At 40.9% G+C, this 57671-nt stretch carries 58 protein-coding genes, 1 tRNA gene and 3 pseudogenes; 57 read left to right on the top strand and 5 right to left on the bottom strand.

Annotated elements, in window-relative coordinates; genetic code table 11:
* The first annotated feature begins 339 nt into the window (after window positions 1–339).
* The 18 genes and pseudogenes from ACTNDQ_RS10635 to ACTNDQ_RS10550 all read left to right on the top strand — a co-directional run bounded on the left by ACTNDQ_RS10635 (window position 340) and on the right by ACTNDQ_RS10550 (window position 10408).
* A complete protein-coding gene (locus tag ACTNDQ_RS10635) occupies window positions 340–912 on the top strand; it encodes a hypothetical protein (RefSeq protein ID WP_441064585.1) in 573 nt (190 codons plus the stop codon).
* A gap of 9 nt (window positions 913–921) precedes the next feature.
* Window positions 922–1293: a hypothetical protein gene (locus ACTNDQ_RS10630; RefSeq protein ID WP_441064584.1), complete on the top strand. Its 372-nt coding sequence runs from the start codon at window positions 922–924 to the stop codon at window positions 1291–1293.
* Window positions 1294–1569: 276 nt separating this feature from the next.
* On the top strand, window positions 1570–1734 hold the full coding sequence (rd, locus tag ACTNDQ_RS10625) for a rubredoxin (protein ID WP_020993356.1): 165 nt from the start codon (window positions 1570–1572) through the stop codon (window positions 1732–1734).
* Window positions 1735–1810: 76 nt separating this feature from the next.
* Entirely contained in the window at window positions 1811–2245 is a 435-nt protein-coding gene (locus ACTNDQ_RS10620; protein ID WP_015541209.1) for a bacteriohemerythrin, read from the top strand.
* 287 nt (window positions 2246–2532) lie between these two features.
* Window positions 2533–2745 (top strand): sporulation initiation factor Spo0A C-terminal domain-containing protein, encoded by a 213-nt coding sequence (locus tag ACTNDQ_RS10615; protein ID WP_026648209.1) that lies wholly within the window; start codon window positions 2533–2535, stop codon window positions 2743–2745.
* 154 nt (window positions 2746–2899) lie between these two features.
* On the top strand, window positions 2900–3178 hold the full coding sequence (locus tag ACTNDQ_RS10610; protein WP_441064583.1) for a hypothetical protein: 279 nt from the start codon (window positions 2900–2902) through the stop codon (window positions 3176–3178).
* A 179-nt stretch (window positions 3179–3357) separates the two neighbouring features.
* Entirely contained in the window at window positions 3358–3567 is a 210-nt protein-coding gene (locus ACTNDQ_RS10605) for a DUF6219 family protein (protein WP_008708189.1), read from the top strand.
* A 3-nt stretch (window positions 3568–3570) separates the two neighbouring features.
* Complete coding sequence (gene bcp / locus ACTNDQ_RS10600) at window positions 3571–4026, top strand: thioredoxin-dependent thiol peroxidase (RefSeq protein ID WP_441064582.1); 456 nt, start codon at window positions 3571–3573, stop codon at window positions 4024–4026.
* Window positions 4026–4775 carry a peroxide stress protein YaaA gene (gene yaaA, locus ACTNDQ_RS10595; RefSeq protein WP_024854728.1) on the top strand — a complete coding sequence of 250 codons (750 nt, stop codon included), beginning with the start codon at window positions 4026–4028 and terminating at the stop codon, window positions 4773–4775. Before bcp ends, yaaA begins: the two co-directional genes overlap by 1 nt.
* A 90-nt stretch (window positions 4776–4865) precedes the next feature.
* Entirely contained in the window at window positions 4866–5294 is a 429-nt protein-coding gene (locus ACTNDQ_RS10590) for a Fur family transcriptional regulator (RefSeq protein WP_441064581.1), read from the top strand.
* A pseudogene (locus tag ACTNDQ_RS10585) lies at window positions 5267–5887 on the top strand (flavin reductase); the annotation flags it as partial. The gene ACTNDQ_RS10590 and the pseudogene ACTNDQ_RS10585, both read left to right, overlap by 28 nt.
* An 18-nt stretch (window positions 5888–5905) precedes the next feature.
* The gene (gene rbr / locus ACTNDQ_RS10580; protein WP_441064588.1) at window positions 5906–6448 is read left to right on the top strand and encodes a rubrerythrin; all 543 of its coding nucleotides are present in this window, start codon (window positions 5906–5908) and stop codon (window positions 6446–6448) included.
* A gap of 6 nt (window positions 6449–6454) precedes the next feature.
* Window positions 6455–6828: pseudogene (locus tag ACTNDQ_RS10575) on the top strand (desulfoferrodoxin family protein); the annotation flags it as partial.
* 96 nt (window positions 6829–6924) lie between these two features.
* Complete coding sequence (locus ACTNDQ_RS10570) at window positions 6925–7083, top strand: rubredoxin (protein ID WP_117456460.1); 159 nt, start codon at window positions 6925–6927, stop codon at window positions 7081–7083.
* 154 nt (window positions 7084–7237) lie between these two features.
* Window positions 7238–7984, top strand: a complete 747-nt coding sequence (locus ACTNDQ_RS10565) for an SDR family NAD(P)-dependent oxidoreductase (protein WP_441064580.1) — start codon at window positions 7238–7240, stop codon at window positions 7982–7984.
* An 89-nt stretch (window positions 7985–8073) separates the two neighbouring features.
* Entirely contained in the window at window positions 8074–8379 is a 306-nt protein-coding gene (gene trxA, locus ACTNDQ_RS10560) for a thioredoxin (protein WP_138344518.1), read from the top strand.
* Between the two features lie 48 nt (window positions 8380–8427).
* Complete coding sequence (locus ACTNDQ_RS10555) at window positions 8428–8715, top strand: rhodanese-like domain-containing protein (RefSeq protein ID WP_441064587.1); 288 nt, start codon at window positions 8428–8430, stop codon at window positions 8713–8715.
* Window position 8716: 1 nt separating this feature from the next.
* A complete protein-coding gene (locus ACTNDQ_RS10550; protein ID WP_441064579.1) occupies window positions 8717–10408 on the top strand; it encodes an FAD-dependent oxidoreductase in 1692 nt (563 codons plus the stop codon).
* A 120-nt stretch (window positions 10409–10528) separates the two neighbouring features.
* Here ACTNDQ_RS10550 and ACTNDQ_RS10545 read toward each other — a convergent pair whose 3' ends face one another.
* The gene (locus tag ACTNDQ_RS10545) at window positions 10529–11212 is read right to left on the bottom strand and encodes a Crp/Fnr family transcriptional regulator (RefSeq protein WP_441064578.1); all 684 of its coding nucleotides are present in this window, start codon (window positions 11210–11212) and stop codon (window positions 10529–10531) included.
* A 166-nt stretch (window positions 11213–11378) separates the two neighbouring features.
* On the opposite strand from ACTNDQ_RS10545, the gene ACTNDQ_RS10540 reads away from it, so the two are divergent.
* The 26 genes and pseudogenes from ACTNDQ_RS10540 (at window position 11379) to ACTNDQ_RS10415 (ending at window position 36877) form a co-directional block, all read left to right on the top strand.
* Window positions 11379–11702: a thioredoxin family protein gene (locus ACTNDQ_RS10540; RefSeq protein ID WP_005330449.1), complete on the top strand. Its 324-nt coding sequence runs from the start codon at window positions 11379–11381 to the stop codon at window positions 11700–11702.
* Window positions 11703–11717: 15 nt separating this feature from the next.
* Window positions 11718–12641 (top strand): thioredoxin-disulfide reductase, encoded by a 924-nt coding sequence (gene trxB, locus ACTNDQ_RS10535; protein WP_005421617.1) that lies wholly within the window; start codon window positions 11718–11720, stop codon window positions 12639–12641.
* Window positions 12642–12980: 339 nt separating this feature from the next.
* On the top strand, window positions 12981–13454 hold the full coding sequence (locus tag ACTNDQ_RS10530; protein WP_441064577.1) for a sigma factor-like helix-turn-helix DNA-binding protein: 474 nt from the start codon (window positions 12981–12983) through the stop codon (window positions 13452–13454).
* Between the two features lie 242 nt (window positions 13455–13696).
* The gene (locus ACTNDQ_RS10525; RefSeq protein WP_349123182.1) at window positions 13697–13879 is read left to right on the top strand and encodes a hypothetical protein; all 183 of its coding nucleotides are present in this window, start codon (window positions 13697–13699) and stop codon (window positions 13877–13879) included.
* Window positions 13880–14031: 152 nt separating this feature from the next.
* The gene (locus ACTNDQ_RS10520; protein ID WP_055053836.1) at window positions 14032–14397 is read left to right on the top strand and encodes a type II toxin-antitoxin system PemK/MazF family toxin; all 366 of its coding nucleotides are present in this window, start codon (window positions 14032–14034) and stop codon (window positions 14395–14397) included.
* Between the two features lie 56 nt (window positions 14398–14453).
* Window positions 14454–14720 (top strand): DUF6870 family protein, encoded by a 267-nt coding sequence (locus ACTNDQ_RS10515; protein WP_118142741.1) that lies wholly within the window; start codon window positions 14454–14456, stop codon window positions 14718–14720.
* Between the two features lie 138 nt (window positions 14721–14858).
* Window positions 14859–16496: a recombinase family protein gene (locus ACTNDQ_RS10510; RefSeq protein ID WP_441064576.1), complete on the top strand. Its 1638-nt coding sequence runs from the start codon at window positions 14859–14861 to the stop codon at window positions 16494–16496.
* The gene (locus ACTNDQ_RS10505; protein ID WP_288787609.1) at window positions 16496–18226 is read left to right on the top strand and encodes a recombinase family protein; all 1731 of its coding nucleotides are present in this window, start codon (window positions 16496–16498) and stop codon (window positions 18224–18226) included. Before ACTNDQ_RS10510 ends, ACTNDQ_RS10505 begins: the two co-directional genes overlap by 1 nt.
* Entirely contained in the window at window positions 18205–19812 is a 1608-nt protein-coding gene (locus tag ACTNDQ_RS10500; protein WP_441064575.1) for a recombinase family protein, read from the top strand. Before ACTNDQ_RS10505 ends, ACTNDQ_RS10500 begins: the two co-directional genes overlap by 22 nt.
* A gap of 46 nt (window positions 19813–19858) precedes the next feature.
* Window positions 19859–20731: pseudogene (gene eno, locus ACTNDQ_RS10495) on the top strand (phosphopyruvate hydratase); the annotation flags it as partial.
* 70 nt (window positions 20732–20801) lie between these two features.
* On the top strand, window positions 20802–21035 hold the full coding sequence (gene secG / locus ACTNDQ_RS10490; protein WP_021652956.1) for a preprotein translocase subunit SecG: 234 nt from the start codon (window positions 20802–20804) through the stop codon (window positions 21033–21035).
* A 155-nt stretch (window positions 21036–21190) separates the two neighbouring features.
* Window positions 21191–23482 (top strand): ribonuclease R, encoded by a 2292-nt coding sequence (gene rnr / locus ACTNDQ_RS10485; protein WP_441064574.1) that lies wholly within the window; start codon window positions 21191–21193, stop codon window positions 23480–23482.
* Window positions 23483–23493: 11 nt separating this feature from the next.
* On the top strand, window positions 23494–23964 hold the full coding sequence (gene smpB / locus ACTNDQ_RS10480; protein ID WP_021652954.1) for an SsrA-binding protein SmpB: 471 nt from the start codon (window positions 23494–23496) through the stop codon (window positions 23962–23964).
* Between the two features lie 54 nt (window positions 23965–24018).
* Window positions 24019–24510: an acyl-CoA thioesterase gene (locus ACTNDQ_RS10475; RefSeq protein WP_441064573.1), complete on the top strand. Its 492-nt coding sequence runs from the start codon at window positions 24019–24021 to the stop codon at window positions 24508–24510.
* A 198-nt stretch (window positions 24511–24708) separates the two neighbouring features.
* On the top strand, window positions 24709–25755 hold the full coding sequence (locus tag ACTNDQ_RS10470) for a hypothetical protein (RefSeq protein WP_441064572.1): 1047 nt from the start codon (window positions 24709–24711) through the stop codon (window positions 25753–25755).
* Between the two features lie 14 nt (window positions 25756–25769).
* Entirely contained in the window at window positions 25770–26465 is a 696-nt protein-coding gene (gene pyrH / locus ACTNDQ_RS10465) for a UMP kinase (RefSeq protein ID WP_021976283.1), read from the top strand.
* Between the two features lie 45 nt (window positions 26466–26510).
* Window positions 26511–27062: a ribosome recycling factor gene (frr, locus tag ACTNDQ_RS10460; protein WP_278796955.1), complete on the top strand. Its 552-nt coding sequence runs from the start codon at window positions 26511–26513 to the stop codon at window positions 27060–27062.
* A 66-nt stretch (window positions 27063–27128) separates the two neighbouring features.
* The gene (locus ACTNDQ_RS10455) at window positions 27129–27836 is read left to right on the top strand and encodes an isoprenyl transferase (RefSeq protein ID WP_278796956.1); all 708 of its coding nucleotides are present in this window, start codon (window positions 27129–27131) and stop codon (window positions 27834–27836) included.
* Between the two features lie 3 nt (window positions 27837–27839).
* Window positions 27840–28634, top strand: coding sequence for a phosphatidate cytidylyltransferase (locus ACTNDQ_RS10450; protein WP_021652949.1), 795 nt, complete (start codon window positions 27840–27842; stop codon window positions 28632–28634).
* 12 nt (window positions 28635–28646) lie between these two features.
* On the top strand, window positions 28647–29789 hold the full coding sequence (dxr, locus tag ACTNDQ_RS10445; protein WP_288787617.1) for a 1-deoxy-D-xylulose-5-phosphate reductoisomerase: 1143 nt from the start codon (window positions 28647–28649) through the stop codon (window positions 29787–29789).
* Between the two features lie 10 nt (window positions 29790–29799).
* Window positions 29800–31077 (top strand): RIP metalloprotease RseP, encoded by a 1278-nt coding sequence (gene rseP, locus ACTNDQ_RS10440; protein WP_441064586.1) that lies wholly within the window; start codon window positions 29800–29802, stop codon window positions 31075–31077.
* Window positions 31078–31235: 158 nt separating this feature from the next.
* Window positions 31236–32060: a hypothetical protein gene (locus tag ACTNDQ_RS10435; RefSeq protein ID WP_441064571.1), complete on the top strand. Its 825-nt coding sequence runs from the start codon at window positions 31236–31238 to the stop codon at window positions 32058–32060.
* An 80-nt stretch (window positions 32061–32140) separates the two neighbouring features.
* Entirely contained in the window at window positions 32141–33415 is a 1275-nt protein-coding gene (locus ACTNDQ_RS10430; protein WP_441064570.1) for a peptidoglycan-binding protein, read from the top strand.
* 223 nt (window positions 33416–33638) lie between these two features.
* Window positions 33639–34697 (top strand): FUSC family protein, encoded by a 1059-nt coding sequence (locus ACTNDQ_RS10425; RefSeq protein ID WP_278796971.1) that lies wholly within the window; start codon window positions 33639–33641, stop codon window positions 34695–34697.
* Window positions 34698–34781: 84 nt separating this feature from the next.
* Window positions 34782–36050, top strand: coding sequence for a M18 family aminopeptidase (locus ACTNDQ_RS10420; RefSeq protein WP_144093668.1), 1269 nt, complete (start codon window positions 34782–34784; stop codon window positions 36048–36050).
* Window positions 36051–36067: 17 nt separating this feature from the next.
* Window positions 36068–36877: a Cof-type HAD-IIB family hydrolase gene (locus tag ACTNDQ_RS10415; RefSeq protein ID WP_279200301.1), complete on the top strand. Its 810-nt coding sequence runs from the start codon at window positions 36068–36070 to the stop codon at window positions 36875–36877.
* Window positions 36878–37059: 182 nt separating this feature from the next.
* Here the strand turns inward: ACTNDQ_RS10415 and ACTNDQ_RS10410 are convergent, their stop codons facing one another.
* The gene (locus ACTNDQ_RS10410; RefSeq protein ID WP_279200298.1) at window positions 37060–38004 is read right to left on the bottom strand and encodes an AEC family transporter; all 945 of its coding nucleotides are present in this window, start codon (window positions 38002–38004) and stop codon (window positions 37060–37062) included.
* Between the two features lie 153 nt (window positions 38005–38157).
* On the opposite strand from ACTNDQ_RS10410, the gene ACTNDQ_RS10405 reads away from it, so the two are divergent.
* The 3 genes from ACTNDQ_RS10405 to ilvC all read left to right on the top strand — a co-directional run bounded on the left by ACTNDQ_RS10405 (window position 38158) and on the right by ilvC (window position 40977).
* Window positions 38158–39198 (top strand): tyrosine-protein phosphatase, encoded by a 1041-nt coding sequence (locus tag ACTNDQ_RS10405; RefSeq protein WP_441064569.1) that lies wholly within the window; start codon window positions 38158–38160, stop codon window positions 39196–39198.
* 164 nt (window positions 39199–39362) lie between these two features.
* Window positions 39363–39860: an acetolactate synthase small subunit gene (gene ilvN / locus ACTNDQ_RS10400; protein ID WP_021652933.1), complete on the top strand. Its 498-nt coding sequence runs from the start codon at window positions 39363–39365 to the stop codon at window positions 39858–39860.
* Between the two features lie 97 nt (window positions 39861–39957).
* A complete protein-coding gene (ilvC, locus tag ACTNDQ_RS10395; RefSeq protein ID WP_278796980.1) occupies window positions 39958–40977 on the top strand; it encodes a ketol-acid reductoisomerase in 1020 nt (339 codons plus the stop codon).
* 163 nt (window positions 40978–41140) lie between these two features.
* Here the strand turns inward: ilvC and ACTNDQ_RS10390 are convergent, their stop codons facing one another.
* The 3 genes from ACTNDQ_RS10390 to ACTNDQ_RS10380 all read right to left on the bottom strand — a co-directional run bounded on the left by ACTNDQ_RS10390 (window position 41141) and on the right by ACTNDQ_RS10380 (window position 42864).
* Window positions 41141–42037 carry a LysR family transcriptional regulator gene (locus ACTNDQ_RS10390; protein ID WP_279200291.1) on the bottom strand — a complete coding sequence of 299 codons (897 nt, stop codon included), beginning with the start codon at window positions 42035–42037 and terminating at the stop codon, window positions 41141–41143.
* 94 nt (window positions 42038–42131) lie between these two features.
* Window positions 42132–42205 (bottom strand) — tRNA-Pro (locus ACTNDQ_RS10385).
* A gap of 134 nt (window positions 42206–42339) precedes the next feature.
* Window positions 42340–42864 carry a hypothetical protein gene (locus ACTNDQ_RS10380; protein WP_441064568.1) on the bottom strand — a complete coding sequence of 175 codons (525 nt, stop codon included), beginning with the start codon at window positions 42862–42864 and terminating at the stop codon, window positions 42340–42342.
* A gap of 717 nt (window positions 42865–43581) precedes the next feature.
* Between ACTNDQ_RS10380 and ACTNDQ_RS10375 the strand changes: the two genes are divergently transcribed.
* The 10 genes from ACTNDQ_RS10375 to ACTNDQ_RS10330 all read left to right on the top strand — a co-directional run bounded on the left by ACTNDQ_RS10375 (window position 43582) and on the right by ACTNDQ_RS10330 (window position 56847).
* The gene (locus tag ACTNDQ_RS10375) at window positions 43582–44787 is read left to right on the top strand and encodes a zinc ribbon domain-containing protein (RefSeq protein ID WP_441064567.1); all 1206 of its coding nucleotides are present in this window, start codon (window positions 43582–43584) and stop codon (window positions 44785–44787) included.
* 210 nt (window positions 44788–44997) lie between these two features.
* Window positions 44998–46584, top strand: coding sequence for a fucose pyrophosphorylase domain-containing protein (locus ACTNDQ_RS10370; RefSeq protein ID WP_441064566.1), 1587 nt, complete (start codon window positions 44998–45000; stop codon window positions 46582–46584).
* A complete protein-coding gene (locus ACTNDQ_RS10365) occupies window positions 46565–48073 on the top strand; it encodes a GHMP family kinase ATP-binding protein (protein ID WP_441064565.1) in 1509 nt (502 codons plus the stop codon). Before ACTNDQ_RS10370 ends, ACTNDQ_RS10365 begins: the two co-directional genes overlap by 20 nt.
* A 64-nt stretch (window positions 48074–48137) precedes the next feature.
* Window positions 48138–49418, top strand: coding sequence for a glycosyltransferase family 4 protein (locus tag ACTNDQ_RS10360; RefSeq protein ID WP_441064563.1), 1281 nt, complete (start codon window positions 48138–48140; stop codon window positions 49416–49418).
* Window positions 49419–49432: 14 nt separating this feature from the next.
* Complete coding sequence (locus ACTNDQ_RS10355) at window positions 49433–50752, top strand: glycosyltransferase (protein ID WP_441064562.1); 1320 nt, start codon at window positions 49433–49435, stop codon at window positions 50750–50752.
* A gap of 135 nt (window positions 50753–50887) precedes the next feature.
* The gene (locus tag ACTNDQ_RS10350) at window positions 50888–51994 is read left to right on the top strand and encodes a glycosyltransferase family 1 protein (RefSeq protein WP_441064561.1); all 1107 of its coding nucleotides are present in this window, start codon (window positions 50888–50890) and stop codon (window positions 51992–51994) included.
* A gap of 15 nt (window positions 51995–52009) precedes the next feature.
* The gene (locus ACTNDQ_RS10345; RefSeq protein ID WP_441064559.1) at window positions 52010–52747 is read left to right on the top strand and encodes a glycosyltransferase family 2 protein; all 738 of its coding nucleotides are present in this window, start codon (window positions 52010–52012) and stop codon (window positions 52745–52747) included.
* Between the two features lies 1 nt (window position 52748).
* On the top strand, window positions 52749–53651 hold the full coding sequence (locus ACTNDQ_RS10340; protein ID WP_441064558.1) for a glycosyltransferase: 903 nt from the start codon (window positions 52749–52751) through the stop codon (window positions 53649–53651).
* 21 nt (window positions 53652–53672) lie between these two features.
* Entirely contained in the window at window positions 53673–55100 is a 1428-nt protein-coding gene (gene wzy, locus ACTNDQ_RS10335) for an O-antigen polysaccharide polymerase Wzy (RefSeq protein WP_441064557.1), read from the top strand.
* A gap of 301 nt (window positions 55101–55401) precedes the next feature.
* Complete coding sequence (locus ACTNDQ_RS10330; protein WP_441064556.1) at window positions 55402–56847, top strand: flippase; 1446 nt, start codon at window positions 55402–55404, stop codon at window positions 56845–56847.
* The last annotated feature ends 824 nt before the right edge of the window (window positions 56848–57671 follow it).

Here is a 57671-nt window from a genome sequence, read left to right as displayed (position 1 = left end):
GAGTGATGTACACCTGTATGATACAGGGGCAGGAAAGCCACTTGTTTTACGAAGTGGATAAATGGTTTATGGAGAGAAAAACAGCATAAGGAGAGATTGGTATAGACGATATTATTTGGATTATTAACCGGCAGGGATAGTCACTTTCCCTTTATATTCCTGCAGGTTTTACATAAGAAGATGGATTTCGGTCAGCAAAGGCAGCTCCCACAATGCCTTTTGGATATCCGCTTCTGCAAGTTGTAGTAAGTAATTGCTTCCCATCAAAATCATGGGGAAAGCGAACTGGTCTGAAAGACCGCCAGTTAGTGTGATGATGATAAGGAGATTTTGAAACTGATGACAGACAGAGATTATGCAATTAAATCAATGAAAGAAATTACCTTCCAGATGGCAAGTCTTGCACAGGATTATCTGGAAGTTACAATCGAAAGACATTATACTGATATTAAAGAACTGATGACAAGCTACCAGAAACTGATTTTAGAAAACCAGGTTGTATTGGAAGAACTGGATATGGAGTGCCAGGAGAAAATCAATGAAGATATGGCATATGCATTGAGTTATCTGAGCATTTATAACAATCAGCTGAATGTGCCAAAGATGCACCGGGAAATGAATAACCTGATGATCATTTATGGCTTGTCTGATATGATCTATCGTGGAATGACACTGGTGAAGTTCTATGCACCGAATGGTGTGATGCTCAGTGAAATCCTTCATTCCTGTTTTTGCAGTCATTATAATAAGACAGATGTGGAAGTACAGCAGGAGTTAGGAATAGGCAGGACTTCTTTTTATAAAATGAAGAATCAGGCACTTGGATATTTAGGATTTTATTTTTATGAGATCGTGGTACCGCAGGCAAAGGATAAAAGATTTAAACCGTCACTGGGCGTTGAGGAAGAGTAGGTGAGTAATATGAGATACGAAGATTCGATGAAAGGTGTAGCTGATCAGATAATCAAAGAACAGCAGCGAGTCAGTAAAATTAAAAACAATCCAGAAGAGTTCCATTGGCATGACGAATATGCAACGTTGAATTTCTTTCGGTTTATCTGCAAAAATATCGCTAACTTGAGAAATGGAGAAATTGAAAAAATGGTCACACGTTTAAAGAACATAGATCAGAAAGCAGTGGAAAACCATGTGAATGGTGCTGTTTGGGCATTTGATTATGATAAGATGTTCTGTGTATTGATGGAAAATGAAATTTGCCGAAAGGTGTGTGAAAAGAATAAATATAACAGTTGGATGAATCTGATTGGACAGTATTGTGTTTCAAGGACTTAAAGACGAAAAAAGTTGTTGGAGAGAAATAATTTCCAGCAACTCTGTCTTTAATGAATAGAGTTCATTTTTTTATTCAACTATTCCCATGATATATACAATATGTAAATTTGCAATTCAAATATCAGTTTATGCTAAGTACAATAATAATAATAATTACTATTATTGACAAGAGAATAATTATCATGTATAATACAGATATACAAGAAACAAAGTGTTAGAAAAATTGCTAGGAACTTGGTAACAAAAATAAATCGACATTGAAAAGGGAAAATGACTATGATAAAATATGAATGTGAACCATGTGGATATATTTATGATCCGGCAGTAGGAGATCCAGACGCTGGTATCGATCCAGAAACTGCATTTGAGGATATTCCAGATGACTGGACATGCCCAATCTGCGGATTAGGAAAAGATGTTTTCGTTCCTGTAGAAGACTAAGCAGAAAATGCAGGTACGAAACTGCCAGACATTAAAAGATCCTAAGAGAACATATAAAAGAAATGGAGGTCAAATTATGACTTACGATTTAAACATTACCTTTGATGACAATTTAGTAACAGGAAATGAAACAATTGATACCCAGCATAAAGAATTGATCGACCGTATCCAGAACTTTGTAACTGCCTGTCAAAATGGCGACAGCAAAGTAAAAGCAATCAAAATGCTGGATTATCTGGATGAATATACTGACTTTCATTTCAAAGAAGAGGAAAAGCTTCAGGAAAAATCCGGTTATCCAGAGCGTGAAAAACATTATGAAAAACATGAAGAGTTTAAAAAGACAATTCAGGAACTGTATGAATACCTTCAGGAGTATGAAGGACCAACAGATCGGTTCAGTGAACTTGTACAGAAAAATGTAATCGACTGGCTGTTTGGACACATTAAAACATACGACCGCTCTGTGGCAAAATTTATCTTTATGAAACAAAATCCAGACCGATGCTAATATAAACCAGGGAACGAGTTCATTCAGAATGTAGACAACGTGATGAAGTAAACTAGGGGCTGTCATAATGCAGCCCCTTTCCTGTTATAGCGATATTCTAGGTAATATATTGCGCTGGCATGACATATTATTTTACTACTACTATATGGGAAGAGCAAGCAGCTCTTCTTTTTTTGTCCTTTTTATCCAATTTTAAGTTGTAAAGTCTCTTTTCATGCCAATAGAAATATGCTAAATTGATTTTATAGAACAAGATATAATTCCACTTATATATCGGAGGAAAATGAATGAGAGAGAAAACTATATATGAGAAGATTGCAGAAAAGTATAACACAACACCAGAAGAAGTACGCAGAGAAATGCAGATAGCCATAGATGCAGGATTTGATAATCCTGACCCGGCTGTGCAGGAAGAATGGAAGAAAATGACACTTAAAGGAGACAGGCCCACACCGGAAGAAGTAATCAATTACGCAGTAAAAAAATTAAAAGGAAATTAAAAAATATGAAGAAAAAGATAATTGCAGTAATTTCAGGAACAGCAATCTTGATAATTGCTGCAGGAAGTATTTATGGGAAATTGAATCCAGTCATAAAGAAGGCGAACCAGATGTAGTTGGAACTTTTTCTGTAAATCGGGATGAAAATATAACCGTGGTCGCAAATAGGGAAGATATTGAGGATAGAGAAGCGTTTGCAAGAAAACTTTTGCAGATGTACAAGGATAATTCTTTTCGTTCGACAAAATTCTCCACAGACAGAGGATATGCGATGAGCATTGATATGAACATCTATTTATGGAAAGAGGATATTGAAGACGGGGAATCGGTAATGACAGCCGAATATAGACCTGTAGAATACGGAAAGGACTATGATGTTGTCAATAATCCTGATAAATTTCAACTATATATAGATGGAAAAGAGATTAAATAGTAATCTCCTGAAAGCAAGCTTTTTGTCAATTATTTCAAAGAAAAATTAAAGGATAACAATACATAGTTTTGACAATGATATTTTGAAAAATTTTATAGGAATGCTCTATTATCAAATTGACATAGGAATATGGTAGCGTATAATTAGAATTGAATACACTGAAAAAATGGAGGAATTACATGAAAGCACATAAATATTGGTCAGTAGGAGCTTTAATCACAATGATTGGAACTTTTTATACAGGATATAAAGGGTTAAAAGCAGCACACAAATACTTTGCATTTGGCTCTCTGATATGCATGATTATGGCAGTCTATTCTGGTCATAAAATGATTTCGGGTAATAAAAGAACAAGAAAACAGGTGAAAAATACAAAAGCGGAGGAATAGTAAATGTTAGAGTTAGGAATAAAAGCACCGGATTTTGAATTGCCGGATCAGAACGGAGATGTGCATAAATTAAGCGATTATGCAGGAAAAAAAGTGATCTTATATTTTTATCCAAAGGATAATACACCAGGATGTACGAAGCAGGCATGTGGCTTTTCTGAGCGTTATCCACAATTTACTGAGAAGGGAGCTGTTATTCTCGGAGTAAGCAAGGACTCTGTAGCGTCTCACAAGAGATTTGAAGAAAAATACGGACTGGCATTTACGCTATTAGCAGATCCGGAGCGTAAAGTTATTGAAGCATATGATGTCTGGAAAGAAAAGAAAAATTATGGAAAAGTATCTATGGGTGTAGTAAGAACTACATATCTTATTGATGAGCAGGGAATCATTATAAAGGCAAATGATAAAGTCAAGGCGGCAGATGATCCTGAAAATATGCTTAAGGAATTGGCATAATGAAGATTATTTTATCACCTGCAAAAAAGATGATTGTAGATACCGATAACTTAGCACCGGTTGAACTGCCTGTCTATATTGATAAGACAGCAGAAGTATTAAACTGGATGAAAAGCAAATCAAAAGAAGAACTGAAAGCTATCTGGAAATGTAATGACAAGATTGCAGAGCAGAACTTTAACAGATTGGAAAATATGGATCTTTATAACAGGCTTACTCCGGCTGTTTTAGCATATGAAGGGATTGCATTTCAATATATGGCACCATCTGTGTTTGAAATCCAGCAGTTTGAGTATTTGCAAAATCATTTAAGAATCTTGTCTGCGTTTTATGGCATTTTAAAACCAATGGATGGTGTGACTCCTTATCGTCTTGAAATGCAGGCAAAGGTTGGAATTGGAGATGCAAAAAATCTGTATGAGTACTGGGGAGAATTGTTATACCGCTCAGTAATCGATGACAGTAGGATTATCATTAATCTTGCATCAAAAGAATACTCAAAATGTATAGAAAAGTATCTGACACCACAGGACAGATATATTACGATTGTATTTTGTGAGTTATCCGGAGATAAATTGGTAACAAAAGGTACCTATGCCAAGATGGCTCGTGGTGAAATGGTCAGATTCATAGCGGAAAATAATATTGAAAATCCGGTGGAGATTCAGAAATTTGACAGACTCGGATATTCGTTTAGGTCTGATTTATCTTCAGATTCAGAATATGTATTTGAACGCAAAATAAAATAATAATAATGAGAATTATTACTATTTTTATTGACAACAGGATAATAGTGGTATATAATCCTTATTAAGAACTAATCCTAATAAGTAGGACGAATGACAAGTAGGAGAAATACCATTCAAAAAGATCTTGTAAGAAATACCGTATACGAAATGAGAAGACACGTTACGGCAAATGAAGTGTATGAATTTATAAAAGAAGCATATCCAACAATTGGAAAAGGAACTGTATATAGAAATCTTGATATATTGGTAGAGGAAGGTGCATTAAGAAAGGTTGAAGTTCCGGATGGACCGAACCGATTTGATTTTATATTGAAAAATCATTACCATGTAAGATGTATAAAGTGCGGTGAAATTTTTGATGTGGATATGGATCAAATATCGGATTTGCTGGAAAGAATTCATAACACTCATGGAATTGAATTTGTGGATTATGATATTTCATTTAAAGGCATTTGCCCGAAATGCAGGGAGAAGGTAAAGGGAGGAACAGCATGGATAGGAAAGCAATATATAAGTTGAGTTATGGACTGTTTATATTGACCGCTAAAGAAGCAGAAAAAGATAACGGATGCATCATTAATACAGCTATTCAGGCAGCTTCGGAACCAAACCAGTTAAGTATCTGTGTAAATAAGGCAAATTATACGCATGATATGATTCAAAGAACCGGAAAATTTACTGTATCAGTCTTAAGTCAGAAGGCACAATTTGAATTGTTCAAACATTTTGGCTTCCAATCAGGAAGAGATACCAATAAGTTTGAAGCATTTGAGCAGTGTGCCAGGGGCACAAATGGTATTTATTATATTACAGAAGGTACAAATGCATACATTTCTGTGACAGTTACTAAAACAGAGGACTTGGGTTCACATACGATGTTTATCGGTGAGATAACCGATATGGAAGTTTTAAGCAATGTTCCTTCAGTAACATATGATTATTATCAGAATAATATTAAGCCTAAGCCACAGGAGGTTGGAAAAACAGAGGACAGTCAGACAATATGGCGTTGCAGAATTTGCGGATATGAATATGTAGGCGAGGAATTACCAGATGACTTTATATGTCCTTTGTGCAAGCACCCGGCATCAGATTTTGAAAAAGTAGTAAAGAAAACGGAGGTAAAAGAGATGACAGCAAACAAATATGCAGGAACACAGACAGAGAAGAATTTACAGGAGGCATTTGCAGGGGAATCACAGGCAAGAAATAAGTATACCTATTTTGCTTCTGTAGCGAAAAAGGAAGGTTACGAGCAGATGTCAGCATTGTTTTTAAAGACTGCAGATAATGAGAAAGAACATGCAAAGATGTGGTTCAAGGAATTAGCAGGAATTGGTGATACAAAGGAAAACCTGGCGGCAGCGGCAGAAGGTGAAAATTATGAGTGGACAGATATGTATGATGGCTTTGCTAAAACAGCTGAGGAAGAAGGATTCCCTGAGCTTGCAGCAAAATTCAGGGCAGTAGGTGAGATTGAGAAGCACCATGAGGAAAGATATCGTGCACTTCTTAAGAATATCGAAACTTCACAGGTATTTGAAAAGAGCGAAGTTAAGGTATGGGAATGCCGTAACTGCGGACATATTGTAGTCGGAACAAAGGCTCCAGAGGTATGCCCGGTATGCAATCATCCGCAGAGTTATTTTGAAGTACGTGCAGAGAATTATTAAGGGAGAATAGACAAGGAAGTAAAATATTATGTATGTAAGCATTGTGGAAACATTATTGAAAAGGTAAAGACAAAGGTGTACCTGTAATTTGTTGTGGAGAGCCGATGCCGGAACTGAAAGCCGGAGTAACAGATGCCGCAGTTGAAAAGCATGTACCGGTATATACACTAGACGGTAATCTGGTTCATGTTGTTGGAGAAATCAAATATCCAATGCTTGAAGAACACTTTATTGAATGGATTACATTAAATACCAATCAGGGTGTTTATAGAAAACAGTTAAATCCAGGACAGGAGCCGGTTGCAGATTTCTGTCTTTGTGATGGAGAGCAGGTGGAGGAAGTATATGCATACTGCAATTTACATGGATTATGGAAATGTTATAATAAACTTTGTACATACGAATACTATAGAGTAATAAGGATACAAAAGCAAAATAGCTGTGAATGAACAATATTTTAAAAGGAGGATTCAATAATGAAATATGTATGTGATGTTTGCGGATGGGAGTATGACGAGGAGGTTGGATATCCGGAAGGTGGTATTGCACCAGGAACAAAGTGGGAGGATGTTCCGGAAGATTTTGAATGCCCATTATGTAATGTTGGAAAAGATCAGTTTTCAGAAGTTGAATAGAAACCTAATCTTGTTTTAAATACGGAGAGATAAACAAAAACCCTGGTGCGTGAGCAACAGGGTTTTTTATTGCGATATTATGTGATGATATCACAGAAAATAATCTACCATTTGCTTATAATGTAGCTAGAAATTACGTAAGGAGGTAGTCTAAATGAGATTAAAAGATAAAGTTGCAATCATTACGGGTGGAAGCCGTGGCATAGGGTTTTCTACAGCTGATAAATTCTTGAAGGAAGGTGCTACAGTTATATTGACAGCAAGTTCACAGGAATCGGCAGATACTGCTGTAGATAAATTAAAAGAAAAATATCCCAATGCAATAGTTGCTGGAATTAGTCCAAATCTTTCAAACATGGAGTCTGTCAGAAAGGCTTTTAAAGAGGCAACTGAAAAATATGGATGTGTCGATATACTGGTAAATAATGCAGGAATTTCAGAAAACACCTCATTTATGGATTATACAGAGGAGACTTTTGATAAAGTCATGGATCTAAATGTAAAAGGAGTATTTAATACTACTCGTGTAGCTGCAGAATGTATGGTGGCAAGAGGCAAGGGGGTCATTCTCTCAACTTCTTCCATGGTGAGTATTTCTGGACAGCCAAGTGGGTTTGCTTATCCTGCGTCCAAGTTTGCAGTAAACGGATTGACTGTATCATTAGCAAGAGAACTAGGACCTAAAGGTATTCGTGTTAATGCAGTTGCACCTGGGATTACAGAAACTGATATGATGAAGGCCGTGCCAAAGGAAGTTATCGAACCTATGATTGAAAGAATTCCATTGCGTCGTCTTGGACAGCCAGAAGATATTGCCAACGCATTTGTGTTTCTTGCTTCAGATGAAGCGAGTTATATTACAGGTGCTATACTAAGTGTAGATGGTATGGCAAGAAGTTAAGTTAATGTGGTATGGTGATGCCATCACAGAAAAGAAATAAAATTCAGATTATAATAAAGCCACAAAGAAATGATAGGGAGGATTATAAAATGACTGCAATTAATATCAATAAAAATAATTTTCAAAACGAAGTAATGAATTCTGATAAAACTGTCCTTTTGGATTTTTGGGCGCCTTGGTGTGCTCCTTGTCGTATGGTGGTTCCTATCATAGAGGAGATTGCAGGTGAACGCCCTGATATCAAAGTTGGTAAAATCAATGTGGATGAGCAGCCTGAACTGGCAAGTGAATTTAGTATTATGAGTATCCCAACTTTGGTGGTTATGAAGAATGGGAAGATCGTACAACAGGTTTCAGGTGCGAGACCTAAGAATGCAATTTTAGAAATGCTTTAAGGAGGAGGTGCACTAATGGGATTTTTTGATTTCCTTAAATAGGCGAATATTAACCAAGGGATAGAGGAATATAAAAGGACTGCTGGTGCAGTTCTGCTGGATGTACGTACTCCGCAGGAATATCAGGAAGGGCATATACCAGAAAGTAAAAATCTACCGTTACAACAACTTAACAATGTTGTTTCAGTAGTGAAGAATACAGAAATTCCACTGTTTGTATACTGTTATTTCGGAGCCCGAAGTCGTCAAGCAATAGGGTTGTTGCAACGAATGGGATATTCTAAAGTAAATAATATCGGTGGCATTGCAGCTTACTCAGGAAAGGTGGAAAAATAAGATGAAGGTAATAATTGTAGGAGGTGTAGCCGGAGGAGCTACAGCCGCAGCAAGAATACGCAGACTGAATGAACATGCTGAAATTACTGTGTTTGAAAGATCCGGATACATATCCTATGCAAATTGTGGACTTCCATATTATATTGGAGACGTGATCACAGACCCGGAAGAACTTACACTACAGACACCAGAGAGTTTTTTTAAACGCTTCCGTATTAACATGAAAATTCATCATGAAGTTATCTCCATACATCCGGAACGTAAAACGGTTTCAGTGAAAAATTTAGAGAATGGTGAGATATTTGAAGAAAAATATGATAAACTGATCCTCTCTCCAGGTGCAAAGCCAACACAGCCGAGACTTCCCGGAGTAGGTATTGATAAACTTTTTACACTTCGTACTGTAGAAGACACTTTTCGGATAAAGGAATATATAAATAAGAATCATCCAAAATCGGCTGTATTGGCAGGTGGCGGTTTTATTGGTCTGGAACTGGCAGAAAATTTGAGGGAGCTTGGCATGGATGTTACGATTGTCCAGCGGCCTAAGCAGCTGATGAACCCTTTTGACCCGGATATGGCATCTATGATCCATAATGAAATGAGAAAGCATGGGATAAAACTGGTACTGGGCTATACAGTAGAAGGATTTAAAGAAAAAGACAACGGAGTGGAGGTCCTGTTGAAAGATAATCTATCCCTTCAGGCTGATATGGTAGTTCTGGCAATCGGAGTCACACCAGACACAGTATTAGCAAAAGAAGCCGGTCTGGAACTTGGCATCAAGGAAAGTATTGTAGTGAATGACAGAATGGAAACCTCTGTACCGGATATTTATGCTGCAGGTGATGCAGTTCAGGTAAAACATTATGTTACGGGTAATGATGCGCTGATTTCTTTGGCAGGACCAGCCAATAAACAGGGCAGAATCATCGCTGATAATATTTGTGGCGGTGATAGTCGTTACCTGGGCAGTCAGGGAAGCTCCGTTATAAAAGTGTTTGATATGACAGCAGCCACTACAGGTATCAATGAAACCAATGCCAAAAAGTCAGGATTAGAGGTAGATACAGTAATTCTTTCTCCTATGAGTCATGCCGGTTACTATCCTGGTGGAAAAGTGATGACCATGAAGGTGGTTTTTGAAAAAGAGACCTATCGTTTGCTTGGCGCTCAGATTATTGGATATGAAGGAGTTGATAAACGTATTGATGTGCTGGCAACAGCAATTCATGCAGGGCTGAAGGCAACCCAGCTGAAGGATTTGGATCTCGCATATGCACCGCCTTATTCCTCTGCCAAGGATCCTGTAAATATGGCAGGATTTATGATAGACAATATAGCAAAAGGTACCTTAAAACAATGGCATCTGGAAGATATGGATAAGATTTCTAGAGATAAAAGTGTTGTGTTGCTGGATGTGAGAACTGTAGGTGAATTTAACAGGGGGCATATGGATGGATTCAAAAACATTCCTGTAGATGAACTAAGGGAACGTATCAATGAAATTGAGAAGGGAAAGCCTGTTTACCTGATATGCCAGAGTGGGCTGCGAAGTTATATTGCCAGTCGTATTCTGGAAGGAAATGGATATGAAACATACAACTTCTCCGGCGGATTCCGCTTCTATGATGCAGTTGTCAATGACCGTGCGCTGATTGAAAAGGCATATGCATGTGGTATGGATTATTAAAAATAATCATAATATTTTTATAATTTTCTCGTAATATAAAAAGATCCCCCATTTATTAGAATGACTTTCATAATTCTGATAAATGGAGGATTCTTTTTTATATGTTACAGAAAAACAATTTTATGACCTTTGGAGTGTTTCCAGTCTTTTTGGATCAAGGATTGTGATTTTGCCGCGGGAGAGTTTGACGAGACCCTCGCCTTGAAAGTATCGAAGCATTCGAGTGATAACTTCCCTGTGGGAACCAAGATGATTAGCAATCGTCTCATGAGTGATTTTCAGCTCGTTTGTTCCTTCGATAGAGGTCTCTTCTAAAAGAAATGAAGCAACACGCTTATCCAAACTCTTCCACATGATTTGTTCAATCAGCCACATGACATCAGAAAAACGGGTGGCTATTAACTCATTGGTATAGTTTGCGACGGGAGCAGATTCCTTCATAATGCCCTTATAGATTTCAGCAGGGATGATCCAAAGATCAGTATCTTTTTCTGCTTCAATGGTTACTTCAAATTGAATGGAGCGTATGATACATGAGGCGGATAAAAGACACATATCCATATCAAACAGACGGTAAAGTGTAATCTCTCGTCCTTCATCTGAAAGTATGTAGGTTCGAAGCTGCCCGGATTTAACCAGTAATAATCCAGTGCAATCCAGGTTTCCATTGTGAATGATTGTCCCTTTTTTTACATGCTGTGTGATTAAATTGTCTGAAAATTTTTTTTTCTGTGTTGTATTTAAGTCATTCCATAGTGGAAAACAATTTTCGAAGTTCATAACCGTTATCTCCTTTACGAACATAGTATACTTGCTTTTTTTAGATGCGTCAATTATATAACTGGCATATGCCATAAATAGAAATAAAAAGAAGTGTAATAAAGTAAATTATCTTTTCTGTGATATCATCACTGAAGTAAGACTTTTTATGAGGTATATTAAGTTCAAACAGGAGAAGAAGTTGAAAAATATGACATCAATAAATATAAATAAAGAAAAGTTTGGACAATTAATTCATAAAGAAAAACCGGTTTTGGTTGATTTCTGGGCACCTTGGTGTGGTTATTGCCGTAGAATTGGAGCGGCTTATGAAAAAATAAGTGAAGAATACAGCGATATTCTTATTGCTGGAAAAGTAAATATTGATGAAGAACCACAGATTGCAGAAGCTGAAAAGATTGAGATAATTCCTACGCTGGTTTTATATCGAGATGGAAAGGCAATAGATTCTATTGTTGCACCTGAATCAAAAATAATGATAGAGAATTTTATTAATGAAGCATTGGAAAAATAAAAGGAGGACTGCTGTATGAATGAAAATCATGTTTACGATATGATTATCGTGGGGGGAGGACCTGGAGGGTATACTTCAGCATTATACGCAGCCAGAGCAGGATTTGATACAATTGTTTTAGAAAAATTATCTGCAGGTGGTCAGATGTCATTGACCTGGCAGATTGATAACTATCCTGGTTTTGAAAATGGAATTGACGGATTTTCATTGGCAGAGAAAATGCAAAAACAGGCGGAAAAATTTGGCGCTAAAAGTGAATATGCTGAAGTTTTTAATATGGATTTAACAGGAAAGCTTAAGAGAGTAGAAACTAGTTCGGGAATTTATATTGGGAAAACAGTAGTGATTGCTACTGGAGCAAATCCAAGAGAACTTGGTCTCGCTAAAGAAAAAGAATTGATAGGTCATGGGGTTGCTTATTGTGCCTCCTGTGATGGTATGTTTTATAAAGATAAGATCGTGGTGGTTGTTGGTGGTGGAAATTCTGCTGTATCAGATGCTGTTCTTTTAAGTCGAATTGCTAAGAAAGTCATCATTGTTCATCGAAGAGATACATTACGTGCAACGAAAATCTACCATGACCAGCTGATGAAAACTGAAAATATAGAGTTTCGATGGAACAATACAGTAAATGAACTGATTTATGGAGAACGATTGACTGGTGTGCGGTTGAAGGATACAGTTACAGGAGAAGAAAACATTATAGAATGTGACGGCCTGTTTGTGAGTATAGGAAGAAAACCGACAACAGATTTTTTAGATAATCAGATAGAACTGGATAATAAAGGATATATTGTGGCAGGTGAAAACACTGAAACGAGTATTCCGGGTGTTTATGCTGTAGGAGATGTCAGAACAAAGTTACTTCGTCAGATAGTAACAGCAGTGGCAGATGGTGCTATGGCAGTACATATGGCAGAAGAGTATGTGGAGAAATAATAATCAGAATTTGAATAGTGAACTTTTTATACTGAAATATGTACGATTTCAATAATGACATGAACTTATGGGAACGTATTGCGGATACTTTGTGAACTTTATCCTGATACAATGATTATGCTGATGAAAGAAGGCATAGATAACTGAATACAAGAAAGAGACGAAAGCCTCAGTAGTTAAGAAAAAACTACTGGGGCTTTTTTTCGTGCCTGAATTTTTCAGCCAATAACTGCGGGCGTATCCCGGCAGGATAAAGGCGGAGCAGGCATGATTCTAAACAGAGGTCCGCCTTCTGGATTTGAAACGAGCAACAAGATTTCAAATTCAGGAGGAACGGACATGTATATTGAACACCTATATTTTTATGAAGGAAAGTATTACGCAAATATTGATGGAGAAATGATCGAGGTTACAAAAGAAGTTGCGTATGCGATGAACAATTTTTACAGAAGCAGCAAGGCAAAAAAAGTTGAGATCAAGAACGAACTGGGTGAGGTCGTGGATAAGATGCTGCGGGAGGTACCTTACAGCGGTCAGTCCATTGATGGAGAAGTCTTCATAATTGAGGATTTTCCAGATCTGAACTGTGATGTGGAGCACTGTGTACTGACAAAAATGGAACAGCAGGATATTCACAAAGTGATCAATCAGCTGAACTCAGAGGAACGCATGATTATTTATGGCATTTTCTTTGAAAACAAGACACAGACACAGATGGCGGAGATTATGGGGATTTCCAGACAGATGTTGTCATACAAGCTGAAATCCACTCTTAATAGGATGCGTGAAATGTATATGAATAAATTTTTTTAAAAATTTTTCAAAATCTTTTGCATCTGCCAAAGTCATTTGACTTTAGTAATTAGAAGAAGTTAAAGGACTTCCTAAAATGAACCATAATAACTGAATATTCAATAATAACTGATGTGACATTTCATACAGTGAGCACGAGGAAGATGCCGCTATAGGATTATAAGACAAAACAAAGATTTTAGTTCAGTCCGTAATGCTGCGAAAAAGCACTGACCGAAGCCAGCTGGCAGGCTGGTGATGCGATGACATGTATGAGATGCGATACACTTGCAGACCCTGAGAAGTCTGTAACTGGTAAACCTATGAACTGCTGGAGCCTGGAAACGAGAGTTTCCGGGTTGTGGTCCGGAGCGTGCATCCGGGCAGGTTATTATTCCCTTCCTGCATATGCGGGAGTAACGATTCGGGGTATCGAGGATAAATAGAATCGAGCGAGCACTGTTTAATAATCAAATTGGCTATAGAGGTTATGCGGCAGAGCTTCCTTATAGGAAAGAAACTCTGCCGTATTCCTGTGGAGCCAATATAGCGCTATGGATGCTTTACAAATAAAAATAACAGATTGGAGAGAGGACAAATGACAATCCGAAGAGGAGATATCTTATGGGCAGATCTCGGTATGTTCCCGACAACTTCGGTTCAGGGTGGAGTAAGACCGGTGATCGTAGTGAGCAATAATAAAGCCAATACATACAGTTCAGTCATAACGGTAGTTCCGCTGACATCAAGAATTTATAAGAAACGGTATTTGCCAACGCATGTATTTATCAGCAAATATGATATGACGGGAATCCGAAAAGGAAGCCTGGCACTGGCTGAACAGGTTATGAGCATTTCTACGAAATGTATTATTGAGAAATGCGGAAGAGTGAACAAGTGGAGCCTGGATCGGGTACTGAAAGCAGTACGGATTCAGATGGGAATGGAAGAGAAGACTACATAGCTGTTACGAATATTTATTTTCGATAATGGTAACTATAGGAAAAGGAGGCGATGTCCATGACAGCAGTTGAAAGATTAGAAGCGTTGAAAACGGTTGATATCAAAGAGATTGACCGTGATAGTTTGCCAAAGTACAAGGATTTGATTTCAGAGTTGGATAGCAGAAAAAGCAATAAGATGGAAGTGCTGCTTAATCACTCTGATAACCCGTATGTATATGAAGATATGGGCTATGTCGTAAAAAGTGTTTTTAATGCAGCAGCTTCCCTTTCCTATATAGACTGTACAAAACAGCTTGTAGCAAAGAAAGCTGGATTGGCATAAGGGAATAACTGGAACAACAAAAATTCATATTCACACAGAAGACGAAGTGTGCTATAATGCTAACAGGACTAAATTTGAATAGAGCACTTCTATTTAAGGGTTCTGTTTTGGCAGAATCTTTGGATAGGAGTATTTTTTATGCAAAAAAATATCTGGATAGCAGCCAAGTACCTTCGTCTCAGTATTGAGGACGGAGATAAGGCTGAAAGTGAATCTATTGTAAATCAGTCAATTTTGATTGATAATTATATGAAATCGACGTCTGATATTACTATTGTTGAGACATTTAAAGATGATGGTTTTTCAGGTACAGATTTTAAACGACCTGGTTTTCAGGCAATGCTCAAAGCAATTGAAAATAAGGAAATCAACTGTATCATTGTAAAAGACTTGTCTCGATTTGGTAGAGAGCATATAGATGTAGATCGGTATATTCAAAAAGTGTTCCCACAACTGGGGGTACGCTTTATAGCAATCAACGATAATTATGATTCTGAAACAGCAAATATTACAGATACACATCTTGTGTTACCGGTAAAATCATTTGTCAATGACACGTATTGCAGACAGAATTCTCAAAAAGTAAGGAGCCACTTGAGTGCAAAAAGAAATATTGGAGAATATGTGGGAAATTACGTGTCATATGGGTATAAAAAGTGTGATACTGATAAAAGTCAGATAGAAATTGATCCGGTTGCTGCAAAGCATGTAAGAGATATTTTTAACTGGAAGATGGAGGGCATGAGCAATCAGCTGATTGCAGATAAACTGAATGAACTGGGAGTTCTTGCACCGGCTGATTACAAACGTGCGACCGGAGTAAACTTCAAATCGTCATTTCAGACACATCTGACATCCAGGTGGTCAGCAGTAGCAATTATCCGTATTTTAAAGAATCCAATCTACTACGGGGTGCTTCAACAGGGAAAATCCCAAAGAATTAACTATAAAGTTAAGGTGCAGAGGGCATTACCAAAGGAAGAATGGGTGATTTTTGAAAATCATCATGAAGGCATCGTTACAAAAGAAGAATATGAAACAGTTCAGATGTTACTTGCAAAGGATACCAGGATAGCACCCGGAGAAACCAGACTTTATTTGTTTGGTGGGTTATTATCCTGTGGAGACTGTGGAGGTAATCTGATCCGGCGAACCAACAGTTATAAAGGAGAAAAGACAGTTTTTTATATCTGTTCTTCTTACAATAAAAAGAAGGATCAATGCTCCAGACATAGCATCAGAGAAGATGTGCTGATTCAGCTGGTGATGGATTCTTTGAAAATGTACAGTAAGATGACGGATGCCATACGAAGTGCCGTAGAGTATTTGAAAGAGAATTCTTTGGATACACAGACGTTGATACAGCATGATGACCAGATACTTGAATTACGAAACAAAGTCAATAAATATTATAAGTTGTTACATTCATTATCGGGAAATCTTGCGTCAGGAGTTATTTCTAGGGAAGATTACGCTTTGCTTAGAGAACGGTATCAGACAGAAATTAAAAGTCTGGAAAGCAATATTGAAAAGCAGGAAGAGTATATGGAAGATCTCCTTGAAAATAAACTGCTGTGCGAAGAATGGGTGAACACATTTCTTGAGAAACCGTCGCTGGGAGATCTTGACAGGGATATGCTTCTTCAGTATGTGGAAAAAATAAATGTATTTGAAGGAAAAAAAATAGAAATTGTTTACCGATTCCAAGACGAGCTGGTAACAGCTGCAAGACTGGCAGAACAGATTGGAAAAACAAAACAGGAGGTGGCTGTATAATGGCAAGAACAAGAAATCGCCAGATGAAACAGGCTGAAGCAATCGTACAGGCATCACCGCAGAAAATCTGGAAAGCCGGTATTTATACCAGAATATCAGTAGATATCAACGGTGAGAAGAGAGAATTGCTGGAGACACAGAAACTAATCGCTCTTTCTTACGCAGAATCTCATCCGGATATTGAAGTTGTAAAGTTTTATAAGGATGACGGTATATCAGGTACAAAATTTGATCGAGATGATTTTGTGAGAATGCTTGGTGACATCAAATCAAAAGAAATAAATACGGTCATAGTAAAGGATTTATCACGATTTGGTCGAGATTTGGAAGAAGTATCAAAATACCTGGAAAAAATATTTCCATTTATGCAGGTGCGCTTTATATCAGTCAATGATAATTATGACAGTATCAGTCCAGAATGCGACAATCAGATGCTGGGAATCATGATATCAAATCTTGCAAATGATATGTATGCAAAAGATGCATCAGTAAAGATGACAAGTGCTATGAAAATTAAGATGGAGTCAGGTGAATATTGTGGTGGAGATGCTCCTTATGGGTATAAGAGAGCTAGAGATGAAAAAGGGAGATCTACTACTGTTCCCGATCTTTTAACTGCACCGTATGTAGTAGAAATATTTGAAAAACTTGCTGCAGGGCAGTCATATTTGAAAATTTCGAGAGAGTTTAATACGATGTTACTGGCTTCGCCAAGGGTATACGCAAGAACTGGGAAGTTATTCTTGGATAGAATTGACGAAACAGATATGCATTGGCAATCATCTGTAATTAAACAGATTGCGGAAAATAGGCACTATTTGGGAAATACGTATTCACATAAAACAAGAACCTCACTTCTTACAAAAGAAAAAAATGTAATGCTGGATAAAGAAGAATGGATTGAACATGTGAATACCCATAAGGCTATAGTGAGTGCTGAATTATTTGAAAAAGTACAAAATGTAATCAAATTAAAGCAGGAGAAAGCATTGCCAAAAAAAGATCTGTCGAATATGCAGACTCATGGAAAACAAGATAATAAGTATGTTGGATTGATATACTGTGGTGACTGTGGTGCTAATATGGTTCGGAGATATTATTACAGCGAAAAGAATGGTGTTTTGTATTACAATTATTATTTCATTTGTGGTAATTATGCAAAAATTTCCAAGGAAAAATATAACTGCAATCGCTGGAAAGAAGAAGTAATTGATGAACTGGTGTATCGGGCACTCATCATGCAGCTAAAAACAGTATGTGAATTGAAAACGCAACTGAAACGCTTTAATGATGAATATTTTGAGACATTCAAAAAATATTTGAACAGGGAACAGAGTAAGATTGTTCAGGTCAATAAAAGGAACGAAGCAAGACGATTTGAATTATATGAGCAATATGTTTCGGGAGAGATTGATACGGATGCATATAATCGTATGACAGAAAGAATAACTGTGATCGAAAAAGATCTGGTTACAAGACAGAAAGAAATTGAGAAGAGTAGAAAAATTACAGAGAAATTGTGTAAAAAGAACTTCTCGTGGCTTGCTGAATTCAGTAAAGGAAAGAATTTGGAATTCCTTACAAAAGATGTTGTCCGCTCTTATATAAAGAAAATCTCTTTATATGAAGATAAACGTATAGAAATCGAATTTAAATTTCAAGATGAAATACAGGCGTTATCAGAAATTTTAGAGGAGGGGGTGATCAGATGTCAGATGGTAAGTGCATAGTAAAGTATTTAAGATTATCTCTGGAAGATGAGGATATGCTGGATGAATCCAATAGTATTACCAATCAGAGAATTGTGATTGGGCAATACATAGCCAGTAAACAGGAGTTCAAAAATGCAGAAGTGTTAGAATTCAAAGATGATGGCTATAGTGGAACAAATTTCGAACGCCCAGGATTCCAAAGTATGATGGAATTAGTAAGGGACGGACAAGTCAGCACAATTATAGTGAAAGATCTCTCACGATTCGGCAGGAATCATATAGAGGTTGACACATATCTGGAGCAGATTTTTCCATTTCTGAATGTGAGATTTATAGCAATCAATGATAATGTTGATAGTATGAAATATGAATCTGGTATGCCGGGAATAGATGTTGGTTTCAGAAATATTATTAACGAACATCATAGCATTGATACTTCCGTTAAAGTAAAAAAGACTTTGTTACAGCGTCAGAAAGCAGGAAAGTATATGGGTGCCAGAGCACCATATGGATACTTGAAGCCTGATGAAGATGTGACGAGTCTCGTGATTAATCCGGAAACGGCACCTGTTGTGAGGATGATATTTCAGAAATATCTTGAGGGAATGAATATCACTCAGCTGGCACGTTATCTGAATGAGCAGAAAATTATGAGTCCGGGTCAATATAAAAGAGAAGTTCTGAAAACTGGTGTAAAGAAAACAACAGAAAAATATATCTGGTATCCGGTAACTGTAAGACTGATACTGATGACAGAAACGTATACGGGAACTACGATTGGCGGTAAATGGAAAGTTGCTTCAGTAGGAAGTAATAAGCATTTGAAAACAAAAGAAGAAGACTGGATCGTGGTTGAAGGTACCCATGAAGCGATTGTTTCTAAAGAAACATTTGATGCTGTACAGAAAAAGTTGGAATTAAATTCCAGAAAAAAGAGCAAAACTCACAATAATAATTATCCGCTGAAAGGATTGGTAAAATGTGGGGGATGCGGTCAGAAGCTACAGCATGTAACCAGATGCAATCCGCACTTTAAGTGCCCAAGGAAATTTAATACGGCAAATAAAGATTGTGTAACAGACAATTTATATGATGACGAGTTCAATGAGATGATTTTCAGGGCGATAAAGCTGTTTGCAAAGATCAGTGATGATGCTGAACCGGTACTCGAATTACAGAAAGCAGAATTAAAATCAAAAGTGAATGAAGCTGCAAAGAATATTCGAAACTCCAAAGACAGTATTAGCAGATACAAGCACCAGAAAACGGAACTATATATGCGATATGCAATGGAAAAAATCTCAGAAGAAGAGTTCACCAGAAAAAATGACAGGCTGGATAAACAAATTGAGAAAGAGACCTTAGCGATAGCACAAATAGAGATAGAACAGAGTGAAGCGACTGAACGGTTATTTGAACTACCACCAGATGGCAGGCAGTGTCTGACAGATTTGATTGAAGGAAATGAGCAATTAACCAGAGAGATAGCAGTAACTTTTATTCGTGGTATCAAGGTATATAATGATAAGCGAATAGAAATTGAATGGAATTTTGCTGATGAACTGGTAAAGTATGTAGAACAGGTGCAGAAAATTTGCAGTTAAAGAGATACTGGACAAATTACAAAAATTTTGTGTCATTAGCTTGACACAAGGGGGAAAGCATGCGGACAATACGGTAGATCTTCAGGAGTTTATGATCATGCCAACTGGAGCTGACTGCCTGGAAAAGGGTATCCGCATGTGTGCGGAAGTCTACCAGCACTTAAAGCTTCTTCTCCGGGAAAAAGGACTCTCCACAGCGGTTGGAGATGAAGGCGGCTTTGCTCCGGATCTTTCTGATTCGGAGGAAGTGCTTACCCTGATCGTCCATGCCATAGAAAAAGCAGGATATAAACCAGGAGAGGAGATCACTATTGCCATTGATGCAGCCTCCAGTGAGCTTTATGATGAGGAAAAGGGTGTGTACTTTTTCCCTGGGGAGAGCCGCATGAAAGGAGAAAAGATCTACCGGGATGCCGGTGAGATGACAGAGTATTATGAAAAACTGGTGGAAAAATTTCCCATTGTTTCCATTGAAGACGGTCTCTGGGAGGATGACTGGGAAGGCTGGAAATATCTGACGGAACACCTGGGGAAAAAGATCCAGCTGGTAGGCGACGATCTGTTTGTCACCAATATCAAACGGCTTCACTGTGGCATCGGACTTGATGTTGCCAATGCTATCCTTATTAAAGTAAACCAGATCGGAACTCTCACGGAAACTCTGGATGCGGTGGAGATGGCTCAGCATGCCGGGTATCGTGCAGTGATCTCTCACAGGTCCGGGGAAACAGAGGATTCCTTTATCGCAGATCTTGCAGTTGCCTGTGGGGCGGGACAGATCAAAACAGGCGCACCCTGCCGTTCGGATCGGAACGCCAAGTATAACCAGCTTCTGCGGATCCACGAACAGCTCGGAGCTCTTGGAAGATATAAAGATCCTTTTGCAAAAAAATCTCAGAAAAAGCCCTGCATAAAATAAACGGAAAATGGTTGAAATCCCGGTTTAGCTATGGTAAAATAACCTCTAGTTGATTAGGAGGTGTAACCGCGTGAACATTTTGAAGATTATTCTGACTGTAATTTATGCAATAGATTGTATTGCTCTGACTGTTGTCGTACTGATGCAGGAGGGCAAGCAGCAGGGTCTTGGCTCTATCGCCGGAGTAGCTGATACTTACTGGGGTAAGAATAAGGGCCGTTCCATGGAAGGTGGTCTTGTAAGAGGTACCATTATCATGGGAGTTATTTTCTTTGTACTGTCAATCGTACTGAACATTATCTGATCTGCCAGGGGCAGAACAGAAGTTGGTAACACTCTTGCTGCGTTAGCATGCAGAAGAAACTCGGATGGGGACTTCTTTTGTTAATCAGCAGGAGTGTTTTTGCGTTGATACAGGAGCACGGGTGAGCCTTCCTCCGGAATGATAACAGGGTAAAAATGAAATATAAATATGAAACAGGAGAAAATGTGAAAAGATCGAAAAATTTTGAAAAAAGAAAAAAATTTATAATGGAGCTTCTGGGAGATCCGCTGTATAAGCCCATGCGCCTGCGTGAGATCGCATCTCTTCTTCAGCTGGATAAGAGTGAGAAAAAAGAGCTTTTTGACGTGCTGGACGAGCTTTGCGCCCAGGGCAAGGCTGAAGTAGATAATAAAGGAAGATACAGCAAGGTTTCCGGCAAGCGCAGAGACAGACGAAAGAATAAAGAAGCTCTGAAGGCAGAAAAGCCGGAGCGTGGCCGTAAGGGAAGAGAACGCAGAGAGAAGGATCATGAGGAATATCGTTTCTCCGAGAAGGACGGAACCCTCATGGAGGGAACTTTTATTGGCCATTACAAGGGCTTTGGCTTTGTGGAAGTGGAGGATCAGGAACAGGATATTTTTATTCCGGAAAATGACACGGGAAGCGCCATGCATCAGGATAAGGTGCAGATCCTTGTACGGAACGGACATAAAGAGGGAAAACGTCAGGAAGGCGTTGTGCTGAAGGTTCTGGAAAGGGGAATGCCTTCGATCGTGGGAACATACCAGAGCAGCCGTGATTATGGCTTTGTGATCAGTGATAACCCCCAATTTTCCAAAGATATCTTTGTTTCCAGAAAAAACTCCATGGGAGCAAAGGACGGAGACAAGGTAGTTGCAGAGATCACAGATTACGGCTCCAGAAACCGGAAGCCGGAGGGAAAGATCACAGAAGTACTGGGCAACTTACGTTCACCTGGAACAGATATCCTTGCTATTGTGAAGAGCTTTAACATACCAAGTGTATTTCCTGACAAAGTACTTCGTCAGGCTGACCGTGTGCCGGATCATGTACAGGAAGCGGATCTGGATGGAAGACTGGATCTCAGAAATCTTGTTACAGTTACCATTGACGGTGAGGATGCAAAGGATCTGGATGATGCCATTTCCCTGACAAAGGAAGATGGAATCTACCATCTGGGTGTGCACATCGCAGACGTGAGCAACTATGTTCAGGGCGGCAGTGCCCTTGACAGAGAGGCACTGAAGCGCGGAACTTCCGTCTATCTTGCAGACCGTGTCATTCCCATGCTCCCGGAGCGGCTTTCCAACGGTATCTGTTCTCTGAACCAGGGACAGGACCGTCTGACCTTAAGCTGTCTGATGGATGTTAATGAAAAAGGAAAGGTGATTTCCCATAAGATCGCAGAAACCGTGATCCGTGTAGATGAGCGTATGTGTTACACAGATGTGAAAAATATTCTGGAAGATACTGATGAGGTGGCGAAGAAACGCTATGAAGCTCTGATCCCCATGTTTTTCCTGATGAAAGAGCTTTCCGGGATCCTGCGCAGCCGCCGTCATACAAGAGGTTCCATTGATTTTGATTTTCCGGAAAGTAAGATCATCCTGAATGCGGCAGGAAGAGCTATTGATGTGCAGCCTTATGAAGCCAATGTGGCAACCAGGATCATTGAAGATTTTATGCTTCTTGCCAATGAAACCGTGGCACAGGAATACTGCACCGGAGATTATCCCTTTGTATACAGAACGCATGAAAATCCGGATCCGGAAAAGATTGAAAGTCTTCTGATGCTTCTTCATAATGAAGGAGTCAACATACAGAAATCCGGACAGGAGATCACGCCTGGTGAGATCCAGGAGATCCTGGAAAGTATTGAGGGAATGCCCAATGAGGCACAGATCAGCCGCCTGACCTTGCGTACCATGAAACAGGCAAAATATACTACGGAATGCAGCGGACATTTCGGACTTGCAGCGAAGTATTACTGCCACTTTACTTCTCCGATCCGAAGATATCCGGATCTTCAGATCCACAGGATCATCCATGACCGTCTGAGAGGCAGACTGGTAAGGGAAGGACGTACCGAGCATTACAAGGAGATCCTGGATGAAGTGGCACGCCAGTCCAGTGTGTGCGAACGGCGTGCAGACGAAGCAGAAAGAGAATCCGATAAGCTGAAGAAAGCAGAGTATATGTCCTATCATCTCGGAGAGGAGTATGAGGGGATCATTTCCGGCGTTACAGGATGGGGACTTTATGTGGAGCTTCCGAATACCGTGGAAGGACTGATCCATATCAATACATTACGAGATGACTATTATGTATTTGACCAGGATGCATATGAACTGCGGGGAGACATGACAGGAAAGATCTTCCGTCTTGGGCAGAAGGTCCGTATCCGTGTGGCAGATGCGGATAAAATGCTGAAAACCGTGGATTTTGTCCTGGCTGAGGAAGACTGAGGGAGCGCGAAATGGCAAAAAAAACAGGAATGAAACTGATCGCAAATAATAAAAAGGCTTTTCATGATTATTTTATCGAGGATACTTATGAGGCCGGGATCGCACTTGCAGGAACCGAGGTGAAATCCTTACGTTCCGGTAAATGCAGCATCAAGGAGGCCTTTGTCCGTGTGGAAAACGGAGAAGTTTATGTATATGGAATGCATATCACTCCTTATGAGAAAGGAAACATTTTTAACAAAGATCCTCTTCGTGTGCGTAAGCTTTTGCTGCATCGCTACGAGATCAATAAGATCGAAGCTAAATTAAAGGAAAAAGGATTGACTTTGGTACCACTGAAGGTTTATTTCAAGGACAGCCTGGTAAAAATAGAGATTGGCATGGCACGTGGTAAAAAGCTTTATGACAAGCGCCAGGATATTGCAAAGAAGGATCAGAGAAGAGAAGCGGAGCGAGACTTTAAAGTAAAAAATCTTTATTGATCGGCTGGTTTCAACTGAAAAAGTAAAAGTATGATAAAATGCGGGGAATGAGAAATGACAGAGGTACAGGATAGACGTAAAAAAACGGTAGAAGCATCGATGACGGAGCAGGTTCATCTGATCATGCAGCAGCATCTGAACGGAGGCGGAAGACTTTTTGGTGGAGCGCTGATGCAGTGGCTGGATGAGGTTGCCGGAGTGGTAGCTATGCGTCATGCGGAGACATATCGGGTGGTAACTGCGGCAGTGGACAATCTTCAGTTCAAGCATGCAATCTATGAGGGAGAGATCGTAGTACTTAAGGGATATGTGACTTATGTGGGAAGAACTTCCATGGAGGTCGAGATCGATACGTATGTGGAACAGCCGGATGGCATGCGTCATACTGTAAACCGGGCATTTTTTGTGATGGTGGCTGTAGATGAAGACCAGAAACCGATCCAGGTGCCGGAACTGCTCATTACCACAGAAGCGGAAAAAGCCCGGAATGAAGCTGCGAAAATGCGCCGTGATATGCGCAGACAGCGAAGGGAAAACGGGTTCTGACATCAGCTGTTCCAAATGTCTCGGGTTTTCTGTGACCTTCGCTCACAAAAAACACCTCGCGGAATATTACCAGTGAACAGTAACTCTAAAGATTCTGTGAAATTCAGAACGGTCAGGTTGACAAGAAAGTGATACTCTGTAATAATAGAAAAGGAAAACCTGACAGCGAATAGGACCATTTTATATGGAGGAGATATAATGAAAAAACGTTATTTGATTCTTGCCGGAATTCTTGCAGCGAGCATGCTTGCAGCCGGTTGCGGAAAGAAGAACTCTGTGGCACCGGAGCAGAAGGTGGAGGCAACGGCAACCCCGACGGTAACGGAAGCTGCGAAAACGGATGTGGTGGAGATGCAGACCTCTATGGATGAAACAGCAAATATCAAGAACGTAATGGGAACCAAGAGTGAGACCACTACCAGTATTGTATTTACCAATAAGATGAACTCCACGATTTCTGCAATTTATGTCCGTCCTACCAGAGATGATGGCGATGACAGTGATGAGACCTGGGGAAGCGATCTTGTAAATGGTAAATTCACACTGGCTTCCAACGACAAGGCTGTTTATTATATGGAGAAGAGCCAGAAGGACGATAACGGAGATACAGCAACAAGCTTTGATGTAAGGATCACATTTTCTGACGAAGAGCAGAATGAATGTTTCTTCCGCCAGCTGCCGCTTCTGACGATCTCACAGCTGAGTCTTTGTATGGATGGTGAGGGTGAAGACGGAATCCCATATGCTACATATCTGGCGAGCGGAAGCACCAAGGAGGTGTCTACCCTGAAGGATGTAAAGGCAAGGCTTGGCATTGAGGATGACAGTGAGGATGACAGTGAGGAAAGTGATTCCAGTGACAGTACAGATTCTTCAGATAGTACGGCTGTGACTCCGACTCCGGAGAGTTCTGATGATAATGGAGACAGTACAGACAGCAGTTCGTCCGGCAGTTCGGACTCCACATCCACACCGGATCCAACATCTGCACCAGCTTCCTCTGATTCTTCCGATGCACCGGATCCTACGGAAGCACCATCCGGCGAGGATGATCCGGCATCTGTAGCAGCAAGATATATCGGTCAGTCCATGTCTGAGCTTGAGAATGCATGCGGCAGCCCAAATGGCAGTGATTATGAGGACGAGCCTGAGTCCGGTAAGACAGGTTATTATTATTATGATACGTTTACGGTATCCACAACTTTTGACGATGACGGCAATGAAGTTGTATCCGGCGTATGGTAAAGGAGAATAAACATATGAAAAGAGTGTTACTGAAATTAAGCGGAGAGGCTCTTGCAGGAGAGCAGAAGAGAGGATTTGATGAAGCAACTGTTACAGAGGTTGCCAAACAGATCAAGACGATCGTGGATGAAGGACTTCAGGTTGGTATCGTGATCGGAGGTGGAAACTTCTGGAGAGGACGTACCAGCGGAGCCATGGACAGAAGCAAGGCGGATCAGATCGGCATGCTTGCTACTATCATGAACTGTATCTATGTGTCTGACATCTGCAGATATGTGGGACTTAAGACAGAGGTGTTTACCCCGTTTGTATGTGGTGCATTTACCACACTTTATTCCAAGGATGCTGTAGAAGAGAGCTTCGCAGAAGGAAAGGTTGTATTCTTTGCAGGTGGTACCGGCCATCCGTATTTCTCTACAGATACAGCTACTGTACTTCGTGCTGTTGAGATCGGCGCAGATGCCATTCTTCTTGCCAAGGCTGTTGACGGAATCTATGACAGTGATCCGAAGGTAAATCCGGATGCCAAGAAGTATGATGAGATTTCCATCGATGAAGTAGTTGCAAAGAAGCTGGCAGCTATGGATCTTACCGCTTCCATCATGTGTATGGAGCAGAAGATGCCGATGCTGGTATTCGGTCTTGATGAAAAGGACAGCATTGTCAATACCGTACATGGCAAGTTCTCCGGAACAAAGGTGACCGTGTGATCAAAAGGGAATAATAAAAAATAACCATACAGGGAGATATGTGAAATGGATGAGAGAATTCAGGTATACGAAACAAAAATGGGAAAAACACTGAATGCTTTGGAGAGTGAGCTGACAACCATCAGAGCCGGCCGTGCAAACCCGCATATTCTTGACAAACTTACCGTAGATTATTATGGAGCACCGACTCCGCTCCAGCAGGTTGCAAACATTTCTGTACCGGAGGCACGTATAATCCAGATCCAGCCGTGGGAATCCAGCATGATCAAAGCGATCGAGAAAGCGATCCTTTGCTCTGATCTGGGATTAAACCCGAGCAACGATGGAAAAATGATCCGTCTTGTTTTCCCGGAGCTTACCGAGGAGCGTCGTAAAGAGCTGGTGAAGGATGTTAAGAAAAAAGGCGAGGGTGCCAAGGTTGCAGTAAGAAATATCCGTCGTGATGCCAACGATGCATTTAAGAAACTTGCAAAACAGGATGTTTCTGAGGATGAGATCAAAGAGCTTGAGGATCAGATCCAGAAACTTACAGATAAGTACATCAAGGAAGTTGACAAGGCGATCGAGAACAAGTCTAAAGAGATTCTGACTGTATAATTGTAAGAAATACGAGGATAGAGAGGGCTTCTTTGAAGAAGCTCTCTTTCTGTATGGAGGAGATTTATGAACGTACCAAATCATATCGCGATCATTCTGGACGGAAACGGACGTTGGGCAAAGGAACGAGGAATGCCGAGAACCTACGGACATGTAAAGGGATGCGCCAATCTTGAAAACATTTGTTATGATATCAAAGACCTTGGGGTGAAATATCTTACGGTTTACGCTTTTTCCACAGAAAACTGGAAACGCTCCAGAGAAGAAGTGGAAGCACTGATGAAACTGTTCCGCGGTTATCTTAAGAAATGTATCAAGATTTCCAAGAAAAATAATATGAAGATGAAAGTCATCGGAGATATTACTGCCTTTGCACCGGATATCCAGCAGAGTGTCCGGGAACTGGAGGAATATTCCAAAGATTTTGACGGTATTTATTTTCAGCTGGCATTAAATTACGGAAGCCGTGATGAGATCCGCCGTGGAATGCAGAAGATGGCACAGGATGTAAAAGACGGAAAAGTTGAGCCGGATGGCATTACAGAAGATACGATTGAGAGCTATCTGGATACTGCAGGTGTACCGGATCCGGATCTTTTGATCCGCACAAGCGGTGAGCAGCGACTTTCCAATTTCCTGCTTTGGCAGCTTGCCTATTCCGAGTTTTATTTTACACCGGTTGCATGGCCGGATTTCAATAAAGAAGAGCTGATCAAAGCCATCGAGAAATACAATCAGAGAGACAGACGCTACGGTGGCGTCAAGGAGGAGTAGATCATGTTTAAGACAAGACTGATAAGTGGTATCGTCCTTGTCATTATTGCCCTGGCAACTATCATTTCCGGAAGCTGGATCTTATTTTTTACACTTCTGGCTGTTTCACTGATCGGAATGAGAGAGCTTTACAAGGTAATGAAGGTAAGCGATGAGCATGTTACCGTGCTGGAACTTGTAGGATATCTTGGAGCAGTGCTTTATTATATTGCCATGAAAGCTGATTTTGGAAATTACGGAACAATGGCGATCATCATCAGTATGATCCTGATTCTGTTTGTTTATGTATTCGGTTATCCGAAATACCATGCAGAACAGGTGATGGCAGCATTTTTCGGAGTTGTATATGTTGCTGTGATGCTTTCCTTTATCTATCTTACCAGAAGCCTTCCGGACGGAAAATTCCTGGTATGGCTGATATTCCTGTGCTCCTGGGGATGTGACACCTGTGCTTACTGTGTGGGAATGCTTATCGGAAAGCATAAAATGGCGCCGGTTTTAAGCCCGAAGAAATCCATCGAGGGAGCTGTAGGAGGCGTTGCGGGAGCGGCGCTTCTTGGAGTGATCTATGCAGCAGCAACACAGGGAAAAATGGCTGAGTATGCCTTGATCTGCGCAGTTGGAGCTCTGATCTCCATGGTGGGTGATCTGGCTGCATCTGCGATCAAAAGAAACCAGAACATCAAGGACTATGGAAAGCTGATCCCGGGCCATGGAGGAATCCTGGACCGTTTTGACAGTGTGATCATCACAGCCCCTGTTATTTACTATCTTGCAAAAACGATTCTTGGAATTTAGGAGACATTAGAAATGAAGAATATTGCAATCTTAGGTTCTACCGGCTCCATCGGGACCCAGACACTGGATGTGGCAAGAAAAAACGAAGACATTCGTGTTGTTGCAGTCAGTGCAGGCAAAAGTGTGGAGAAGCTGGAAGAGCAGATCCGTGAGTTTCATCCGCTTCTGGCAGCAGTCTGGGATGAAGAAGCAGCCCGGGATCTGAAAACGCGTATTGCGGACACGGATACAAAGGTAGTCAGCGGAATGGAAGGACTTCTGGAGCTTGCGTCCATGCCGGAATCAGAAATTCTTGTCACCGCGATCGTGGGAATGATCGGGATCCGTCCTACCATGGAGGGAATCCGTGCCGGAAAGGATATTGCCCTGGCAAATAAGGAAACCCTTGTCACAGCCGGTCATCTGATCATGCCCATGGCAAAGAAATATGGCGTATCTATCCTTCCGGTAGACAGTGAACACAGCGCTATTTTCCAGGCTATCCACGGAGAAGAAAACAAAGAGATCCACAAGCTTCTGATCACGGCATCCGGTGGTCCCTTCCGCGGACGTACCACAGAAGAGCTGCGAAGGGTCACTGTTGCAGATACTCTGAAGCATCCAAACTGGGTAATGGGACGAAAGATCACCGTAGATTCCGCAACCCTGGTAAACAAAGGGCTGGAAGTTATGGAAGCCAAATGGCTGTTTGACATGGATCTGGATCATATTCAGGTGGTGGTGCAGCCGCAGAGTATCATCCATTCCATGGTGGAGTTTAAGGATGGTGCGATCATGGCACAGCTTGGAACTCCGGATATGAGACTTCCGATCCAGTACGCTCTGTACTATCCGCACAGACGATATCTGGACGGAGACCGCCTTGATTTCACGAAGCTTCATGAGATCACATTTGAGGTTCCGGATATGGAGACATTCCGGGGACTTCCTATGGCGATCCAGGCATCCCGGGAGGGCGGAAGTATGCCGACTGTCTTTAATGCAGCCAATGAGCTTGCAGTAAAGAAATTCCTGGAGGAAAAGATCGGCTTTCTGGATATTTATGAGATTATTGCACAGTCTATGGAAAGACATAAAAAAATCGCACATCCGGATCTGGATGAGATCCTTTCTGTAGAGCAGGATACTTATCAGTGGATCGAAAGCAGGTGGTAAATTGAGATTTGTGATTGCTGTAATTATTTTCAGCGTTGTGATACTGATCCATGAGCTGGGACATTTTCTTCTGGCAAAAAAGAATCACATCGAGGTATTGGAATTTTCTCTTGGTATGGGACCCAGGATCATAAGTACGGTAAAGGGCGGCACCCGTTATTCCGTGAAACTGTTTCCTCTTGGAGGCTCCTGCGCCATGGCCGGAGAGGATGCGGAAGATGACAGTCCGGGAACCTTTAATTCGGCTCCTGTGTGGGGCAGGATCGCAGTGGTTGCTGCCGGTCCGATATTTAATTTTCTGCTGGCATTTGTTTTGTCTGTGATCATTGTAGGCTGTATGGGCTATGATCCGGCAACCGTATTAGAAGTAACCCAAAATTCTGCTGCGGAAAAGGCCGGATTGAAAAAGGGCGATGTGATCACGGAATATCAGGGCTACCATATTGATCTGGGGAAAGATCTTTATGTATATTCGTATCTCAACGAACTGAAAGAGGGAGATACCATTCATCTGAAGATAAAACGTGATGGAAAAGAACAGGAGATCTCCTATAAGCCGGATGTAAATGTGCGGTATCTTCTTGGCTTTAACCGTTCCGATGTAAATTCCATGACAGTGGAATCTCTGATCAAGGGAATGCCACTGGAAGAGGCAGGTCTGGAAGCAGGCGATGTGATCACGAAGATTAATGGTGTGGAGGTTCCGGATGGAAATGCATATGAAAAATACATTGAGGAGCATCCGTTATCCAAGAAACCTGTGACGATCACCTATGAGCGTAACGGACTGGAATATGAGGCAGAGATAACACCAAGGGAATACAGAACACCGGTTTCCGGTTTCGGATATAACACATACAGTGAAAAGACTTCCGGCTTTAATGTTCTGAAATATGGTGCTGTGGAAGTGAAATACATGATCCGTACTACGATCTTAAGCCTGAAAGAGCTTGTGACCGGTCACCTTGGAATGAAAGACTTAAGTGGTCCTGTGGGTGTTGTGGATGCCATTGGCGACACTTACGAACAGTCCAAGAGTGAGGGAACGCTGATGATCTGGATGAATTTGCTGAATATGGCAGTTCTTCTTTCTGCAAACCTGGGAGTGATGAACCTTCTTCCTCTTCCTGCACTGGATGGAGGAAGGCTGGTATTTCTGGTGGCAGAAGCGATCCGGAGAAAACCGGTAAACCGTCAGGTAGAAGGCATGATCCATTTTGCGGGGCTGATGCTTTTGATGGCGTTGATGGTTATCGTTATGTATAATGATATTCTGAAGATATTCTGATATCTGGCGGAAGAAGGTAAATATCAAGTGTTACTGAGAACGGAGTGAACAGTAACTAGCAAGTGCTGTATGATCTGTGAGGAGATGATACAGCACTTTTTTTGTGCAGATATTTATTTATATAATAAAGGCATCAGAGTAAAGGGGGATATATAAATTTGAAAAAGGATATTTTAATACTGGCGGCATTGATAGCAGTTGTTATAGCAGTTCCTTTTCTGGCTACAAAGGCAGAAGAGGCAATCCAGATCAAAAATGAGGAATTTAAGGAAAAACAGAACAGGGAATGTTATGAAAAAGCGGAAGAATGCATGGATGCAGGCAAATATGATGAGGCGATAGAGCTGCTGGAAAAACTTCCGGGATATTATGAGGATGTAGAATATATTATCCAATATGCAAAGTTTTGCGATGCTGTTCAGAATGGAGAAGGAATTGAGGAACTGTATAAGCTTATATGGTATGTTCCAAAGGGAGATGAGTACAGTAGCAAATATATAGAAGAATTGAGGAAGGCCCAGAAAGATACAGAAGAACAATACAAAAAATATATGGCACAGAAAGAAAAAGAAGAGGAAGAAAGAATGAGAAAGAAGGATGAGCCATATAAGGGAATGAAAGAAAAATACATAAACATTACGCTTCTGGGAAGGGCAAAAGAGAAAAGAACAGAACATTACTGGCGGGACACACCGGGAAAAAGAACACAGGACATTCAGTACAGATATATGTGGTATAACAGCAATGGGGCAAAAAAATTCATGGCAGTCTGCAGAAACGGACAGGTCAGCAGTGTGGTGGAATTTGTTTCGTCCACAACATCCGGGAAAAAAACTTACCGTGGAAATACCAGCAGGAATAATGACAGAAAAGATATGTACGATGTGCAGGATTATGATGATCCGGAAGATTTTTATTATGATCATGCAGATGAGTTTGATGATATCCAGGATGCGGAAGATTACTGGCAGGAAGCACAGTAGGAGATATGGCATTTTGAGATTCTGTACATATACTAGCAGAGAACCAGTGTGCTTTCAGGCACAAAAAGGAGCCTCTGTTTATGAAAAATTATTCTTATATTTCCATGCAGCAGGATATGCCGGATCAGGGACAGCTGCAGGTGACGGTGCTGGACAGTGCCAGTAACCGTCCTGTGGAAAATGCTACAGTGCGGATCTCGTACACAGGAGTCCCGGATAATGTGATCGAAGAAATCCGTACGGATTCCTCCGGAAAAACGCCCATGCTGGAGCTGGCAGCTCCTCCACTGGAATACAGCATGAAACCGGTGGAGCAGCAGCCTTATGCAGAATATACAGTTCAGATCAGTGCAGAGGGTTTTACACCAAAAGAAGTTGCCGGGACAGAAGTTCTTCCCCATTCCATTGCCAGGCAGGGAGCATCCCTTAGCAGACAGCAGGGTAGTGGAGAGGACTATCAGCGGATCGTCATCGGACCCCATACGCTTTTTGGGGAATATCCTCCCAAAAATCCGGAAGCAGAGATCAAGCCGATAAATGAAACCGGAGAGATCGTATTAAACAAAGTGGTGATCCCGGAGTATATCGTAGTCCACGACGGGCCAATAGGGGATACCTCTGCACAGGATTATTATGTAAGATATAAGGATTATATCAAAAACGTGGCCAGCAGTGAGATCTACGCAACTTGGCCGGAGGACACGATACGTGCCAATGTTCTGGCAATCATGTCGTTTACTCTGAACAGAGTTTATACAGAGTGGTACCGGAATAAGGGTTATGATTTCACCATTACATCCTCCACAGCATACGACCACAAATGGATCCATGGCAGGAATATTTTTGAGAGTATCGACCGGATCGTGGATGAACTTTTTGAAAACTACCTTTCCAGACCGGATGTACGTCAGCCGATCCTGACCCAGTACTGTGATGGACACCAGGTGCAGTGCAGGAACCGGGGATGGATGACCCAGTGGGGAAGCAAAGCTCTGGGAGATCAGGGATATTCCGCAATTGAGATCCTGCGGAGCTTCTATGGAAACGATATATATATTAATGTGGCGGAAGCAGTTTCCGGGATTCCCGCATCCTGGCCGGGATATGACCTGACTATCGGTGTTACCGGTGAAAAGGTGCAGCAGATCCAGGAACAGCTTAATGCCATAGCAAAAGCCTATCCTGCCATCCCGTCAGTGATCGTGGATGGTATTTATGGTCCGGCTACTGTTGCATCTGTAAAAAAATTCCAGAATATATTCGGACTTCCCGCATCCGGAGTGGTGGATTATCCAACCTGGTATAAGATACAGGACATTTATGTAGCAGTGACCAGGATAGCGGAGCTGCAGTAAATATAAAAATAATAAAAATGTTCCTGGCCATTTTCGGAGTGATCTGATCGGGGCTGGGAGTGTAATGCGTGAACATGATTTCAGAAAAAATGTTTGACGTTTCAGAATAAACCAAGTATAATGGCTGTTTGTATCTTTGAACGTAAATTGTAAAGAGATTGCGTTTATGAGCATGTGAAAAAAGCGAAATGAGAATGTCTGCTTTACAAAAGGAGTGATGAAAATGACATTTTATCAGGAACTGCAGTTAAGCTCAACCGGATCAAAACAGCTGATCAGAAATACCACAGACAAAAAGGAGAAAAGAAGGCATATTCTGATCTATAATTTTAAAGTGTATCTTGTCATGGCATTTTGTGTGGCGGTTGTGACATTGTACAGTAAGATAACCGGCAATGACAACAGTGTTGTAGGAGTAACCGTACTGCTGGCAGTGCTGGTTTTAAGACAGGCGGATTTCGGGATCCGGACGTCCCACGGATTGTTGTCCATTGCCGGGATTTTCTGTATTCTGATCGCAGGGCCGAGATTATCCAACATGGTTTCACCGGTACCGGCATTTTTTGTTAATGCGATAAGCATCCTGTTACTGATGATCCTGGGATGCCATAATGTAATTATGTATAACCATTCCACATTTGTTCTCGGATATCTGCTTCTGATGGGATATGACGTAACCGGAAAGGCGTATCTGCTTCGTGTAGAGGGGCTTTTGGCCGGAATGGTTCTCTGCATGGTAGTTTTTTATAAGAATCAGAAAAACCGCCCGTATCGCAGGACGTTTCTGGACCTGTTCCGGGAATTTGACCTGCATTCTGCAAGAGGCAGGTGGTATTTAAGACTGACGCTGATCGTTTCCAGTGCTATGCTGATCATGTCTCTTTTGGGACTTCCAAGAGCAACGTGGGCCGGAATTGCCTGCATGTCCGTGTGCTTGCCGTTTACCGAGGACTGCAAGGGAAGAGCCGGAAAAAGGGGGATGTTCAATATCGTTGGATGTATTTTGTTTGCAGTGCTTTATCTGATACTTCCGGAATCTATGTATCCCTATATTGGAATGATCGGAGGAATCGGTGTGGGATATTCCGCAGGTTATGCGTGGCAGACTGCATTTAATACATTTGGAGCACTGTCCATTGCATCAGGACTGTTTGGAATGCCGGCAGCAGTGCTGCTCCGTATTGGAGCCAATGTATTTAGTTCAATTTATACTATGCTCGCAAATAAGCTTGGGGATAAGCTTGTGCAGCATATGTGGGTACGAAAGAGTGCAGAAATCTGAGATATTGCCCTGAAAAAAGTTTTGCCGTATAATGGGTAATAGCATAACAGCCTGGATATTACCGGGCCGACAGAGGAGAAGATTATGTACGAAGAAACAACAGAAAAACTGCTGGAATTTATCAGTAAAAGTCCTACAGCCTTTCAGGCGGCAGAGGAAACAAGAAGACGTTTTTTGGAGGAAGGCTTTACAGAATTGAAGGAAGAGGAGCGCTGGGAGCTGGAAAAGGGCGGAAAATATTTTGTCATGAGAAATCATTCCGCGATCATCGGATTTTCCATTCCTGTCAATGACTGCAGGAGATATCATATCATTGCAAGTCATAGTGACTCCCCGTCTTTTAAAATAAAAGAAAATCCGGAGATGTCTGTAAACGGAGCTTATGTGAAGCTGAATGTGGAGCGGTACGGCGGAATGATCCTTTCTACCTGGTTTGACCGTCCCCTTTCTGTGGCAGGCCGCATGATCGTCCACAAAAACGGAAAAATTCTGGAAAAGCTTGTAGATATTGACAGAGATCTGGTCATGATCCCGAGCCTTGCGATCCATATGAACCGAGATATTAACGGAGGCTATCATTATAATGTCCAGAAGGATATGCTTCCATTGTACAGTGGCAGTGGCGAAAAAGGAAACTTCATGCGGATGCTGGCAGAAGAGGCAGAGATCCGTCCGGAGGATATCCTGGGCCATGATCTGTTTCTCTATAACCGGATGCCCGGAACGATCTGGGGATCCAGGAATGAATTTGTTTCCAGTCCAAGATTAGATGATCTGCAGTGTGCTTTCGCTTCAATGGAAGGCTTTCTTCAGGCAGATAAGAAGAAGGTCATTGCAGTCCACTGTGTACTGGATAATGAAGAAGTGGGAAGCACTACCAGGCAGGGAGCTGCATCCACATTTCTTAAAGATGTACTGTTTCGTATCAATCTGGCCCTTGGCGGAGATCAGGAGAGTTATCTGATGGCCCTTGCGGAGAGCTTTATGATCTCTGCGGACAATGCACATGCATTACATCCGAATTATACAGACAAGGCAGATCCTGTAAACCGTCCGGTGATGAATGGTGGAATTGTGATCAAATATAATGCCAATCAGAAATATTGTACCGATGGGATTTCCACAGCAATCTTCAAGGAACTCTGCAGAGAAGCAGATGTGCCATATCAGACATTTGTGAACCGTTCCGATATTGCCGGTGGTTCCACTCTGGGAAATATTTCCAATACCCAGGCGGCCATGAATACGGTCGACATCGGTCTGCCGCAGCTGGCGATGCATTCCGCTTATGAAACAGCCGGAGTGAAAGATACGGAAAGCCTGATCCGTGCGGCAAAGGTATTTTACAGGTGATATCGGAGGACAGGAAAATGAGCAGAAAAGCAGTATTTTTTGATGCGGACGGAACAGTCTGTGATATGAAAAAAGGAGTGCCGGACAGTGCCATAGAAGCCATCTGTGCGCTGGTAGATAACGGACATGAAGCGTGGCTCTGCACAGGAAGAAGTCGTGCGTTTGTATCCTGGTATCTGGAGCAGATCCCTTTTACGGGAATGATCAGTGCCTGCGGATCCACCATTGAGAAGGACGGGAAGAGATTTTTTAATAAAGAGATGACGCCGGAGGTTGCAAAGCTTTCTGTGGAGGTTCTCAGAAAATATGGACTGATCCCGGTAATGGAAGGCGCGGATTTTATGTATTATGACAAAGAGGAGTATACCGATGAAGTGAACTGGTATGCCAGTCTGATCACAGAATCCCTGGGCGATAAATGGAGGCCTATCCGTGGAAATGAGGATTGTATGCGGATCAATAAGATCAGTGCAAAAATGACGGAGGGATGTGATGCGGAGGCAGCGTTATCCATTTTATCAGAATACTATGATATCATCCGCCATGAAGGCAGCAGTTCGTTTGTGGGAAATACCATTGAACTGGTGCCAAAGGGCTTTAACAAGGCTGTTGGGATCGCAGCTGTGATCCGCCTGTTTGATATTCCGTGGGAGAATACCGTTGTTTTTGGAGACAGCAACAATGATCTTGCCATGTTTGAATACGCTGCAACAAAGGTTGCCATGGGAAATGCTTCTCCGAAGATCAAAGAACTGGCAGATTATGTTACGTCTGATATGTTCCACTACGGCATTCGGGATGGCTTGAAATATCTGAAGCTGATCTGAGAGAATGCTTCGTTTGTTTTGTAGGCTATGAGATTGTAAGAACAGAAACATCCACATCAGAAATGATAGCTTTATGTGAATATGCTTTTATAAAAAAATGCTGTAAGAACCAGAAATCATAGTTCTTACAGCATTTTATGTTACAGATTTTTCCGGGTAGATAATATGCAGAAACTGCAATATCAGATCAGTCCCAGACCTTTGCAGATAAACAGCCAGAGTGTCAGGGTAAAGGCACTGAATAATGTGGTAAGAAGCACGACTCCCGAAGAAAAAGAGCCCTCATGTCCCATGTTTTTTGCCATGACAAAGCAGGTAACGGTGCTGGCAGACCCCAGCATGATAATGATGGAAACCAGCTTGTCCTTTGTAAAACCGCAACGGATGGCAAGAGGAAGAAAAAGTGCTTCATAACCGACAAGTTTCATAAATGTACAGGCAACAGATGCTTTCAGCCGGGAAAAGGCTTTTCCGAAGTGCAGAGATCCGCCCATAGCCATGAGGCCAAGAGGAGTGGCGGTTTTTGCAAGATTGCCTGCCGTAGAGTCCAGGATCTTCGGAAATGGAAGACGAAGAAGGGACCAGAGTGTACCGGCTGCAATGCCGAGAATGATGGGATTGGTGACAATTCCCTTTAAAGTGTGCTTCAGAACGGTACCATCTATTTTTCCCTGACCTGGTTTAAAGACAGAGAGAACTACAACAGCCATTACATTGTAAAGAGGGACGCTGGCAATGATCATCAGTGGTGCCATACCTGCATTTCCGTAAAGGTTCTGGATAATGGCGATACCAAGGATCGCTGCGCTGCTGCGGTAGGATGCCTGGATAAACTCGCCCCGGATATCGGAAGGGTGGAGAAAACGGGACAGGAGCACGGAGATCATAATACTGAGCGATGTGATCGCAAAACAGAAAAGAACCATCTTGGGATCCCAGGCCTCATAGATATCGATTTTAGCGATGTCCTGAAACAGAAGCACAGGCAGGGGGATGACAAACACAAATTTGTTCATACGATTGACAAATGTTTCATCAAACAGTCCGATCCTCCGGAAAAAATATCCCAGGAGCAGTGTAAGAAAGATGGGCACGGTAACATTCAGACAGAAAATAAGATTGTCCATAAAAGAAAGCCTCCCTGTGGTAAAATTTCTCTGTTTATTATATCCAAACTACGAAAATTGTCAAACGAGGTATACGGGACTGGAGATTTCTGGTATGATAAAAAGTATTGCGAAGAAAGCAGCACAGGGGTTGAGAAGGAGAAAGGAAAGAAAATGAGATACGGAAAAATACGGATCGAAGATGGCTTTTTTGTGTTTACCAGACATATGATGCTCAACAGTCTTCCGTGTAAAGATATTCTCTGGGCGTACATGCGCCGTGAGGGAACCGATAAAACCGGTGAAAAGCAGCTGATCATCAATTATCTGGTGATCATAACCAGACGTCAGAAGCGTTATAAATTTGATATGACAGAGCAGGAGGTACAGGATTGCCTTCAGCTTCTTAAAGTACTGAATCCGGATCTTGCGGTTGGTTTTCCAAAAGGAAGCAGGATTCCGCTTCAGAATCTTCCGAATACAAGAGATCTGGGTGCATTGATGACAGTAGACGGTTCGCACATTCTTCCCAGAAAGCTTTTGCGCAGCGGAGAAATCTATCATGCTTCTGCTGCAGACAACCGGATCCTTTCAGAAGAATATAATGTAAAAACAGTAATCGATTTCAGGTCAGCTGCAGAAGTAAAGAAAAAACCGGATGATATCATGGCAGGAGTGGAGTATTATCACATTCCAATCCGGGATGAGGACAGCAGTGGAAACAGCTTTTTTGAACATGTGATGTCCTGCTATGGTGATGTAGACCGGTATATGCAGGACTGGTACCGGAATTTCGTTACGGATGAGTATTCTCTGAAGCAGTATGCACGTTTTCTGGATGTCCTGCTTCATGCAAAGAATGGAGCTGTTGTTTTTCACAGTGCCACAGGAGAAGACCGGACAGGAGTCGGAACAGCACTTTTGCTCTTTGCTTTGGGTGTACCTAAGGAAACGATACGAAGGGATTATATGCGGTCGAATCCATGTCTGGAAGATGAACTGAAATATATGCGCAGGCTTTACCGGGCAGACCGGCCGGAAAACAGCCGGAAGCTTGCAGATCTGAAAGCCTTCTATCAGGTGAAGGAGTCTTATATCAATACAGTTTTTGATGTCATCGAAAAAGAAAACGGAGGAATTGAAAGATTCCTTCGGAAAAAACTCTATCTGACACCAAAGGCATCCGAGGAGCTTAAGAAAAAATATCTGATCTGAGGATAAAAACATTTCTTATCATCCTGAAGGAATTTTGCAGGAAATTTTGATTGACAAAATTTTCGAAGTTGTTATAATGGTAAGAAAGCAAGGGTTTATTAGATTAAAGCGTTAACTGACGAAGTCGGTTTTCTATACATAAAAGTGTTGAAAGCAGGTGTATTATGGAAAAGAGAATACTATCCATCCTTGTGGATAATACCTCCGGAGTCCTTAGCCGTGTGGCTGGTCTTTTCAGCCGCCGTGGATATAATATTGACAGCATTACCGCAGGAGTGACTGCAGATCAGAGATATTCCCGTATGACAGTTGTCTGTGAGGGAGATGATCAGATGCTCCAGCAGATCACCAAGCAGCTGGCGAAGCAGGAAGATGTACGGGATGTTAAGGTCCTTGAACAGGACGACAGCGTTGCCCGTGAGCTGATGCTCGTCAAGGTTGCTGTGAAGCCGGAACAGAGACAGGGAGCTCTTTCTGTTGCAGATATCTTCCGTGCCAAGGTGGTGGATGTAAGTAAGGATTCTCTTATTATGGAGATGACCGGAAGCCAGAACAAGCTGCAGGCGTTTGTGGAGCTGATGGCTGACTATGAGATCCTTGAGCTTGCAAGAACGGGAATCACAGGTCTGTCACGAGGCAGTGACGATGTCCGGTACCTGTAAAAATTTTTACATATGTTTGCTAGGAGAGCAGCTACTCTCTTAACGATAAATAATTTTTATGAAGAAGATGTTGTAAACATCAGAGGAGGAAAGTAAAATGGCAAATAAGATTTTTTACCAGGAAGACTGTAATCTTGGATTATTAGATGGTAAGACAATTGCGATTATTGGATACGGAAGCCAGGGACATGCACATGCACTGAACCTTAAAGAGTCCGGATGTAATGTAATCATCGGTCTTTACAAAGGAAGCAAATCCTGGAAAAAAGCTGAGGAGCAGGGCTTCGAGGTATATACATCTGCTGAAGCAGCTAAGAAAGCAGATATCATCATGATCCTGATCAACGATGAGAAACAGGCTGCACTTTACAAGAACGATATCGAGCCGAACCTTGAGGAAGGCAACATGCTTATGTTCGCTCATGGTTTCAACATTCATTTCGGATGCATCAAACCACCAGCATATGTTGATGTTACAATGATCGCTCCGAAAGGACCTGGACACACAGTAAGAAGCGAGTATCAGGCTGGTAAAGGTGTTCCTTGTCTGATCGCTGTAGAGCAGGATGCTACAGGTAAAGCTCAGGATATCGCACTTGCATATGCACTTGGAATCGGCGGAGCAAGAGCTGGTGTTCTTGAGACAACATTCCGTACAGAGACAGAGACAGACCTCTTCGGTGAGCAGGCTGTACTTTGCGGTGGTGTTTGCGCACTTATGCAGGCTGGTTTCGAGACACTTGTTGAAGCTGGTTATGACCCAAGAAACGCATACTTCGAGTGTATCCATGAGATGAAACTGATCGTTGACCTGATCTATCAGTCAGGATTCGCAGGAATGAGATATTCTATCTCCAATACAGCTGAGTACGGCGATTACATCACAGGACCGAAGATCATCACAGAAGATACAAAGAAAGCTATGAAGAAAGTTCTTTCCGATATCCAGGATGGTACATTTGCAAAAGACTTCTTACTCGACATGTCCGATGCAGGTGCACAGGTTCACTTCAAAGCTATGAGAAAATTAGCTGCTGAGCATCAGTCTGAGAAAGTCGGCGAAGAGATCCGTAAACTCTACAGCTGGAACGGCGAGGACAAGCTTATTAATAACTAAGCAAAATTTATTGCAGGTGCAATAAATTTTGCGCTACTCGAACGAAGCGCAGCGAAGTTTGAGTCAAAAAAGTCACACACGTAATACAGTGGTAGGAAGCTTTTTTGAAATTTAAAATTCCCATCTGGTCGCAATGATCAGATGGGAATTTTTTTACATTCCTTTATTTAGCCGGATGGTCTGTTTCATCATCAAAAAATGGCGCGATCAAAGCCGAATCAGCATCTTTCTGTCTGCATACAAACCCGATCTCACGCAGCGGAAAAGAAAATCCTACCGGTACTTCCACCAGAGTTCCTTCTTCCAGCTCTTTTTTTACAAAATCACGGATCACACATGCAATCCCAAGACCAATTTCCGCAAACTGGATCAGAAGATCCATAGTTGTTACTTCCAGAATATGACTTAATTCCACATGATGTTCTTTCAGCTGAGTGTTCACGGTCTGACGTGTAATATTGTCCTCATCCAGCATCATGAAAGTTGCTGCCTGGATCAGAGGTTCATCCGGATAGAGCTTTTTCTGATTTTCCAGATACTGCTGTGTACAGACAAAGGTATCCTGGATTTTCAAAAGAGGCTGAAAATAATATCCCCGAAGCTTCTGCGGCCGTCCGATGAGTCCCAGATCGATTTTTTCCTCATCCAGAAGCTGCAGCGTCTGATAAGTAGACTGGCAGGAAATTGTGATACGTACATGAGGAAAACGTGCAATATAGTTTTCCAGGTGGGAGAGCAGTACATATCTGGTAAGAGTAGAACTGGCGCCCAGACGCAGCTTTGGAATGTCCCGGGAACGGTTATGGCGAATGGAATTTTCTCCTTCATCCAGAAGTGAAAGAGCTTCTTTTACTTTTTCAAAAAGAAGCTCACCGTCCGGGGTCAGAGTGACACCCCGGGAACTGCGTTTAAAAAGAACGGTATCCAGATTCTGCTCCAGCTTCTGGATCGACTTGCTGATAGCAGGCTGGCTGATATAAAGGTCCCGGGAACTGTGGGAGATACTGCCGGTACGTGCTACCGTATAAAAAATATGATAAAGAGACAGATTATCCTGCATGCAAAACCTTCCTTTCGAAAAATAGTAAGGTAATAAAGGTAATAAAAAATCCGAAGTCATCAGACCTCGGAAATCCTTGAATTTGTTAGAAATATCGGGGCAACAGGATTTGAACCTGCGACCTCACGGCCCCCAGCCGTGCGCGCTACCAAGCTACGCCATACCCCGCAACGCATATAATTATAACATAAACGAATTGTAAATGCAACCATTTTTTGAGGAGAAAGATGGTTGTATGGATGATAATAAAGAGTGTGATCCCTTGATACTTTCATAGGCTTCACACTCTTTACATGATATGATCAGGCTGTCTGTATTGTGTTACCTGGGTCAGGTAAAATACCTCTTCCCTGAAGTACAACGACAAGAGTTTCTGTTGTGTCCTGTAAATTTTTGATATCTTTTCGGATATCCCGTTCTGCAAGCTTAACATCCAGTGAAAGGTCGTCCAGGCGTTTTCTGTTGGTATCACATTTCAGATCGATCATTTCAAGTCTGTTTTCTACCCGGTTGAAGCGGGCATCTATTTCATCAAAACGAACATCCATAGCATCAAGACGAGCGTCGATACCGTCAAAACGAACATCCATAGCATCGAGACGAGCGTCAATACCGTCGAGACGAACATCCATAGCATCAAGACGAGCGTCGATACCATCAAAACGAACATCCATAGCATCGAGACGAGCGTCAATACCGTCGAGACGAGTATCCACTGCATCCAGTCTGGCGTCGATACCATCTAATCGGTTATTTATATTGCCCAGCTGGACATTGATCGGGTTTATCATACCGGCTAATAATTCCAAATCTTTCTGATCTAGCATATGCGTATCCTCCTATAAAAATTGTACCGCATATTTCTCTGTGCGGATATTGTATCATGTTTCGAGTGTGAAGTCTATGAAATTATCAAAGAACAGAATGGACGGGAACAATAAGTTCTTGACCAGTATAATATATATAATAAGAAAAAACAAGACATATTTTTATATCTTTAATAATAATAGAAAATGCAGGCGAACTACCTGAAGAATGAAAAAAGGAGGCCGGGAGTTGTGCTGACTCCCGGCAAAAAAGTATGAAAAAGAAAAAGATTGTTTAGCATTTGCTATCTACAGTTAATAATATAGTAAAAAAATGTGTGCATTGTGTGAAAGGAAAATGAAGAGAATGTGAAAACTGCCGCTTAATGTTAGATTAAGCGACAGGACCTGAAAAACCTGTATATAAGGAAATTCGCCATTTTTCTGACCACAAAAGCTGACCACTTATCATGACCACTTTTATATATTGATATGTATTTTTCTTTCTCTGATATATAAAAAGCTGCGTAAAACGGCACAAAAAACGACATAATTGGACAGCTATGGCAGTTTCAGATCGCTTGACAAGCATTAAAGCGGATGTTACCATTACATATGGTTCAAAATCTTGGATCAAACAACAGAATAATCCGAAAAAATTACTGTCGCTTAATCTAACATTAAGCGACAAGATAATAATATTGGATAAGTTATATAAATAAACGGAAGGAAGAGAACATGCCGTCCAATACAGGCTACAGCATAACAACCAGAAGACTCCGACTTTGCTGCGGACATCCGGAATGGCTCAGGAAAACCCAGGATTTCTATAATGAAATTGAAAGCTTTTATTATGATCTTCTGCTGGCTCATGAGGAACTGGGAGAACTGGGGAGCCAGAAAACTCTTCGGGCCCTGGAGGTTCTGACTATTATGGGAAGAGACAAGCAGGTTCCACAGAATCCCCTTCCCTGGGAAAAAGTCCCATTGTATTTCAGGCGGGCTGCGATAAACAGTGCCATAGCCGCAGCAAAGAGTCACATATCCAGGCAAAAGTCCATTCCGGGGAGGAAAGCAGAAAAGCTTCATTCAGCAGTTACCTATTATAAAGGAATGTACAGAGATTTTTCTCATAAGGAGATTACACTGAAGGTATGGACAGGAGAACAATGGAAATGGATGAGATGCAGACTGTATGGCAGAGAATTTCCCGCAGAAGCAGAGCTGATGTCACCCTCAGTAACCTTTGAGAAGAAATATCTCATGCTGCATGTTCCCGTGAAGGAATTTACAGCAGACACTGCAACAGTAAAGCAGCGTATCCAGGAAGGGCGGAAGATCTGTGCCATCCAGTTTACAAACGGAGATGTTTTTGCTGTGGGGACAGTATGTGACGGCACAGGGAAGGAAACAGGTGTGAAATTCTGGAGCGGCGGAAAAGAATATACGCATCGCTGCGATCAGATCAGGAAGAAAATCGAGAAAGCCCGGAAATCTCTCGGCGGGGAAAAACAGCCCGGAGAAAACAGGAAATACTGGATGCATCTGAAACACCTGTCGGAGCATTATGCCCATGAGATCAGTTCACAGATCATAGGCTTCTGCCTGGAAAAGCAGGTTTCGCTGATCGTCCTTCCAAAATACAAAAAAGAATACACAGACTATGTGATGATTGGATCAGGAAACTGGAGCACTATGCATCTGAGCTCCGGGATCAGGAGCAATCTGCCCTATAAAGCATGGAAAAACGGCATTCTGGTCATTGAAACCTATGCAAAAGGGATATCCGAAACCTGTTCTGTCTGCGGTGCGCCAGTTAAGACAGCAAACCGCAAAACAGATGAATATACCTGTGAGAACGGGCACAGAGGAAGCCGAAGCCTGAACAGTGCCAGAAACCTGAGCCATAAATGTATTCTTCAGTTTGGAAAACAAGTGGTATGACCACTGTTTTATAGAGCGAGAGCACAACTCAGCTTCTGCTACAGGCAGATGCTGACAGGTTGAATACCGCCTGTCGTGTCTCCCTTATCATAAGGAAGAGTCGGCCAAGAATTTCCGCCAGAAGCTCCGGCACAGCCGTGACAGCGGATAAGAGTATTCGAAGTTATGTAAAAAAAAGAAAGTATGAAAAAGCAAAGGATAAGGATAGCAATGAACACAGAATACAGGAAACTGAAAAATCTTTTTCTGCGGCAAAGCTGCCAGGATGCATGGGAAGACTATGCACGAAGCATCCGCAAAGTAAATTTTCCCAGATGGGACTATGTGATACTGACCTCATCAAATGAAGAACAGGCCAGATCCTTCCGCAGCCAGATCGCAGACAGATTGGAACAGGGTGTACTGCCGGGATGGACGAAATATTTCGTGCTCCCGGATCCGGAAGGCAAGAGAGTAGGCTCCGGCGGAGCAACTCTGAATGTACTCCGATTTCTTTCGGAGGAAGAAGGACTCCGGGGAGATTTCCATAACAAAAGAATCCTTGTGATCCATTCCGGCGGAGACAGCAAAAGAGTCCCACAGTATTCTGTGTGCGGAAAGCTTTTTTCACCAGTACCAAGAGAACTTCCGGATGGAAGAGGCTCTACACTGTTTGATGAATTTCTCATCAGCATGGCAGGCGTTCCGGCCAGGTTCAAAGAAGGAATGCTGGTACTTTCCGGGGATGTGCTCCTCCTTTTTAATCCTTTACAGATAGATGCCCAGTTCCGCGGAGCTGCGGCGATCTCCATGAAATCTCCGGTAGAAGTGGGAGTCGATCATGGAGTGTTTTTGAACGATGGAAGCGACCATGTAAAAATGTTCCTTCACAAACAGCCGGCAGAAACACTTCGCAGGCTGGGAGCCGTGAATGGACAGGACTGCGTGGATCTTGACACAGGCGCCGTACTTCTGGACGCCGAAATACTGGAAACACTTTTCAGTCTGATCGCTGATGCATCAGGAAAAAAAGCAGATCCGGATAAATACGAAAGCTTTGTAAATGAAAAAGCAAGAGTCAGCTTTTACGGAGATTTTCTGTATCCGCTGGCGGCAGATTCTACCTTTGAACAATATCAGAAAGAAAAACCGGAAGGCGAATTCTGCACAGAGCTTTTTACCTGCAGAGAAAAAATATGGAAGGCATTAAGTCCTTTTCAGATGAAGCTGATCTGTCTTTCTCCTGCAGAATTTATCCACTTTGGGACAACGAGAGAGCTGCGTGCTCTGATGACAGAAGAAGTAACCGATTATGAGTTCCTTGACTGGAAAAAACACGTATTCACCAATGACTTGAATTGCCAGGGAGCTTTGCATACAGCACTGATCGGGCCGGAAGCAGACATCGAGGAAGGAACCTATATTGAAGACACCTGCCTTGAGGGAAGAACCCATGTCGGAAAGGGCGCTGTAGTATCCGGACTCTCCCTGAAGGATGTACATATACCGGCGAACACAGTATTTCACGGTGTGAAGCTGAAGGACGAGATCACAGAGCTTTACGGCGGTCAGACAGGACGGTGCGTGATCCGTACATATGGAGTCATGGATAATCCGAAGAAAACGCTGGAAGAACGAGGAAGCTTTCTGCGCGGAAACCTGGCGGATTTTCTTTCAGCCAATGGACTGGCACCGGAAGATATCTGGACCGGCGAAACCCACGCACTCTGGAATGCAAAACTGTATCCGGTTTGCAAAACATTCCAGGAAGCAGCACAGGCAGGAAATTCTTGTAAAAATGAGCGAAGGACTTGCTGAACCCCTGCAGATCGAGAGCTGGAAAAAACAGCCGAGACTGAGTCTGGAAGAATCCTTCCGGTATGGAAATACAGAAAATATCCTTTCCTGGAAAAAAGATCTGGAAGCAAGGATCCTGGTGGCAGTATTTTTGGAAGAATTGAAAAAAGGCGGACATTACATTCCTGCACTTAAGATCTTTGGTGAAAAAGAAATCCAGGAACAACATTACCATCTGCTGATGAAAGAAGCTGAAAAAGCAGATTTTTCACAGAAAATACGGATCCTGTATGCAGTATCACGTTCCATGAAATTCACTAAAAAATGCTTTGACGGAAAAACATACGATGTGCTGGAGCAAGAGTGCTTTTCCCAGATCCAGAAAGAGATCGCATCTCAGACGCAGCTGACAGGAAACTGCGGCTATACGATCGCAAAAGAAAAGGTAAAGGTAAATCTGCCGGTACGTGTGAACTGGGGCGGTGGCTGGTCAGACACACCGCCATACTGCAACGAACACGGAGGAACTGTTCTTAATGCAGCAATCCTGCTGAGAGGCTGTGAACCCATCGAGGTAGAGATCCGGAAGATACCGGAATTACATATTGAGCTGGCAAGCACAGACACAGGTGCTTACGGAACAGCAGAAAGTGCAGAAGAGATCCAGGACTGCCATAATCCATACGATCCTTTTGCCCTGCACAAGGCAGCTATTATCGCCTGCGGGATCCTTCCGCTGGAGGAAAAGGCTGATCTGAAAAAGGTCCTGGAAAAAATGGGCGGCGGATTCTACCTTTCCACCTGTGTCAAAGGCGTTCCCAAAGGCTCCGGCCTTGGAACAAGCAGTATCCTTGCAGGAGCCTGCGTCAAAGCTTTTGCAGAGTTTCTTGGGGAGAATTGGGATGACAGCCAGATCTATGATACAGTCCTCAACCTGGAGCAGATCATGAGCACAGGCGGCGGCTGGCAGGATCAGGTTGGCGGACTGACACCCGGAATCAAATTTATCACATCAAGACCCGGAATCCGGCAGCAGCTGAAGGTAGAAAAGGTAGAGATCTCGGAAAAAACGAAACAGGAGCTTCAGGAACGATTCGCTTTGATCTATACAGGTCAGAGGCGCCTTGCCCGAAACCTTCTCAGAGAAGTCGTAGGAAATTACATCGGCGGCCGAAAAGAATCTCTGGAGGCACTGGATGAGATGCAGAAAGTAGCAGCACTCATGAAATTTGCCCTGGAAAAAGAAGACATCGACGAATTCGCGAGCCTTCTCAACCAGCACTGGGAAATCTCCAAAAAGCTGGATGCCGGCTCAACCAACACCTGCATAGACCAGATCTTCAGTGTATGTGAAGACATGATCGACGGAAAATTCATCTCCGGAGCCGGAGGCGGCGGTTTCCTGCAGGTAATACTGAAGAAAGGCGTCACACAGGAGATGCTGCATCAGAGGTTGAGAGATGTGTTCCAGGATTCCGGGGTGGATGTCTGGAGCGTGGAGTTTGTGTGAAGATAAGTTTTGAAAAACTTCATTTCGTAATAAGGAATGAAGTAAATTTGGAGGAATATAGCAGATGAAGAAAGAGAGAGCAGGTAAGAAAAATCTTCTGATTTATGCTCATTACTATATTCCAGATACTGCGTCAACGGGGCAGATCCTCCGTGAACTGGCGGAGAGTATGCTGGATAAATTTAACATCACAGTCATTTGTGTAGTGCCCAGTTATTTAGGGACGATTGAAGATAAATACAAAACAAAGAAATATTATGAAGAAGAAATCAACGGCGTAAAAATGCTGCGGATCCGAGTGCCGGAATTTAGCAAGACCAATAAGAAGAGCCGTGTAAAGAACATCGTTTCTTATTTCTTTGGAGCAATGGGAGCTACCTTTAAGGTTGGAAAGATGGATTATGTGTTCTCAATTTCTCAGCCTCCTATTCTCGGCGGTCTGCTTGGCGTTTGGGGCAAATGGATGAAACATGCCAAGTACATTTATAATATTCAGGATTTCAATCCGGAGCAGGTGCTGGCCGTTGGCTATACCAAGAGCAAGTTCGTCACCGACGTTATGATGTGGTTTGACAAGTTCAGCTGCAAGCGGAGCGACCTTGTGATCACAGTCGGCCGTGATCTGGTGGAAACAGTGGAGAACCGTTTCAAGGGGAAGAAAGTTCCCAAAACCGTCATGATCAACAACTGGATCGATGAGAATGAGATTTATCCGCTGGATGAAAATAATGAGAAGGTTCTGGAATTCAGGAAGAAATATGGTCTGGATGGCAAGTTCGTCATTATGTATTCCGGAAATATTGGATTGTACTATGATCTGGAGAAATTGATTGAGGTCGTGGAGCGATTCAAACCAGGCACGAAAACCGCAGATGGCAGAGAAGTTGTGTTTGCATTCGTTGGTGCCGGATCTGTGCTGGAGAAGCTGAAGAACTATGTGAAAGATCATTACATGGACAATGTGGTTTTCATTCCTTATCAGGATAAGTCAGACCTGATCTATAGCTTGAATGCCGGTGATGTTCATTGGTGTGTGAATGCAAAAGGCATTAAGGGCGTGAGTTGTCCATCAAAGGCATACGGAATAATGGCGGCAGCTAAGCCAATATTAGGAGTTCTGGAATCAGGCTCTGAGGTTCGCTGCCTGATCGAAGATACACAAGGTGGTCTTTGTTGTGAGCCAGGTGAGTATGACAAGGTTGAGGAAAACATCTGCTGGTTCATTGAGAATGCCGGAAATAGTGAGCTGAAGGCAATGGGAGCCAGAAGCCGTGAGAATCTGGAGAAGAATCTGACCAGAAATGTGTCTGTGAGAAAGTATGCTGAAGAAATTCTGAAGATGTAAAGGAGAGAAAAAGAGTGAGGATTGTTCAGATTAATACTTTCCCGTATAAAGCAACAGGAGCAATTATGCTGGGAATTCATCAGTTATTGCTTCAAAACAGAAACGAATCATTTGTTGTATGGGGGCGTGGGCGTGGCGCTGAAAACGATAATGAAATTGTCATAAAGGACGAGCTTGGAGTGAAAATTCATGGTGTGTATACTCGTTTAACAGACAGAACTGGATTCGCTTCACAGAGTGCAACACGTAGACTAATATCACAGCTTGAAATTATTAAGCCAGATATTATCCATCTGCATAATATTCATGGGTATTATCTGAATATTGAGATGCTCTTTGAATTTATCAAAGCGCATGATATTAAGGTTGTTTGGACTTTACATGATTGTTGGGCGATGACAGGACATTGTGCTTATTTTGATATGGTAGAATGTCAGAAGTGGAAAACTGGATGCAGTCACTGTGAACAGAAAAATACATATCCGACATCAATTCTTTTAGACTCCTCAAAATGGAATTGGAATAAAAAGAAAGAGTTATTTGCAGGAATAAATGCAGTTATTGTTACACCCAGCAAGTGGCTTGAAAATATTGTTAAGCAATCGTATCTGAGCAATTATCCGGTTCAGGTAATTCACAACGGAATAGATACAGAACTTTATCGGCCAAGAAGTAATGGAAAGTTGAAGAGTAAATATGCTCCACGAGGAGAACCGATTGTTCTGGGAGTCGCATCTGAATGGACTGAAAGAAAAGGGCTTAATGATTTTATTCACTTGGCACAGGAAAATCAGGATATCAGGTTTATTGTTGTTGGTGTTAAACCAGAACAGAAGAAAAAACTTCCTGCGGAATTGATTGGGATTTGTCGAACAAGCAATGTAAATGAGCTTGTAGAACTATATTCTGTTGCGGATGTTTTCTTTAACCCAACGTATGAAGATAATTATCCAACTACAAATTTGGAAGCGCTTGCGTGTGGCACACCAGTTATTACATATGATACCGGAGGAAGTCCAGAAGTCATAGAAGATGCGCTGAAGAAGGATGGAACAGCAATCGGAACAATTATTAAGAAAGAAACTTCGCAACGGGTTGATTTAGGAAGAGTTATAAAAGAAATACGTAAAATGGTTAGATTAGTCAATGCGCCCATTGTTAATGGGGAGTTCACTGCCAATTCGGCTGATGTAAAAGAAAGTAGTTCGATTATGGCACTTGATAGGGGCGAGCTTTCATTGCGAGAAAAATGTAGAAGCGTAGCGTTGGAATATGGAAAAGAGCAACGTCTTGCAGAGTACATAAAGTTATACAAAGAATTGCTTTCCTGTTAAAAGTTAACAAAAAGCAATATATTGCTGTGATAGAAAGCAATCGTGAAACTTGTGTAGAGCGTTTTTCGGAAAAGATGTGCATAAACAAAATGAAAATAATCTTTAAACGGTGATAGAGAAATAGGAGAGAATATAATGGCAGTCAATATATTATATGTAAATGGCGGACCGATGAATCGTGGTGGAATTGAAACTTTTATGATGAATTATATTCGCCATATGGATTCAAATGTGGTACACATTGATTTTGCGGTAACAGGACTTGAAAAAGGTGCTTATGATGAAGAACTGCAATCATTAGGGTGTAAGATATATCGATTGCCAAAAAAAAGTAAACATCCAATTGAGTACCAAAAGAAATTGAGGAAAGTATTTAGTAACGGCCAGTATAAGATTGTTCACTCTCATGCTGACGCAATGAGTTGCTGGGTATTAAAGATTGCAAAAGAATGTGATGTTTCTGTTCGGATAGCACATAGTCATAATACACAGCATTTAACTACCAATCCAATCAAATATCAAATTAACGAATTCGCAAGAAAAAACATAAATAGATATGCTACAAATCGATTCGCATGTTCTAATGAAGCAGGAAAGTGGCTCTTTGGCGATGCTCCCTTTAAGGTGATTCACAATGCAATTGATACAAGCCAGTTTGTATTTGATACTAATAAGAGAAAGATCCTAAGAGAAAAGTATGGTGTGAGTGATGACACCATTTTGTTAGGGCATGTAGGAAGATTCGACACACAAAAAAATCATACTTTTCTGATTGAGATGTTTGCTGAATTAGTAAAAAGAAATGATAGTTATAAGTTGATGTGTGTTGGCGATGGATGGCTTAGAGAGGATATCGAAAAGAAAATCAAAGAGAACAATTTGAGTGAAAAGGTCATTCTTGCAGGACAACAGGAAAATGCGCATGATTACTATAATACGTTTGATTTATACGTATTTCCGTCATTTTTTGAAGGGTTTGGCTTTGTTCTGATTGAGGCACAAGCAAATGGGATAACCTGCATAAGCTCTGATGGTGTTCCGCAGGAAACGAATTTAAGCGGAGCAGATAAAATGATCTACATTCCATTGGAGAAGAATGTTTGGGTGGAAAAGCTACTTGAACTTGGAAAACCGGATAGATATGATGGCAGAAAATACGTTGCTGAACATGGGTATGATATTACTCATGAGGCTAAGAAACTTGAGAATATGTATCTTGCTTTAGCAGAAAAATATGATTAATTAAGGAAAATTCAAATGAAACTATCAATTATTACGGTTTGTTTCAACGCCGAAAACACAATAGAAAAAACTATAAAATCAATTCTTGAGCAAACATTTACAGAGTTTGAATGGGTTGTTGTAGATGGGAAATCCACAGATGGGACCAACGAGATTATTAAGAAGTATATTCCGGAATTTCAGCGAAAAGGAATAGAAATTAACTATCACTCTGAGAAAGATAAGGGAATCTATGATGCAATGAATAAGGGGGCTCAGAGAGCAACCGGTGAGTATTTGACTTATATGAATGCAGATGATTTATATTATAAGAATGACAGCATTGAACGGGTTATTACGATACTCAGAAACACATCAGCAGATATTGTTTATGGAGATACTTGTTTTATTAAACCGAATGAACAGTATATTGAAAAAGCGAAATCTATTGAAACCATAACATATCATCTACCGTTCTGCCCACAGGCTGCATTTGTGAAGTCTGAGTTACAACGACAGCTTCAATTCGACACTCAGTTCCATATTAGTGCCGATTACGATTTCTTTCTGCGAGCGTATCTTCAAGGTAACCAGTTTCAAAGGATAGATCAAGTGGTGGCATATTTTACATTTGGTGGAGCATCCAATGAGAATCTTGTTAAGACCTATAAAGAAGATGTCGCGGTAAAAGTTAAAAATGGTTTGGAAAGAAAGAATAGTGTAGTGAGAAAGATTAAAATGGTGGTATTTAAAATCAAGCAGAGGGTACATTGAAATGAAGATTTCGGTAGTAATGACAACATATAATGGAGAAAAATATGTAGAAGAACAGTTGGATTCCATTCGCACACAAACAAGAAAAGCTGATGAAGTCCTTATATTTGATGATCAGTCATCAGATCAAACGGTACAACTCATACAGAGTTATATCGATTATAATGAGTTGAATGACTGGAAAGTAATGGTGAATGCTTCAAATAAAGGATGGAAAAAGAACTTCTTTGAAGGCATACAAGAAACATCTGGTGATATTATCTTTCTTTGTGATCAAGATGATATTTGGATTCTTGATAAAATTGAGAAGATGATACGTATTCTTGAAGAGAACGAAAAGATAAGTGTACTAGCATCAGATTATTCAATTAGACTAGAAGGTGAGAAGAGAAGCAACTATCAAAGTGTAGCAAGACAGATGAAGAATACAGGAAAGGTAGAAATGATACCTTTTGATCAGAAATGGTATTATGTCACAAGACCAGGGAGCACATATTGTTTTAGAAAAGCTTTTTTTGAAGAAATCGAAAAAGATTGGAATGTTGATTTCGCCCATGACTGTAATTTGTGGTATTTTGCATCAGCAAAAGGCGAGATGGCCATATATCACTATGCGACGATGATTTTTAGGCGGCATGGAGATAATGCGAGTACTGAGCATTTAAACACGGTAACCAAAAGATATCAGACTGCAGAAATGGCCAAAGCTGTGAATACTTTTTTTCTAGATAGACTATCATGCGATAAAGTTGTCGTTTTGAATGATATAATTTCCTTCTGTGATTTAAGAATGAAATATTTGCGTAATAGGAAAATATTAGATTGGTGTAAGCTCTTCTTGAATTACAGAGGGTACTATCTTACACCTAAGGGATGCATAGCAGATTTGATATGTAAAAAATAGAGAGGAATAATAATTTATATCATGTATGTAAATAAGAAGAATGTGCAAAGAGCAATAATGTTGCTGTTTATATTATTTGTGGATTTTATTCTACTTATACTGAATTGTTATAAGCAGCTTGAACAAGTCTTGGTTTTCACTGGTGGGTTTGCCATCGGCACTTTAGTTCTTACAGAGATTCTTTTGTACAAGACAACTAATAGAATTAATTTCTTTTTACTGTTCATTGGAGTAGGTTTTGCTTTTGAATTTGGACAGTCAATGTCCGTATTTCTTGGCGGATATAATAGTATGAACTCAATTTGGTTTCTCAATATTAATAGCGGTCATTTTAACGGAAATGAAATTTGGAAGGCCTTTTTCTTTATGCATATGCTCATGATGAGTTTTGCAGTGTCATATATTATATTCTACAAAGAAAATACACAAATTAGTAAAGAAAAAAATGTAGCGATTATTCCACAGAAACGGTTTAAAAGAGAATGTCAAATTGGTTACTTTCTTCTTTCTATTTCAATTATTCCAACATTTTATATGCTGAAGAAAGATATAATGACTATTCAGGTTTATGGATATGACGTAACTTTGCAGGCGGTTAATGGTGGAATTGAAAAGATTTATACACTTCTGTCTGAATTCTTTCCGATAGCAATTGTTTGGTTGCTAATTTATGAAAAAAGAAAGCGAGGACGATCGCTTGTCTTAGTATTGACTGTTGTTTACATACTATTGCAGCTTGCAGGCGGAAGTCGAATTCAGGTATTTCGATTTGTTATTATACTATTCTTGATGTATTCATTATATTATAAGAAAATTAACAAACGAAATATGATTCTGTTTCTTCTTGCTGGGCTTATTGGAATATTTGTTTTGTCTTTGATATCCAGTATACGTACAATGATATATGTATCGAGTAATTTGTCTGAGTTGATTCAAAAGGCAGCGTTGGATCTGTGGGAGAACAATTTTATAGTAGAAACACTTAGGGAACTAGGAAACACACAGATTATCAACACTCTTGTATACAAAGAATGTCCGAAAGTTATTGATTATGCTTATGGAACATCATATTTGAAAATGTTTTTTTCGGTTGTTCCAAATTTATGGGGAGGAGTTCATCCCTCATCGATTGATGTTGATTCTGTTTTTTCACCTTTATATTCTAAAACGACTGGATTGGGCTCTTCGTTTGTTGCTGAAGCTTATTGGAATTTTGGCTTTTTATCAATTATTTTTTGTTTCTTGTTGGGAAAGATCTTTACACATATTGATATTGGTCTAAATGAAGTGTGCAGATTAGATGCGAAAGACAATAAGATTAAAGCATATATTTATTTTTATCTATGCTTTTTGCTGATATTTTGGGTCAGAAGTAGTTGTAATGGATTCGGAAGATCAGTTCTTTTTGCAGCAGTTCCTATTATTATGAATAAGATAACAATTAAATGATAGTTATCATAATTGTATATACAAGAGTTCCAGCAATTAGAATGCAACATGATAACATTATTGTTAAAGCTACGGACAGTGATGTTGTAAATATTTATGGAGTAAGGCATCTATATATGATGATGTAATATCAGTGATTGTTCTTGGAAAATTACATATCATTATCATTCGATTAGCTATGTTATTTTAATGGTATTGATGGTGTTGCTCGTAAGTGACAATTCTAATTGTGATGGAGAAAGTATTTTGAGTATTGATATATAATAAGGATAACGCCTACGTGTGAGAAAGGTTTTGTGATATGAAACAAAAATCGTTAGGGGTGAATGCGTTGCTTAACGGAATAAAGCAATGCTGTTCAATATTTTTTCCACTTATTACATTCCCATATATTTCGCGTGTACTGGGAAGTGATGGGTATGGGAAATACAGTTTTTCGTACTCTATCACGAATTATTTTATATTACTTGCTGCTCTTGGAATTTATACATATGCGATTCGTGAAGGTGCAAAAATACGAGATAACCCAAAAGTAATAAATCAGTTTTGCTCACAGGTATTCTCAATCAATGTATGTTCTGCAACAATATCGTTGCTGTTGCTTATTGCAATGGTACTTTTTCTACCCAAATTTTCTGGGTATAAAACATATATCTTTATTCAGAGTACTGCGATTTTGATGGCAGTCATAGGAACAGACTGGGTTAATGGTATATTTGAGGATTATTTTTATATCACAGTGCGGTATATAGCAGTTCAATGTATATGTTTATTGGCAATGTTCATTTTTGTAAGACGGCAGGGGGATGTCATTCCATATTGCATTATATCAGTTTTGGCAACAAACGGCGGGAACTTGATTAATGTATTTTATGTTCGTAAATATGTGAAAGTTCGCTTCACATTTAATATGGATTTAAAAAGGCACTTATTACCGCTTTTGATTTTGTTTGTGAACTCGATTGCGATTACGATTTATGTAAATTCGGATATTACCATGCTAGGATTCTTTGAATCTGATGCGAAAGTTGGCATTTACAGTTTTGCATCAAAAATATACAATCTACTAAAGCAACTGATTAATGCGGTAATTGTTGTTTCAGTTCCTAGAATTGCATACATCGGTAAAAATAAACCTGAAGAGTATAAATTGTTCATTAATAAAATCTTTTCCGCCTTAAATATCATACTGCTTCCGGTTATTGTTGGGATGTTTTGTATGAGCAACTCAATGATTTTGCTTGCTGGCGGAGAACAATATATTTCTGGTAATAATTCATTAAAGATTTTAAGTGTTGCGACGTTGTTTGCAATATATGCGTCTTTGTTCACAAATTGTGTGCTAATTGTAAACAGACAAGAAAAATATTGCCTTGAAGCTACGACTGTTTCTGCGATAGTAAACGTTGCAATGAATCTTGTATTGATGCCATGGTTCGGTATGATTGGTGCAGCAATTACAACTGTGTTGGCGGAAATTGTTAATTGTGTGATGCAGATACATTTTTCAAAGACATTTTTTGATTGGAAGATGTTGGATATTAAATCGGTTAAGTCGTGTATATGTGGAAGTGTTGCTATTGGCATAATCTGCATGCTTTGCAACAAAAGCTTTGATAGCAGTTTATGGCGAATGATAAGCTCAGTTTTAATTTCGGTAGTGGTATATGTGGGAATTTTAATAGTGATGAAAAACTCGATTGTTCATCATTTCGTTCGTGCTATAGTAAAGAAGCGCAAAGATTAAGAAATGTGCTTCAGCTGAAAATAAAGAACAATGGCTATGTGAGAAATGATATAGTAATTGTTCAAAAATGCACACCGTTACGATGTGAGTAGCAGTTAATACAACAGAAACTTCCGGGGAGCTCCTGGCCGTTTGCAGGGTCATAGTATTCAAAGAGAAAATGCAACAGTTATGTTGTTGACATGCAATCAGAATGCCAGTAAAGGAAGTATTGAATTAAAATGCTTATTTAAGCAAGGAGAACTGGTGAATGATAAAATACAAAACCGCGGAACGAAAAGTTGATCTATGATATTTGAGATGGATTGACTTTGATGAATATAATAATAACGAATATTTGCGAATAATCTGTGGTCAACAGGAATTTCCAAGTTTCAATGGGGCTAGAGATAGTAAGGAAAAACTATTCCGCGTTGCGAGTTCATTAGGAATTTCAATTGGAAATATTGAACAGTTGCTAGTAAAACAATTTATTATAAAAAAGGAAGAGGACTATCAAACAATAGCTTGACTTGTTCGCATGATTGCAGAGCAATGATAGGCAACTTTACGAAAAAAAGGTTTCATAGTATCATTATTTTATATATAATTGATGCTATGGAACCTTTTGAACATAACAGGCATATAAAGTGGTGATTTTAGTGAATACAATTTATCGGATTCGTGAAAGTTTACAATGGAATCAGGAAAAAATGGCTGATGAGATGAACGTTACGTAAGTGCTTCAAAAGAGGGCGTAGTGCATAACAGAAGTTTTTTTGTTATACTCACTACAGATTCATTTGAAGCACTTTTTATTTCGTATTTTAAGCCTGCAGGTATCC

Origin of the sequence: Blautia massiliensis (ex Liu et al. 2021), assembly GCF_052064225.1 — a bacterium.
GTDB classification, from domain to species: domain Bacteria; phylum Bacillota; class Clostridia; order Lachnospirales; family Lachnospiraceae; genus Blautia_A; species Blautia_A fusiformis.
Note: the sequence above shows the minus strand (reverse complement) of the source record. Positions and strands in the feature narration are given on the sequence as shown.

What these genes read in the sequence shown, in the direction of transcription:
- ACTNDQ_RS10635 (WP_441064585.1), top strand. Translation starts at nt 340, where the DNA reads ATGACAGACAGAGATTATGCAATTAAATCAATGAAAGAAATTACCTTC.
- ACTNDQ_RS10630 (WP_441064584.1), top strand. Translation starts at nt 922, where the DNA reads ATGAGATACGAAGATTCGATGAAAGGTGTAGCTGATCAGATAATCAAA.
- rd (WP_020993356.1), top strand. Translation starts at nt 1,570, where the DNA reads ATGATAAAATATGAATGTGAACCATGTGGATATATTTATGATCCGGCA.
- ACTNDQ_RS10620 (WP_015541209.1), top strand. Translation starts at nt 1,811, where the DNA reads ATGACTTACGATTTAAACATTACCTTTGATGACAATTTAGTAACAGGA.
- ACTNDQ_RS10615 (WP_026648209.1), top strand. Translation starts at nt 2,533, where the DNA reads ATGAGAGAGAAAACTATATATGAGAAGATTGCAGAAAAGTATAACACA.
- ACTNDQ_RS10605 (WP_008708189.1), top strand. Translation starts at nt 3,358, where the DNA reads ATGAAAGCACATAAATATTGGTCAGTAGGAGCTTTAATCACAATGATT.
- bcp (WP_441064582.1), top strand. Translation starts at nt 3,571, where the DNA reads ATGTTAGAGTTAGGAATAAAAGCACCGGATTTTGAATTGCCGGATCAG.
- yaaA (WP_024854728.1), top strand. Translation starts at nt 4,026, where the DNA reads ATGAAGATTATTTTATCACCTGCAAAAAAGATGATTGTAGATACCGAT.
- ACTNDQ_RS10590 (WP_441064581.1), top strand. Translation starts at nt 4,866, where the DNA reads ATGACAAGTAGGAGAAATACCATTCAAAAAGATCTTGTAAGAAATACC.
- rbr (WP_441064588.1), top strand. Translation starts at nt 5,906, where the DNA reads ATGACAGCAAACAAATATGCAGGAACACAGACAGAGAAGAATTTACAG.
- ACTNDQ_RS10570 (WP_117456460.1), top strand. Translation starts at nt 6,925, where the DNA reads ATGAAATATGTATGTGATGTTTGCGGATGGGAGTATGACGAGGAGGTT.
- ACTNDQ_RS10565 (WP_441064580.1), top strand. Translation starts at nt 7,238, where the DNA reads ATGAGATTAAAAGATAAAGTTGCAATCATTACGGGTGGAAGCCGTGGC.
- trxA (WP_138344518.1), top strand. Translation starts at nt 8,074, where the DNA reads ATGACTGCAATTAATATCAATAAAAATAATTTTCAAAACGAAGTAATG.
- ACTNDQ_RS10550 (WP_441064579.1), top strand. Translation starts at nt 8,717, where the DNA reads ATGAAGGTAATAATTGTAGGAGGTGTAGCCGGAGGAGCTACAGCCGCA.
- ACTNDQ_RS10545 (WP_441064578.1), bottom strand. Translation starts at nt 11,212, where the DNA reads ATGTTCGTAAAGGAGATAACGGTTATGAACTTCGAAAATTGTTTTCCA.
- ACTNDQ_RS10540 (WP_005330449.1), top strand. Translation starts at nt 11,379, where the DNA reads ATGACATCAATAAATATAAATAAAGAAAAGTTTGGACAATTAATTCAT.
- trxB (WP_005421617.1), top strand. Translation starts at nt 11,718, where the DNA reads ATGAATGAAAATCATGTTTACGATATGATTATCGTGGGGGGAGGACCT.
- ACTNDQ_RS10530 (WP_441064577.1), top strand. Translation starts at nt 12,981, where the DNA reads ATGTATATTGAACACCTATATTTTTATGAAGGAAAGTATTACGCAAAT.
- ACTNDQ_RS10525 (WP_349123182.1), top strand. Translation starts at nt 13,697, where the DNA reads ATGACATGTATGAGATGCGATACACTTGCAGACCCTGAGAAGTCTGTA.
- ACTNDQ_RS10520 (WP_055053836.1), top strand. Translation starts at nt 14,032, where the DNA reads ATGACAATCCGAAGAGGAGATATCTTATGGGCAGATCTCGGTATGTTC.
- ACTNDQ_RS10515 (WP_118142741.1), top strand. Translation starts at nt 14,454, where the DNA reads ATGACAGCAGTTGAAAGATTAGAAGCGTTGAAAACGGTTGATATCAAA.
- ACTNDQ_RS10510 (WP_441064576.1), top strand. Translation starts at nt 14,859, where the DNA reads ATGCAAAAAAATATCTGGATAGCAGCCAAGTACCTTCGTCTCAGTATT.
- ACTNDQ_RS10505 (WP_288787609.1), top strand. Translation starts at nt 16,496, where the DNA reads ATGGCAAGAACAAGAAATCGCCAGATGAAACAGGCTGAAGCAATCGTA.
- ACTNDQ_RS10500 (WP_441064575.1), top strand. Translation starts at nt 18,205, where the DNA reads ATGTCAGATGGTAAGTGCATAGTAAAGTATTTAAGATTATCTCTGGAA.
- rnr (WP_441064574.1), top strand. Translation starts at nt 21,191, where the DNA reads ATGAAATATAAATATGAAACAGGAGAAAATGTGAAAAGATCGAAAAAT.
- smpB (WP_021652954.1), top strand. Translation starts at nt 23,494, where the DNA reads ATGGCAAAAAAAACAGGAATGAAACTGATCGCAAATAATAAAAAGGCT.
- ACTNDQ_RS10475 (WP_441064573.1), top strand. Translation starts at nt 24,019, where the DNA reads ATGACAGAGGTACAGGATAGACGTAAAAAAACGGTAGAAGCATCGATG.
- ACTNDQ_RS10470 (WP_441064572.1), top strand. Translation starts at nt 24,709, where the DNA reads ATGAAAAAACGTTATTTGATTCTTGCCGGAATTCTTGCAGCGAGCATG.
- pyrH (WP_021976283.1), top strand. Translation starts at nt 25,770, where the DNA reads ATGAAAAGAGTGTTACTGAAATTAAGCGGAGAGGCTCTTGCAGGAGAG.
- frr (WP_278796955.1), top strand. Translation starts at nt 26,511, where the DNA reads ATGGATGAGAGAATTCAGGTATACGAAACAAAAATGGGAAAAACACTG.
- ACTNDQ_RS10455 (WP_278796956.1), top strand. Translation starts at nt 27,129, where the DNA reads ATGAACGTACCAAATCATATCGCGATCATTCTGGACGGAAACGGACGT.
- ACTNDQ_RS10450 (WP_021652949.1), top strand. Translation starts at nt 27,840, where the DNA reads ATGTTTAAGACAAGACTGATAAGTGGTATCGTCCTTGTCATTATTGCC.
- dxr (WP_288787617.1), top strand. Translation starts at nt 28,647, where the DNA reads ATGAAGAATATTGCAATCTTAGGTTCTACCGGCTCCATCGGGACCCAG.
- ACTNDQ_RS10430 (WP_441064570.1), top strand. Translation starts at nt 32,141, where the DNA reads ATGAAAAATTATTCTTATATTTCCATGCAGCAGGATATGCCGGATCAG.
- ACTNDQ_RS10425 (WP_278796971.1), top strand. Translation starts at nt 33,639, where the DNA reads ATGACATTTTATCAGGAACTGCAGTTAAGCTCAACCGGATCAAAACAG.
- ACTNDQ_RS10420 (WP_144093668.1), top strand. Translation starts at nt 34,782, where the DNA reads ATGTACGAAGAAACAACAGAAAAACTGCTGGAATTTATCAGTAAAAGT.
- ACTNDQ_RS10415 (WP_279200301.1), top strand. Translation starts at nt 36,068, where the DNA reads ATGAGCAGAAAAGCAGTATTTTTTGATGCGGACGGAACAGTCTGTGAT.
- ACTNDQ_RS10410 (WP_279200298.1), bottom strand. Translation starts at nt 38,004, where the DNA reads ATGGACAATCTTATTTTCTGTCTGAATGTTACCGTGCCCATCTTTCTT.
- ACTNDQ_RS10405 (WP_441064569.1), top strand. Translation starts at nt 38,158, where the DNA reads ATGAGATACGGAAAAATACGGATCGAAGATGGCTTTTTTGTGTTTACC.
- ilvN (WP_021652933.1), top strand. Translation starts at nt 39,363, where the DNA reads ATGGAAAAGAGAATACTATCCATCCTTGTGGATAATACCTCCGGAGTC.
- ilvC (WP_278796980.1), top strand. Translation starts at nt 39,958, where the DNA reads ATGGCAAATAAGATTTTTTACCAGGAAGACTGTAATCTTGGATTATTA.
- ACTNDQ_RS10390 (WP_279200291.1), bottom strand. Translation starts at nt 42,037, where the DNA reads ATGCAGGATAATCTGTCTCTTTATCATATTTTTTATACGGTAGCACGT.
- ACTNDQ_RS10380 (WP_441064568.1), bottom strand. Translation starts at nt 42,864, where the DNA reads ATGCTAGATCAGAAAGATTTGGAATTATTAGCCGGTATGATAAACCCG.
- ACTNDQ_RS10375 (WP_441064567.1), top strand. Translation starts at nt 43,582, where the DNA reads ATGCCGTCCAATACAGGCTACAGCATAACAACCAGAAGACTCCGACTT.
- ACTNDQ_RS10370 (WP_441064566.1), top strand. Translation starts at nt 44,998, where the DNA reads ATGAACACAGAATACAGGAAACTGAAAAATCTTTTTCTGCGGCAAAGC.
- ACTNDQ_RS10365 (WP_441064565.1), top strand. Translation starts at nt 46,565, where the DNA reads ATGAGCGAAGGACTTGCTGAACCCCTGCAGATCGAGAGCTGGAAAAAA.
- ACTNDQ_RS10360 (WP_441064563.1), top strand. Translation starts at nt 48,138, where the DNA reads ATGAAGAAAGAGAGAGCAGGTAAGAAAAATCTTCTGATTTATGCTCAT.
- ACTNDQ_RS10350 (WP_441064561.1), top strand. Translation starts at nt 50,888, where the DNA reads ATGGCAGTCAATATATTATATGTAAATGGCGGACCGATGAATCGTGGT.
- ACTNDQ_RS10345 (WP_441064559.1), top strand. Translation starts at nt 52,010, where the DNA reads ATGAAACTATCAATTATTACGGTTTGTTTCAACGCCGAAAACACAATA.
- ACTNDQ_RS10340 (WP_441064558.1), top strand. Translation starts at nt 52,749, where the DNA reads ATGAAGATTTCGGTAGTAATGACAACATATAATGGAGAAAAATATGTA.
- wzy (WP_441064557.1), top strand. Translation starts at nt 53,673, where the DNA reads ATGTATGTAAATAAGAAGAATGTGCAAAGAGCAATAATGTTGCTGTTT.
- ACTNDQ_RS10330 (WP_441064556.1), top strand. Translation starts at nt 55,402, where the DNA reads ATGAAACAAAAATCGTTAGGGGTGAATGCGTTGCTTAACGGAATAAAG.